At 45.7% G+C, this 57,671-nt stretch carries 44 protein-coding genes (1 of these 44 running past the window's edge); 13 read left to right on the forward strand and 31 right to left on the reverse strand.

Features of this window, described 5'->3' with window-relative positions; genetic code table 11:
- Window positions 1–2,606: histidine kinase dimerization/phospho-acceptor domain-containing protein (locus Q5866_RS13915; RefSeq protein WP_303180851.1), on the reverse strand; the 2,606-nt coding region annotated here is incomplete at its 3' end.
- 93 nt (window positions 2,607–2,699) lie between these two features.
- The gene (locus Q5866_RS13920; protein WP_303180853.1) at window positions 2,700–3,209 is read right to left on the reverse strand and encodes an RNA polymerase sigma factor; all 510 of its coding nucleotides are present in this window, start codon (window positions 3,207–3,209) and stop codon (window positions 2,700–2,702) included.
- Between the two features lie 242 nt (window positions 3,210–3,451).
- Between Q5866_RS13920 and Q5866_RS13925 the strand changes: the two genes are divergently transcribed.
- The 5 genes from Q5866_RS13925 (at window position 3,452) to Q5866_RS13945 (ending at window position 10,684) form a co-directional block, all read left to right on the forward strand.
- On the forward strand, window positions 3,452–5,308 hold the full coding sequence (locus Q5866_RS13925; RefSeq protein WP_303180854.1) for a hypothetical protein: 1,857 nt from the start codon (window positions 3,452–3,454) through the stop codon (window positions 5,306–5,308).
- Window positions 5,309–5,399: 91 nt separating this feature from the next.
- Window positions 5,400–6,731: a tRNA lysidine(34) synthetase TilS gene (gene tilS / locus Q5866_RS13930; protein ID WP_303180856.1), complete on the forward strand. Its 1,332-nt coding sequence runs from the start codon at window positions 5,400–5,402 to the stop codon at window positions 6,729–6,731.
- 402 nt (window positions 6,732–7,133) lie between these two features.
- A complete protein-coding gene (gap, locus tag Q5866_RS13935) occupies window positions 7,134–8,138 on the forward strand; it encodes a type I glyceraldehyde-3-phosphate dehydrogenase (protein ID WP_118715487.1) in 1,005 nt (334 codons plus the stop codon).
- A gap of 204 nt (window positions 8,139–8,342) precedes the next feature.
- The gene (locus tag Q5866_RS13940) at window positions 8,343–9,137 is read left to right on the forward strand and encodes a patatin-like phospholipase family protein (RefSeq protein ID WP_303180857.1); all 795 of its coding nucleotides are present in this window, start codon (window positions 8,343–8,345) and stop codon (window positions 9,135–9,137) included.
- Between the two features lie 242 nt (window positions 9,138–9,379).
- Entirely contained in the window at window positions 9,380–10,684 is a 1,305-nt protein-coding gene (locus tag Q5866_RS13945) for a DEAD/DEAH box helicase (RefSeq protein ID WP_303180859.1), read from the forward strand.
- A gap of 347 nt (window positions 10,685–11,031) precedes the next feature.
- Here Q5866_RS13945 and Q5866_RS13950 read toward each other — a convergent pair whose 3' ends face one another.
- The 25 genes from Q5866_RS13950 to Q5866_RS14070 all read right to left on the reverse strand — a co-directional run bounded on the left by Q5866_RS13950 (window position 11,032) and on the right by Q5866_RS14070 (window position 47,969).
- Complete coding sequence (locus tag Q5866_RS13950) at window positions 11,032–12,321, reverse strand: redoxin family protein (protein WP_303180860.1); 1,290 nt, start codon at window positions 12,319–12,321, stop codon at window positions 11,032–11,034.
- A gap of 33 nt (window positions 12,322–12,354) precedes the next feature.
- Window positions 12,355–14,679, reverse strand: coding sequence for a DPP IV N-terminal domain-containing protein (locus Q5866_RS13955; protein WP_303180862.1), 2,325 nt, complete (start codon window positions 14,677–14,679; stop codon window positions 12,355–12,357).
- A gap of 18 nt (window positions 14,680–14,697) precedes the next feature.
- Complete coding sequence (locus Q5866_RS13960; protein ID WP_303180863.1) at window positions 14,698–15,867, reverse strand: thioredoxin family protein; 1,170 nt, start codon at window positions 15,865–15,867, stop codon at window positions 14,698–14,700.
- A 19-nt stretch (window positions 15,868–15,886) separates the two neighbouring features.
- Window positions 15,887–17,218, reverse strand: a complete 1,332-nt coding sequence (locus Q5866_RS13965; RefSeq protein WP_303180865.1) for a TlpA disulfide reductase family protein — start codon at window positions 17,216–17,218, stop codon at window positions 15,887–15,889.
- A gap of 56 nt (window positions 17,219–17,274) precedes the next feature.
- Window positions 17,275–19,665: a zinc-dependent metalloprotease gene (locus tag Q5866_RS13970; RefSeq protein WP_303180867.1), complete on the reverse strand. Its 2,391-nt coding sequence runs from the start codon at window positions 19,663–19,665 to the stop codon at window positions 17,275–17,277.
- 25 nt (window positions 19,666–19,690) lie between these two features.
- Window positions 19,691–22,210, reverse strand: coding sequence for a zinc-dependent metalloprotease (locus tag Q5866_RS13975; RefSeq protein ID WP_303180868.1), 2,520 nt, complete (start codon window positions 22,208–22,210; stop codon window positions 19,691–19,693).
- A gap of 136 nt (window positions 22,211–22,346) precedes the next feature.
- A complete protein-coding gene (locus Q5866_RS13980) occupies window positions 22,347–23,294 on the reverse strand; it encodes a hypothetical protein (RefSeq protein ID WP_303180869.1) in 948 nt (315 codons plus the stop codon).
- 15 nt (window positions 23,295–23,309) lie between these two features.
- Entirely contained in the window at window positions 23,310–24,929 is a 1,620-nt protein-coding gene (locus Q5866_RS13985; protein ID WP_303180871.1) for a RagB/SusD family nutrient uptake outer membrane protein, read from the reverse strand.
- 12 nt (window positions 24,930–24,941) lie between these two features.
- Window positions 24,942–28,523 (reverse strand): SusC/RagA family TonB-linked outer membrane protein, encoded by a 3,582-nt coding sequence (locus Q5866_RS13990; protein WP_303180872.1) that lies wholly within the window; start codon window positions 28,521–28,523, stop codon window positions 24,942–24,944.
- Between the two features lie 141 nt (window positions 28,524–28,664).
- Window positions 28,665–29,795: a FecR family protein gene (locus tag Q5866_RS13995; RefSeq protein ID WP_303180874.1), complete on the reverse strand. Its 1,131-nt coding sequence runs from the start codon at window positions 29,793–29,795 to the stop codon at window positions 28,665–28,667.
- Between the two features lie 90 nt (window positions 29,796–29,885).
- Window positions 29,886–30,455, reverse strand: coding sequence for an RNA polymerase sigma factor (locus Q5866_RS14000; RefSeq protein ID WP_303180875.1), 570 nt, complete (start codon window positions 30,453–30,455; stop codon window positions 29,886–29,888).
- 134 nt (window positions 30,456–30,589) lie between these two features.
- Complete coding sequence (locus tag Q5866_RS14005; RefSeq protein ID WP_303180877.1) at window positions 30,590–31,627, reverse strand: YhcG family protein; 1,038 nt, start codon at window positions 31,625–31,627, stop codon at window positions 30,590–30,592.
- 109 nt (window positions 31,628–31,736) lie between these two features.
- Entirely contained in the window at window positions 31,737–32,510 is a 774-nt protein-coding gene (locus Q5866_RS14010; protein WP_303180878.1) for an inositol monophosphatase family protein, read from the reverse strand.
- 3 nt (window positions 32,511–32,513) lie between these two features.
- Window positions 32,514–33,530 (reverse strand): FKBP-type peptidyl-prolyl cis-trans isomerase, encoded by a 1,017-nt coding sequence (locus Q5866_RS14015; RefSeq protein WP_303180879.1) that lies wholly within the window; start codon window positions 33,528–33,530, stop codon window positions 32,514–32,516.
- Window positions 33,531–33,561: 31 nt separating this feature from the next.
- Complete coding sequence (locus tag Q5866_RS14020; protein ID WP_303180881.1) at window positions 33,562–34,569, reverse strand: hypothetical protein; 1,008 nt, start codon at window positions 34,567–34,569, stop codon at window positions 33,562–33,564.
- 3 nt (window positions 34,570–34,572) lie between these two features.
- Entirely contained in the window at window positions 34,573–35,424 is an 852-nt protein-coding gene (locus tag Q5866_RS14025; RefSeq protein ID WP_303180882.1) for a histidinol-phosphatase, read from the reverse strand.
- A 3-nt stretch (window positions 35,425–35,427) separates the two neighbouring features.
- Window positions 35,428–35,931 (reverse strand): flavin reductase family protein, encoded by a 504-nt coding sequence (locus Q5866_RS14030; protein ID WP_303180884.1) that lies wholly within the window; start codon window positions 35,929–35,931, stop codon window positions 35,428–35,430.
- Window positions 35,932–35,987: 56 nt separating this feature from the next.
- Complete coding sequence (gene argS, locus Q5866_RS14035) at window positions 35,988–37,775, reverse strand: arginine--tRNA ligase (protein ID WP_303180885.1); 1,788 nt, start codon at window positions 37,773–37,775, stop codon at window positions 35,988–35,990.
- A 227-nt stretch (window positions 37,776–38,002) separates the two neighbouring features.
- Window positions 38,003–39,268 carry a TolC family protein gene (locus Q5866_RS14040; protein WP_303180887.1) on the reverse strand — a complete coding sequence of 422 codons (1,266 nt, stop codon included), beginning with the start codon at window positions 39,266–39,268 and terminating at the stop codon, window positions 38,003–38,005.
- A 32-nt stretch (window positions 39,269–39,300) separates the two neighbouring features.
- On the reverse strand, window positions 39,301–42,336 hold the full coding sequence (locus tag Q5866_RS14045; RefSeq protein WP_186975795.1) for an efflux RND transporter permease subunit: 3,036 nt from the start codon (window positions 42,334–42,336) through the stop codon (window positions 39,301–39,303).
- Window positions 42,337–42,345: 9 nt separating this feature from the next.
- Complete coding sequence (locus tag Q5866_RS14050) at window positions 42,346–43,392, reverse strand: efflux RND transporter periplasmic adaptor subunit (RefSeq protein WP_255469486.1); 1,047 nt, start codon at window positions 43,390–43,392, stop codon at window positions 42,346–42,348.
- 258 nt (window positions 43,393–43,650) lie between these two features.
- Window positions 43,651–44,427, reverse strand: a complete 777-nt coding sequence (locus tag Q5866_RS14055) for a 3'-5' exonuclease (protein ID WP_099293093.1) — start codon at window positions 44,425–44,427, stop codon at window positions 43,651–43,653.
- A gap of 116 nt (window positions 44,428–44,543) precedes the next feature.
- Complete coding sequence (gene dnaN, locus Q5866_RS14060; RefSeq protein ID WP_303180889.1) at window positions 44,544–45,668, reverse strand: DNA polymerase III subunit beta; 1,125 nt, start codon at window positions 45,666–45,668, stop codon at window positions 44,544–44,546.
- Between the two features lie 19 nt (window positions 45,669–45,687).
- On the reverse strand, window positions 45,688–47,079 hold the full coding sequence (locus Q5866_RS14065; protein ID WP_186975796.1) for an aminopeptidase P family protein: 1,392 nt from the start codon (window positions 47,077–47,079) through the stop codon (window positions 45,688–45,690).
- A gap of 473 nt (window positions 47,080–47,552) precedes the next feature.
- Entirely contained in the window at window positions 47,553–47,969 is a 417-nt protein-coding gene (locus tag Q5866_RS14070) for a hypothetical protein (protein ID WP_099293099.1), read from the reverse strand.
- Window positions 47,970–48,236: 267 nt separating this feature from the next.
- Between Q5866_RS14070 and mce the strand changes: the two genes are divergently transcribed.
- The 8 genes from mce to Q5866_RS14110 all read left to right on the forward strand — a co-directional run bounded on the left by mce (window position 48,237) and on the right by Q5866_RS14110 (window position 54,935).
- Window positions 48,237–48,641, forward strand: a complete 405-nt coding sequence (gene mce / locus Q5866_RS14075) for a methylmalonyl-CoA epimerase (protein ID WP_099294652.1) — start codon at window positions 48,237–48,239, stop codon at window positions 48,639–48,641.
- Between the two features lie 34 nt (window positions 48,642–48,675).
- Window positions 48,676–50,235 carry an acyl-CoA carboxylase subunit beta gene (locus Q5866_RS14080; RefSeq protein ID WP_303180892.1) on the forward strand — a complete coding sequence of 520 codons (1,560 nt, stop codon included), beginning with the start codon at window positions 48,676–48,678 and terminating at the stop codon, window positions 50,233–50,235.
- A gap of 14 nt (window positions 50,236–50,249) precedes the next feature.
- A complete protein-coding gene (locus Q5866_RS14085) occupies window positions 50,250–50,588 on the forward strand; it encodes an OadG family protein (protein WP_176555103.1) in 339 nt (112 codons plus the stop codon).
- Between the two features lie 12 nt (window positions 50,589–50,600).
- Complete coding sequence (locus Q5866_RS14090) at window positions 50,601–51,026, forward strand: biotin/lipoyl-containing protein (RefSeq protein WP_099293105.1); 426 nt, start codon at window positions 50,601–50,603, stop codon at window positions 51,024–51,026.
- Between the two features lie 126 nt (window positions 51,027–51,152).
- The gene (locus Q5866_RS14095; protein ID WP_366842336.1) at window positions 51,153–52,313 is read left to right on the forward strand and encodes a sodium ion-translocating decarboxylase subunit beta; all 1,161 of its coding nucleotides are present in this window, start codon (window positions 51,153–51,155) and stop codon (window positions 52,311–52,313) included.
- A gap of 130 nt (window positions 52,314–52,443) precedes the next feature.
- Window positions 52,444–53,466, forward strand: coding sequence for a low specificity L-threonine aldolase (locus Q5866_RS14100; RefSeq protein WP_317198022.1), 1,023 nt, complete (start codon window positions 52,444–52,446; stop codon window positions 53,464–53,466).
- Complete coding sequence (gene mnmD / locus Q5866_RS14105; protein ID WP_368502038.1) at window positions 53,466–54,128, forward strand: tRNA (5-methylaminomethyl-2-thiouridine)(34)-methyltransferase MnmD; 663 nt, start codon at window positions 53,466–53,468, stop codon at window positions 54,126–54,128. The genes Q5866_RS14100 and mnmD overlap by 1 nt, the downstream gene beginning before the upstream one ends.
- A gap of 24 nt (window positions 54,129–54,152) precedes the next feature.
- Window positions 54,153–54,935: a TIGR02757 family protein gene (locus Q5866_RS14110; RefSeq protein WP_099294654.1), complete on the forward strand. Its 783-nt coding sequence runs from the start codon at window positions 54,153–54,155 to the stop codon at window positions 54,933–54,935.
- Here the strand turns inward: Q5866_RS14110 and Q5866_RS14115 are convergent.
- The 4 genes from Q5866_RS14115 to Q5866_RS14130 form a co-directional block, all read right to left on the reverse strand.
- Window positions 54,925–55,725, reverse strand: a complete 801-nt coding sequence (locus tag Q5866_RS14115; RefSeq protein ID WP_303180894.1) for a DUF4846 domain-containing protein — start codon at window positions 55,723–55,725, stop codon at window positions 54,925–54,927. The two genes, Q5866_RS14110 and Q5866_RS14115, sit on opposite strands and share 11 nt — an antisense overlap.
- The gene (locus tag Q5866_RS14120) at window positions 55,726–56,277 is read right to left on the reverse strand and encodes a DJ-1 family glyoxalase III (protein WP_303180896.1); all 552 of its coding nucleotides are present in this window, start codon (window positions 56,275–56,277) and stop codon (window positions 55,726–55,728) included.
- A 144-nt stretch (window positions 56,278–56,421) separates the two neighbouring features.
- Window positions 56,422–57,282 carry an RNA polymerase sigma factor RpoD/SigA gene (locus tag Q5866_RS14125; protein ID WP_026207779.1) on the reverse strand — a complete coding sequence of 287 codons (861 nt, stop codon included), beginning with the start codon at window positions 57,280–57,282 and terminating at the stop codon, window positions 56,422–56,424.
- A gap of 99 nt (window positions 57,283–57,381) precedes the next feature.
- Window positions 57,382–57,671: the 3' portion of a trypsin-like peptidase domain-containing protein gene (locus tag Q5866_RS14130; RefSeq protein ID WP_303180897.1), read on the reverse strand. It continues 1,180 nt past the right edge of the window; 290 of the gene's 1,470 nt are visible here — the last part of the coding sequence; the start codon falls outside the window, past its right edge — the gene reads right to left on this strand; its stop codon occupies window positions 57,382–57,384.

Consider the following 57,671-nt stretch of genomic DNA (forward strand, 5'->3'; position numbering starts at 1 on the left):
TCAATACCAATTCCCGTATCCCGAACGGCAAACTCTATCTCTTTGCCTATTCTCCGGCAACTGACCACGATCTCGCCCGAAGAGGTGAACTTAAAAGCATTATTCACGAAATTGGATATAATCTGGTGAATACGATTCTTATCACTATATATATGACAATTCTCCGGACAAGGCTCAAAACGGAGTACGACACCCGCCGGAACCTTGACTTGCAGGGAAGCCACCACGTCCTCGCACAAGGGATTTATCTCGATATCACCGCACACCATCTCGAAAGTACCCGCTTCTATCTTGGACAAATCCAATATATCGGAAATCAATTGCAGGAGCAGTTCATTGTTCTCCTCCACGATACTGATATACTGTTGCTTTTCCGACTCATCCTGCGCGTAAGCCAGCAAATTGGAGAACCCGACGATAGCATTCAACGGGGTACGAATCTCGTGACTCATGTTCGCGAGGAAAGCAGATTTCAACCGATCGGACTCTTCCGCCCGATCCCTTGCCTTAATCAATTTCATCTCGGTTTCCTTCAAATCCGTGATATCGTAATTGATGCATATCATCTCGATCATACCGTTTTGTGGACGATAATCCCGCACAAGCACGTTCACGCAAGTCCACGTGTAACTGCCGTCTTCCCTTAATACCCTGACATCTTTACGGATGTATGACATTTCGCCCCGTATCACTTTATCCCAGAAATCAAGTACCACAGCACGATCTTCCGGGTGGAAATGATCGTGTACCCGAATAATCTGCTGTAACGGGGTTCCTCGTTCCTCTCCCACGTTCCGGTACCAGCTATCCAAGGCATACCCCTCTCTTGTCAACACGTTGAAATGGGCGTATCCTACCTTGGCATAATCACCGACCAACGTGAAAAAATCTTTAAATTCTTTAATCTGGTTATACGCTTTTGTCGCTTCCGTCCGATCCACGCTAATCAAAAGATAATTTGTCAAGTTACCCGCGGCATCGTAAAGCGTAGTTATCCGTGTCAATAAATTGAGGATACCTGTCTTGGAAGTTTGATACATTTCACCAATTTTGGAAAAGTCGTAATCTATCGAAAAATCGGCACTTTCCCTTCTCCTCAATTTATCTTTTACCTCCTCGGGAATCATCGGATTTTTAAACAGGTTAATGCCTAGAACAGCTTCTTTCGAGTCCAAACCGAATATTTCCAAGTCTTTGTCATTCACGTCCTCGAGAATCCCGTTTCTATTGTACAATTCGATAGCCACGGGAATATTCTTGTATATGTTCCGTAATAACCGTTCACTCCGGTCCAACGCCTCGTGAGCCTTGAAAGTATCTGTCATGTCGGAGAACATCAGCACCACTTCATCCTTGCAAGGAGAATACATCACGGAATGGAAATATTTATCGACTCCCGACCGGTAGTAATTTATCTCTCTCGGACCTTCTCCTTTCACCACGCTTTCCAAGTCAGCTATATGCTCTTGTATATCTTCTTCGTCCACTTCACTTGCCAGTCTGCCGATCCATCGCTCGTCTTTGAGATTGTACAAGTAACGGGCCATATTATTAGAGTCTATAAAGCGATAATCTTTCACCCGCCCTTGTTCATCGTACACCATTCGCATCCGCACGTATCCCACCGGCATATGGCGATATAGATTATCCAAGTATTCTTTCTCCACCTGAGCTTTAATCTCGGACTTCCGGAACTCCATGCAAATACCCACGATATTTACCAAAGAGGCAAACCACTGGTAATCCTCGTTTCTCCACACGTGGGGTTTATCCAATATATCCACACCCGCGTACCCGGACACCCCGTTTCTGGATATCATCGGGACAACCATGCAAGATTTTACCCCTTGTTCCATAAGACGCGTTTTCTCGGCTGTAGCTTCTTCCGGCAATTCGTCCAAGTTTGCCAAAATAATAGGGGATGCTTTTTGTGCCAGTTGCTCCGTCCACCAAGGTATTTCACACATGGGGAAATCCTCCATGTAATCTTTTTTCTTGAAAGACTTGTAACTTCCCGCCTCGTAACTGCAAGTCTGTGTTTTCTTCTCCCAATCGTACTCTATGATATAGGTACATCCCTCCGGGTAATATTGCATGATATCTCCCAGAATCTTGTTCACGACACCGCTCAAATCGTCCGAACGCAACAAGGATAATAAAGAACGGGATATGCTGTTTTGCTGCACAAACAGGTTATTCACCCGTTGCAAGGCAGTGGTACTCGTGTCCATACTTTCCGGTACATCCAGACATTCCATGAAGCCAAAAGTTCTCATGCCCCCCTCTTCATCCACCTCCTTGGTACACAGTTTAACCCGAAGCCAGATAATTTCACCGTGAATTTCCACCGGGTACACTTGATCATACACGTTCTGAGTTTTACCGAAAACAAATTCATTTACCGTGCGCAAACGATAATCTTCCCGAATGAAACCCCGAAAATCCTCGAAACTGATAACGCCGTCTTCTCCCAAGCCAAACAAATCACGAATGAACTCGGAACACACGTAGCACTGTCTTTTAAAATCCGCCTCCCACCAACCCATCCGGGCTTTCTTCATCAACTCGGGGACACGAGCATCACTAAACCGATCCTTGCTATCCACTTTATATCATTTTTAATTCTTAGTAAACAAACACCTAACGTCACAAAAATAACAAAATATCAAGCAGCAATCTCTTTTCGGACAAAAATAAAATCAAATTTCATTTTTCAATGCCTGACGAATTTTAGCGTAGGCTTCCTTTTTATAATGCCGTACCGTGTTGTACTCCATATCAATCTGTTCTGCAATCTCTTTCGTGGAATATCCCTGTAAGGCCAATTCAAGAATCCGCCGTTCTTTCTTGGGTAAACGGGCAATCAACTCGTACATATAGTCATGCGTATCGATAACCGCGAACTCGGTCATCAACTCCGGCGGTGTTTCCGTGTAAACGGGACGAACGTTACGCAGGAAATTAAGGCACAGGTTCTTCACCGTGGAATAAAGATACGAACGCTGTTCCGCCTCATTCCGTTCGGCCACAATACGGGCATACCCGTTCACGAATGCCTGATGAACGATATCCTCCGCCTCTTCCGGACAATATCGGGCAGCGTAGACACGCAATTCAGGTTTCAATTTGCAATATAACCGTGCAATTATCTTATCTCTATCCTCTGTCATATGTACCAATCCCACGTGAACACTCAAGCATTCCGCCATCCAATAGCGGAATGGAAATAAACCTTCGTTTAATGACGTCCAAAAATAGTAATAATCATAGACAAATACTCCAATTAATATCTTTTTTATTTCATTCTTATTATCACGGGAATACGTGGATAATTACATCGCCACGACTATTCTTGGATACTCTCGAAATAGACTATTATTAAACGAACCTTTAATGATATTCCTCAAATTATACCTACTTTTGCCTCATAATTAAGAAAACCGTTTTGATAATGAAATATATCTGCCTGATTACAACTCTTTCTTGTATCATATTTTGTTCTTGCCGGGATACATCCCCGCACTTGGAGTATGCATTGCAAGCCAGCGAAGCCAACCGGGCGGAACTGGAAAAAGTACTGAAACACTATTCCCAAAATCCCGAAGACAGTCTAAAACTGCGAGCAGCCCTATTTCTTATAGAAAATATGCCGGAACATTTCTCTTATAGCGGGCAATTTCTTCAGGATTTCAAGCAAACAGTCGACACGACGATACAAGATTACCTGTTAAAAAAAGTGATTCTCATGCAACCCGCCCGTTACTCACGTTCACGCCAGCAACTACAAATAGAAGCGGACATCAAGCACGTGCAAGCGGATTACCTTATATATAATATAGACAAAGCATTCGAACAATGGACTACCCGCCCGTGGCTGGAAGGAATATCTTTCGAGGACTTTCTGGAATACCTTCTTCCCTATCGTATCGGCAACGAAACATTGGATTACTGGCGGGATTCACTTGCCCCGGAACAGGAAAAATACATACGGGAAGCTATACAATACTTCGACGACCGCAAATTCTCCGTCTACAACATCAGCAAACAAGTCAGCGACCATACCTTGTCCTACAAAACCAACACGGGTTCCGTGGCAAACATTCCATTCACCATCTCGGAATGTGTATTTACCAGCCGACTGGAATTACTGGCATTCCGCATGGCGGGTATTCCCGCAGCCATTGACCACGTGCCTTGCTGGGCGGACATGAATGGTTTTCACGAGTGGACGGTAGTCATCGATCCCAAGAAACTGGATATATTGCACGGGCAACTGGAAACCAAAAACGCCCCGAAAGTATTCCGTCGCACTTACGCCGTGAATGAAATTCCGGAACCCGAAGGGGATGAATACATTCCACCTTTTTTCCGCAACCCGTTTAACCGGGATGTTACCCGTAAATATCAAGCGACATCCGACGTGACCGTGAAAGCGGATATTCCCGGTCGCCGCCATTCGATACACCACGCCTATCTCGCCATTTTCAACAATCGCCAACTGCGCATCGTTGATTGGGGTAAAGTAAAACGAAACAAGGCGGTCTTCCGTGACCTCGGGCGAAACATCATTTATTTCCCCGTCTATTTCGAAAACGAGCGCCAGAAGAACTTTTCTTACCCTTTCATTCTCCGCGCAAATGGCACAACCACCTCTTTACAACCGGACAAAGCACACTTGCAGACCGTAAAACTCACCCGAAAATACCCGTTACACAGTAATAAGGTATATCATGGGAACGCGCTCGTCGGGGCTAATTTCAGATGTTCCAACGATGCCTCGTTCAAAACTTCCCGACTCGTGTATCGCGTAGACCGGAACCCTAACATGTACCCGGTAATCGTTCCCGTGGACACGACACAAAAATACCGTTACTGGCTGTTCGACCACACGAAAATGGCAGAACTCTCCGAGTGGACCTTCAAGGATAACAAGGGGAATGTCATCCGGGGAAAAGGCATCGATCCGATCGGCGAAAGTTCAAGGACAGACAACATCTTTGACGGTAACGCCCTCAGCTACGGGCGTCTTTCCCGACAGTTCATGATTGATTTCGGCGAACCCGTCAGTATCTCGGAAATGCATTACTTGCCCCGGAACGACGCGAACGGCATCTATCCCGGCAACGAGTACGAACTTTTTTACTTTGACCGTGACGGTTGGCAATCGCTTGGCAGCAAAATAGCCGAGGGATATGAAATCGAGTTTGACGCGGTTCCTTCCAACGCGGTCTATTGGCTTCAAAACCACACAACTGGCAAAGAAGAACGCGTTTTCACCATACAGGACGGCAAACAACGTTTCTGGTAAAAAACTTGCCATGCAAGAAAAAAATCCTCTCTCGTTATTTGAATGTCGGGAAAAATGGCTAATTTTAGGGGAATCATTAAATGGAAAGGTTATGTTGGACACGATAAAAAAATTCCTGAAGGAACATGATATTGATGAAAAAGCGGGATTCATCATCACCGTCAGCGGTGGTGCTGATTCCATCACACTGCTTCACGCGTTCAAGTACTTGAATTTAAGAATACACGCCTTGCACTGCAATTTCAATCTCCGGGGCAAGGAATCCAATATGGACGAGCAATTCGTGAAACGCTTTTGTGAAACTTACGGGATTCCCATGAGCGTGAAACGTTTTGAAACGCGGGAATACGCCCAGAAAAAAGGCATCAGCATAGAAATGGCGGCACGGGAATTACGCTACGCGTGGTTCGAGGAAATGCGGCTGAAGAAAAAAATGGATTACATCGTCGTGGGACACCATGCCGACGATTTGGCAGAAACACTCTTCATTAATATATGCCGCGGAACCGGAATAAAAGGATTAACGGGTATTCGTCCCGTCAAGGATAAAATACTGCGTCCTCTCCTGTCCCGCTCGCGGGAAGAGATTATCGCGTACATAGAGCAAAACCAGCTCGGTTACCGTACCGACTCGACGAACAATTCCCTCGATTACGTGCGGAATAAAATCCGCCACCTGATTATTCCCGTCTGCAAGGAAATCAATCCTTCCTTCCTCAACACCGTGCAGGAAAATTGCAACACGCTGAAAGAGGTGGAACAAATCTACAAGTACGGCATCGACTGCCTGAAAGCAAACATCGTCAGTGAAGAAAACGGCGAAATACTTATTGACATCCAAAAGACAATGGCATCGCCCGCCCCCTACACGTTCCTGTTCGAATTTCTAAGACCTTACGGGTTCAACGCCACCCAAATAGAAGATATACTCCATAGCAACGAAGCCATCCCCGGCAAGCAATTCGAGGCGGGAGAATACCTGCTCACGAAAGGCAGAGTGTACTGGCGGCTTTTCAACATTCTGGAAAAAGAAGAAGAACGCACGCTTCTGGCAGACAGCGGGGAATATCACCTCGACGATTACACTTTCACACTCGGGGAACAAGAGATTGACGATTCATTCCAAGTCCCGCAAGATTCCGAAATCGGATGCTTCGACCTCGACAAAATCACGTATCCCCTAGTCTTACGCCACTGGTCGACAGGCGATTGGTTCTGTCCTCTCGGCATGAAACGCAGCAAGAAAAAACTGAGTGACTTCTTCACTGACCTGAAATTCAGTGCCAAACAGAAAAAAGAATGCCTCATCCTCCAATCCGGCAAAGACATTATCTGGGTAGTAGGCCACCGCATCGACGACCGGTACAAAGTCTCTCCCGCAACGAAAAGGGTATTGACTGTAAAAAGGTCCATAAAGTCGTAAGGTCTATAAGGTCCATAAGGTCAAAAGTCCATGGACCCCTGCGGGCCGCTTTGTCTACGGCAGTCTTAGCTGCCGTAAAACTCTGTCCGAAGGACGCCCGTGACCTTATGGACCTTTGACCTTATGGACCTTATAAACTAAAAAAAGAGGCATAAGCCTCTTTTTTTTAACACACTAACAATAAATTTACTACACTTATAAAAGCAAAAAACATTTCCTTTCATTGCAGGTGCAAAGATACAAATCTAAAACGTTTGCGCAAACTTTTTTCACAAAAAAAACGTTCGCGTATAACTAATCTAAAAGATTTTTGTTTTTCATTTTTTTATCCATACTTTTGTGTGAGTTTACGACATTAAACGAGAGAGTTAACATCATTATTAATCAAATAATAAAAGAAAAATGTCAAAGATTAAAGTTGGTATCAACGGATTCGGACGCATCGGTCGTCTGGTTTTCCGTGCTGCAATGACGAGAAACGATATTGAAATCGTGGGTATTAATGACCTAATCGACGTTGATTACATGGTTTATATGTTGAAATATGACACCATGCACGGTCGTTTCAACGGAACCGTTGAAGCTAAAGACGGCAAACTCGTGGTGAACGGACACGCTATCCGCGTTACGGCTGAAAGAAACCCGGAAGATTTGAAATGGAATGAAGTAGGCGCGGAATACGTGGTAGAGTCTACCGGACTTTTCTTAACGAAAGAAAAAGCGGAAGCTCACTTGAAAGCAGGTGCTAAACGCGTGGTTATGTCCGCCCCGTCAAAAGACGACACCCCGATGTTCGTCATGGGAGTAAACAACAAGTCATACGCGGGACAAGCTATCGTTTCCAACGCTTCTTGTACCACGAACTGCTTGGCTCCGTTGGCTAAAGTACTTCATGACAAATTCGGCATCGTTGAAGGTTTGATGACTACCGTACACGCCACGACCGCTACCCAAAAAACAGTTGACGGTCCTTCCATGAAAGACTGGAGAGGCGGACGCGCGGCAGCAGGAAACATCATCCCGTCTTCTACCGGGGCAGCGAAAGCCGTGGGAAAAGTAATCCCGGAATTGAACGGCAAATTAACCGGTATGTCATTCCGTGTTCCGACGTTGGACGTATCCGTGGTTGACCTGACCTGCCGTCTGGAAAAAGCAGCTACCTACGACGAAATCAAAGCAGCGATGAAAGAGGCTTCTGAAAACGAATTGAAAGGAATCCTCGGTTACACCGAAGAAGAAGTAGTATCATCAGATTTCTTGGGAGATGCCCGCACTTCTATTTTCGACGCGAAAGCAGGTATCGCATTGAACTCCAATTTCGTGAAACTCGTATCTTGGTATGATAACGAATGGGGTTACTCGAACAAAGTACTCGAGTTAATCGCTCACATGGCTACTGTAAAATAATAAAAAGGGGCTATCGCCCCTTTTTTTAGTCCATAAAGTCCGTAAGGTCAAAAGTCCATAAGGTCACGGGTGTCCTTCGGACTGAGTTTAACGGCAGCCACTGTTGCCGTAAACAAAGCGCCCCGCAGGGGTCCATGGACTTTTGACCTTATGGACTTTATAGACCTTACGGACTTTATAAACCTTATAAACTTTACAAACTCAATGAATCAAGAAAAACGTCCATTCCATATCGGTTTGGCATTAAGCGGAGGAGGAGCCCGAGGATTCGCCCATCTGGGAGTGTTCAAGGCAATGCAGGAGTTAGGGATCAAACCGGACATCATATCCGGAACCAGCGCGGGAGCAATAGCGGGCGTCATGTTCGCTTCCGGGCACACGGCAGAGGAAGGCGTGGATTTTTTCAAGGGGAAAAAACTTCTCGACTTTGCCCGTCCTCTCGTGTCTAAAACCGGGATAATGAACATGAACGGGATGGGAAAACGATTATCCGAATTTATTCAAGCAAAAACATTTGAAGACCTGCAAATACCGCTGGTCGTCACTGCCACGAACATGAACTTGGGAATACCCACGCACTTCAACAGCGGCGAGCTTGTACCCCGTGTATTGGCATCCTGTTCCATACCTATCGTGTTCGTACCCGTCAATATTGACAACCACCTGTATTCCGACGGGGGTGTTTTTATGAATTTTCCCGTACGCCCTATTCGTGACCTTTGCGACATCGTCATCGGGGTGCATATCGACCCGTTGGAACCCAGCAACCACATCAAAAGCATCGTGCATCTTGCCGAACGTTCGTTTCACATGGGTATCCTGTCTAACATGAGTATCGACACCCAACTCTGTGATATCGTCATCGTTCCCCGGCATATCAGCCGTTTCAGCATGTTCGACCTCAACAACGTCGAGGACATCATGGAAGAAGGCTACAAACAAGCCAAAATAGTCTTCGACCGTCCAAGAGTCAAGAAGAAATTGAAAATGGAGAATTGAAAATTGAAAATGCAAACTCCTCCGTCGGCTTCGCCGCCACCTCCTCTATAAACAGAGGAAGAGCTGGTAATTTTAGCCAAAGATGGTGAGTAACTAAGCTCTCCCTCTGTTTATAGAGGGAAACTGGCGAGTAAGCGAGAGTAGTGGGGAAACTTGTTTCCCCGTTACCGAGCGAAAGCCAGTTCGAGCGATAACTCAATACGGCGAAGCCGGGAGGGAGTTTTTTTATTGAACTTTTAATCATGAATACTCAAGAATTACTCGAAAATATCGGAATCACCTCTTTGAACGAGATGCAGGAAGCATCCTTGAGAGCCTACAAGAAATCAGATAATATCATCCTGCTCTCTCCTACCGGCTCGGGTAAAACGCTCGCGTTTCTACTTCCCTTGATAGAGTCATTAGACACTGAAAAAAACGATATACAAGCCTTGATTCTCACCCCGGCACGGGAACTCGCCATGCAGATAGAAAACGTTTTCCGCTCCTTGAAAAGCGGTTTAAGAGTGGTTTGTTGCTATGGCGGTCATGACATCAACGTGGAAACCAGAAGTCTTGCCCACGCTCCCGCTTTACTTATCGGAACCCCGGGGCGTATTTTCGACCACATCGAACACGGAACAATAAATATCAGCACCGTTTCCACCATCATACTGGATGAATTTGACAAATCGTTGGAATTTGGTTTCCTCGGTGAAATGGAACGTATATTTTCATACCTCCCGAATCTTCATAAACGGGTTCTCACTTCCGCCACAAACGTGGTCGACATTCCGGCTTTCACGGGAGTCGTTTCTCCTTGCACGTTGGATTTCCAACATAATGCGGCTCCCGATTTGACTGTCAAATCAGTCTATTCGCGAGGAGAGAGCAAACTCGATACGCTATACAAATTACTCTGCGAACTGGACGAAGCACCCGTTCTTATATTTTGTAACTTCCGGGAACGGGCAGAGGAAGTCAGCGATTACTTGTGGGAGCGGGAAGTGGACAATCAATTCTTTCACGGGGGAATGGAACAGGACGAACGGGAACGGGCTCTATGCAAATTCCGCAACGGAAGCACGAACATATTCATATCCACCGATTTGGCATCCCGCGGCTTGGATATCCCGGAAATAAAATACATTATCCACTACCACCTGCCCAAAAAAGAGGACGCTTTCATACATCGCAACGGCAGAACGGCACGCATGAACGCCTCCGGTACCGCCTTCCTCCTGTTTGACGACGAAGACGAACTACCGGAATACCTGACGGAAGCACCGGAAACATTCTCCCTGACAAGGAAAAACTCTTCCCCCGCGACTCCCCGCTGGACAACCCTGTACATCGGGAAAGGCAAAAAAGACAAAGTGAACAAAATGGATATCGTGGGTTTCCTCTGCCAGAAAGGACAACTTAAAAAAGAGGACATCGGTAAAATCGAAGTCAAAGATTATCACGCCTTTGTCGCCGTACGGCGAGGCAATATCCGTCAACTACTCTCCCGCGTCCGAAACGAAAAAATCAAAAACATGAAGACCAAAATCGACATCGCGAGATAAAGAAGACGCCATCGGGCTACTCCCGCGCACCCTTTACAGGGAACCTTCTCCCACGCTTCCCTAGACCATGAACGTATCATCTTCGAAGCATGAACGTATCATGGACGACGACGTGCGTTTATGATACGTTCGTGAGGCGAAAGTGTTGTACTTTTAAGGTTAAGCAAGAGTAACTCTAGAATAGCGTAACCATTTAGGTTTGATACCTCCCCGTGTAATGTCCTACAATTCTCACACTACCGTTGTTCACTCTATCGGCAGTATCTCAACAGCGTCTGAACAACGAGAGAAAAACGAGTGAAGGAGCCTATTTCAGCAGAAATGCTCCTTCCATATAACCGTTATTCTTACAACAACAAGCCGTCCAACAATTCCACCGTGGCGGGGTCGGAAGGTCGGGTAACGTTCGCGTCAAACACTTTACCCTCTTTATCAAGGATAATAAAGCGAGGAATGGCGTTTATCATGAAAAGGTCGGAAAACTCGGAATACGTGGGAAGAGTCTTGATGAGCTGTACACCACCGAGCTTTTGTTCTTTCACCATGTTTTTCCATTTATTCCTATCGCTATCGCTGGATATGCTGACAAAAACGATGTCTTTTCCTTTATACTTGTGTTCCAACTGTTTCAATGCCGGCAATTGTTGCTTGCAAGGACCGCACCACGTTGCCCAACAATCGATATACACGTACTTGCCCTTGAATTCTGATAGCGCAACTTCCTTATCATCAATATCCAGAAAAGTAAACTCGGGTATGGATTGTCCTTTCGCCACCCGATTCCATTTCACGTATAACTCCTCGACGGCTTGCCTTACCCGGGGAGAATGTACCTTCTGTCGAAACATGTCCATTAACCCGTCTATCGATTCCACCCCTCTTCTTTCCATGTATCTCGATAAAACGGAATTTAACGCGAAATCGGCTACCGCCGTATCTTGAATATTTTGCACGATATATTCCAACTGTCCTTTAGCGTAGCCATAGGGGGTAGTTTGTCCTTCACCACCGATAGCATACAAACCATCCAATAAAAAGGCTTGATAATCCTCGGTCACGAGAAGTTCCGGGTTTTCCTTCAATTGCTCTTTCAAATAAGGATAAAGAGCATTCCCCCATTTCTTGTAAACAGAAAAGGAACGCAGGACATTATAACGCTGGCGCTCGCTCTCCAACCGGGTAAAATCGGGAGAAAGGGCAAGAGCCCGTAAAGCCTCCACCCGCTGACGTACCGTGTCGTCCAACAAGCGAATAACCTCGTCATCCTCAGACAAGTCATTCATAACACGCATATTAGGTCTTGTCTGTTCTTCCATATATTGATTTTCCCGTGCACCCCCGCCCTCGAATGAATAACGGGAAACCCCGGGTTGCACATGACGGGTAAAACGGACGGTCAAATCTTGCCCCCGTTCCACGAATATCATTTTACCGGTGCGCCCGAATCGCAGGAGCGCATAACCCGAGGGCACATCTTCCAACTCGAACCGAATGGTATTCGCGGTATCACGCACCGCCTTCCATTCGTGATTTCCAATACTTAATGATGCTTCCGGCAATTCCACGTCCGGAGAAGTGAAGGATACGACGGTCCGGCGGGATTGACATCCCACCAGAAGCATCGTAAACACAAACATAAAAACAGTTTTATTAATCATCTCGTTGCTATTTTACTGGTTATACTCGTCCATCTCTGTAAAATTCTCGGAAGAGTAATCCCCCAAAAGGTGTTTCGCGAAATGGAACCATATTTTACGGCGCCAGAAGAGGTCCGCCGCTCCCCGGTACAAGTGTTTCTGCCCGGGTAAGACGTACATATCGAAATTCTTTCCGGCTTTCAACAAAGCATCTACCAGACGCAAGGTATGACCGGGATGCACGTTGTCGTCCTCGTCCCCTGTTACCACCAAAAGATGCCCTTTCAGATTTTTGACCAATTCCATGTTGGTCGGTATTTTACAAGTAAACACGGTATCTTTCCCTTTCACGGTCTGGGTTACCCCGTGGAAAGTTTCTCCCCACGCCTGATTGTACATGTTGTTGTCGTGATTACCGGAAGAGGCTACCGCCGCCTTGTAAAACTCGGGATAAGTGCAAATCGCCGCGGCGGACATAAAGCCACCGCCGGAATGACCGAATATGCCCACCCGATTGATATCTATAAACGAGTGGCGGGCAGCCAGTTGCTCCAACCCGTGCTTGTCGTCTGCCAACGCGTAATCCCGAAGATTCCCGTACCCGTAAGTACGGTAATACTTGTCCCGCAGGGGACTGCCACCCCGGTGTCCCATGTTCACGACGATGAAACCGACTTGCGCCAATGCCGCGTTGTGATTACCCGTTGCCGTGAAATTCAAATCCATTGCCTCCTGCTGGGGACCGGGATAAACGTACGAGATAATCGGGTAGTGACGGGTGGAATCAAAATCGAAAGGCTTCCACATCACCCCGTAAAGGTCCGTCACGCCATCGGCGGCTTTCACCGTGAATCGCTCCGGCATTTTCCATCCCATGGCATAGAGCGCGCTCAAATCCGCTTCCGCCAAATCGCAAATCAATTTACCGTTTTTATCCCGCAACACGGAACGAGGTGCCAAATCCACCCTTGAATAATTGTCCACGAAGTAATTCCCGGACGGACTCATGACCACGTTATGGTTAGCATCCTCCGGTGTCAACAGTTCCACCCGACCGTTTCCGTCTAAAACGGCTTTATAAAGACAAGCGTAATAAGGATTCATGCCTTTCTCCCGCCCGTGTCCCGTGACATAAAGCTCCCGGCGATTCGTGTCGAGGCGGACGATTTTCTCCGCCATCCAGTTGCCGGAAGTGATTGCCCCGCGGTACTGTCCGTCAGCAGAGTACAGGTAATAGTGCCCCCACCCGGTACGCTCCGACCACCAGATAAATTCCCGGTCACCGTTCAGGAAGGTAATCGATTGACAGCGGTCGCTGAAATAAGGTTTGCACACCTCGTTCAGCACCACGGTTACCTCTCCCGTTTCCGTGTTCACCTTGCAAATATCCAACTCGTCACACGTCCGGCGCGTGCGCTGCACGTACAGGTAGCGGCTATCTTTGGAAACGTATAATAATTTCACTTTCTGGTCTTTCCACTTCTCTAGGGCTACTTTCGTGACCTTTCCCGTTTCCGCATCTATCAAGGAAAGCTCGTATTGTGTCACCTTTTTGTCACCCGGCATCGTGTATTTTCCGCTGCCGCTGACAGGTGTCACAAGGCGAGGACGTCCTCCCCCCGCGGAAGAAACCACAAGCAAAGTGCCAATGCCCCGGTTGTCTTCCCGTATCACGAACAAACGGCGAGTACCTTTCAGCCAACGGGCTTTCGTGGTGAAAATATCCACGCCCTCCCCCACTTCATTGTCCGAGTAAGAGAAATTCTCCATCCCGTCATCCGTGATACGCCGAGCCAAGGAATCCGGTTCATCGCCTTTCCGCAGCCAGATGTTATGCCCCCGGGAAAACACCGCGTACGAGCTGTCCGGGGCGTATGAATACATCAATGCCAAGCGGTTGTACACCTTTCTATCAGTCGCTTTCACCTCGGGACGAGGAAGCTCGGAACATTGTCCCGTTGCCCGGTCATACTTGATAGTGACGCCTTGAACCATGAAAGAAAAACTCTTACTATCCTCGGCAAAGTTCGGCGTGATATTCAAATCTCTCGTGTTAAATGTCTTGTTCGTGATTTCACTGACCCGGGCTGCCATATCCTCGCTGTCGAACAACAATTGTTGTTTCTTGCTTTTCGGGTTCACGATGTAATAATTATTTCCCCGACTCGTTTTGTACGAGTACCAGAATTGCTCGCTATCCGGCAGGTAATTCGGTTTCACCTCCCGGGAGAAAACGACGCCTCCCATATTGGAAACCAAGTACTTGTCCGCCAGTTTATAATTTGCTTTCTGCTGCCCGAACACCGTGCCGGACAACAGAAAGCAAAACGAGCATACCAATAGATTGTATAACCTCATTTTCAACGATTTTAGATTCTATCGACGATATCCCCGTATGGGTATTGTACTTCTTCCTTTACTTCCTTTCCCACCATAGAACGGATTCTCCGATGTTTCCAAGTCATGCAGTACGCTTTTCCCCTCTTCCTCTATCTCCTCGTTATGTTGTAATGCCAAAGCCCGCTTTACCCAAACGACCATTTTCTCGCGTATCGCTTTATTTTTTCGTACCATGCGTTCGCCCAAGGTCGCCCAATTACACAATTCACGGGCATCCGCCTTTGCCAGACTCTTCTCGCCCAACGCGTAAGCCTCTTCATATTTACCGGCACGAAGTAGGATAATATAATCCACCTCCTGTTGCAACACTTTGTAATCCGGCAATTTACGTTCTTTCATCAGGTCGAAATAGGCTTGTTTCCTCTCCTCGTTTACCACCTCTTTCCGCCCTTGAGTATCGTACAGCGTCAACGCACACCTTATACTAGCGTATAGGTTACGGATTTTTTGAAGCACCGCATATTCTCCATGTACTTTATATAATTTCTTGTATTCTTTCACGAAAGCTATGGACAAGGGAGTGTTCACGTCCGCCGCACAACAATCAAACGCTTCCCAATAATCTTTATCCCGCAGTATTTTATTTCCTTGTTCCTCGTAAAGTGTGTTCAACACTCTTTCCACACCATCAGCATTATGCAAAGAGAGCATTTCGTTTATATATCCTTTCAAGAACATCTCGTCCCGCTCTCCTTTGGCAAAACGTTCTTCATTACCGTTCTTTCCGGTAGCAACAGCTTTTTTAGCGAAAGCGATAAAAGCATCCGCTTGCATGAATCCCGCACCTCTCAAAGCCACGTATCCTTCACTCGTGATAAACAGATACGTCGGATAGGAAACCACATCAAAACGTTTTTTCAACGCTATACCCTCTTCCCCTCTCTCCATGTTGCATTTCAAGTTAATAAAATGACGATTGAAATAATCGCCCACCTCTTTCAAGGGGAAAATGGTCTTCACCATATTGGCACATGGTCCACACCAATCGGCATAGCAATCGATGAATATCATCTTTCCCTCTTTCTTCGCCTGTTGCAAGGCTTCTTCCCAAGTGCCGTGAAAAAATTGAATCCCTTCACTCTCTTGCGCACGAACGAATCCCGTGCAACTTACCGTTAATAACAGCATCCATAAAATCTTTTTCATATACATTGATTTTATCGGTTTATAATAATGCTTCCAATCTCTCTGCCGTCGCTTTATCGGAAGGACGAGTCATATTGGCATCAATGAATTTCCCCTCCCGGTCTAACAAGACGAAACGAGGTACAGACATCGAAGCCGGCATAAATATCTTCAACCAATCCCAATTCTCTCCCAAGTGCAACTGGATACCGCCCAATCCCATGTTCTCGATGGTCTGTTTCCACAATTCAATATCTTTATTCTTGTCGATGGAAAGACTCACGAACAGAATATCTTTCCCCTCGAAACGCTTCTCCAATTCCAACAGGCTGGGCATCTCTCCTTTACACGGTCCGCACCACGTTGCCCACATATCGATATAGACGAATTTCCCTTTCAAGTCAGCCAAAGTCACCGTCTTCCCCGTGTTGTCCGCGAAACTGAAATCGGGACAAGGTTGCCCGGGAGCAATCCGGTCTGCCTTCTTGCATGCCTCGGCATAAAGTGCCAAACGAGCCGCATCTTTCACGTGTTGATTATAAATCTTTTCATAACGCTCGATACCCCGCTCGGCAAAGTGAAACAAAGTGGCATCCACCAAGTAGCCCACGATAACCGGTTCTTGGAAATTATCGAAAATCATTTTCAAGCGGGCATCCGCCAAATCCTCCCCTTCCAAGGTTGACTTCGTTCCGTGCCCCAACCGCACCAACGTCCGGAGGTATTGCTCCAAGAACTCCCGGTAATTCGGTAAAGACAAATAAGTCGAATCCTCCACGAAACATTGACGTATAGTCTGTAAATACACGGCAGTATCCAGTTCCCGCGTACGCAATACGGGAAACCACGTTTCCACTTGCAAACGCTTTCCTTCCCACGCTTTAAACGTGGCTGAATAGGAGGTTTTTTCCAGTTTCGCTTTGTTGACAGCCAATACCGAATCCGCTCTCCGGACAATTACCTGTATATTGGGATTTTTATAATCAACGCGCACCACGTCATAAAACTTCACTTGATTCAAGAATTGATTTTCCTCGCCCAAGGTTCCCCCGTACACGATTTCTTTCTCTCCTTTTTTCTGGCTATATGTCAAGGTCAATTCCTTTCCCGGCTCAAGAAAACACAACTTCGAATCGTGTTGCCGCACGGTAATTTTCGCATAAGCAGGCTCTTGTAGCTCCAACTCGGTGTATCCTTTCCCGGTGGCAGAATCAATTCTTATTTCTTGATACTTAAAACCAATATTAATCCGGGGATAAGTCCCGTCATAATCCCGGATATCGAAACTAATCTTGGTTTTCCCTTCCGGCTGCCGACAAGCTGCCAAAATAAAAACCGAAAACAATAAATAAATAATATTTCGCATCATCATAATATATGGTTATAAAGAGAGCGGTTTTTACCCGCTCTCTTGGATTATGATTCATTTTATCTCACCGGAACACCGGCTTGTTCTTGCGGTAACAAAGCCCGCTTCAAGTAAATGGCTACCCCGTGATAATGTTGACGGGTAGCGGCATCACCATGCGTGCGTCCCAACCGCTCAATCGATTTTACCAGATGACTCATCCGATTAATCAAAGAATAAGAAAGATCTCCCGGATACGCTGCAACCTTGGCTCCCGTGTATAACTTAATCAAACTCTTCAGATATATCATCTGTGCCAATGCCGTGTAAGAAGTTACTTTCTTGGTCGTACTGAAATTCAAAAATACATTCCGGTCAATCACTTTCATCATGTCCCCGTAAGTATATCCTTTGTCACCTAATTTTTTTTCAGTCAGCAACAGATACGCAAGCGTTTCCGGTCCATTTAATTTACCGAATATCCGGGTCAAAACATTCGTCATCGGCTCTCTTTCTTCAAATCCCGACACCTGTTCCATTAGAGAATTATTCATCCATGACGGTGCTCCCGCAAACACGTATTTTTCGATAAAACGCATCGCCTCTTCCTGCTGCGCTTTGGAAGCAAAATTCAACGGTTGCTCGTTATACCCGGCAATAACAGCTTCCGGAGTGACACTACCGATATAATCCAATGCCAACGCCACATAATTCATATACGCGGCATAAATCATCAATGTCAACTCACTGTACATTTGCCAAGAATCATCTTTATCCAAACGCCCCGCGATACCTTCCACGGCGGGAATCAACCGTTCCAGATTCTTGATTCCCAATTCGGCAGCCGCCAATTTATCCTGCGCCAAATCAAACTTGTTACCCTTGTATCCTTTCCGCCCTTCAGGTATAAAACATAACAACGTATTATCTTTCGCTTTTTCTGCCATGACTTTCAATGCTTTCTTTTCCGCTTGGACATCCAAGCCGGGATATTGACGATACCCCCACTCAATAGCCCAACGGTCATAATCGGAAGCCTTGGAGAACAAATCCCGCAACGGAATATTATCCCCCGGTTGCACGGCATAATTCACCCCGCATCCATCGGTCACGGAAGCCGAAATACCATGCTCTTTCACCCAAGCGGCATCCCTCAATTGTGCTGTCGTATATGCCATACTTCCTGCCATATTAGGCACCAAACCCAATATTTCACCCAAGTATTTAGAAGTCACGTAACGAGCAACTTCCCCCTGCACCGCGGGCAAGGAATCGGTAAACACGGCAGGTTCGTACGCTCCCAACCCGACGAAAGCACGCCTCAAGTAATCTTGTATATCGGAATTCCCGATACTGATATTGGCACTCAAGATTTCCCCCGTACGAGGATCTGTTACCGTATTTACTTTTCTCGTGACCAATCCCCGTGAAAAACTAATCTGATGATAAGCAAAATAAGCCTCCGGTTCCCCCTCTCTTATTTGCAACACGTTCTTGAATCCGGCCTGTTCGAAACAATCGTTCCACTCTCCAATAGCCCGAACCGCAGCAGCCCGCAAAGCCGGATCGACAGAGCGATCAAAATAAACGACAATTGGAATCCTCGGTTCCACCAACTCTCCCCGTTTGTATCTCTCCGTGTCTTCCGGGCTGATTTCCAAATTCCAACGACGCACGACATGCACCGTTTCCGCTTTATACGGGTTCCGATCGAAGTCGTTAAAAGAAAGCGCCATATAACCTATGCGGGAATCTGCCTCCCGGTCGCACACCTGACGCTCGGGCAATGCCTGCAATGTCCACTCGATCATCACGGAATTGTGCTTATCATATCCCATTTGCCCAGGCATCATGGGAGGCATATAGTCCGTCTGCGTGTGTAAACTCATGAATTTCATACCATTATTAATCACGTACACGCTATCCAATCCCGAACGATCGGCTACCGGACGGTTTACCCATTGCAAATTAGGAAAAGCGAACAATTTGCCCGTGGCATTGACGTCCGCGGTAATATCAATGATATAACTTTTCTTATCCTTACCGTAAGCCGCAATAGGATAAAAATAATCCACCGGTTCCAAAGCGGATGCCTCCACGGCTCCCGCCATCGCCCCCTCGGCACGATCCCTACAAAGTTGTTTCCGAACCTCCAAGCGGTCATTACGCCCCAAGGTGAAAACCAACAGATCTGTTTTCACGGATGCCGTTCCACTCCAAGGACCTTTCGAGATAATACCGCTTGACATCAAGTCTTTTTCTAACAATTCGGCAGGAATTTCCAGATAACATTTCTTGTCTGACTGGTAAACAGAAAACGTACCCTCTATCTTTCTCATCCCGTTCTTGAAGAAAGCCTCGTATGTCAAGGGTGCCTTGCTTTTAGCCGCCGGAGCCGGTGTAGCCTTCTCTTGGGCAAATGCCATCCACGGCAAACAAAGCAACAGAAGTATGTAATAAAATCTATTCATCGTACTCTTTCTTAAATTCATCAACTTATTTCAACAAAGCATCTTTTTCACCCTTCAACCACATATCAATCATCCGAACGATTCCGGACAAATGGTTCTTCGTCAAATCATCTCCCGCCGATGCTAATTTTTTCTTCGCTTGAGCGGAAATCTTATCCAATTGGGCAACGAAAATCGCAATATGCTCCGGATGTTTTTCCAACGAGGCTTTATCCAAGAATTGGAACATCGTGGTCAAATAAGTCGTCTGTTTCATCCGCTCGAAAGTTCCCAAGGTAGATTTAGAGGTGTATAAATCGTTCCAAACGGCATCATACAAGTCATCTGCCATATTTTTCAAGGTATAAGCCTTATCACCAATCAACCCCTCGTGTTTCAAGAAATTAGGACCTTGCGCAAGCAAAGAACCGATCATAAATTGCAACAACCGTTCTTTATAAACATCCCCACCGACAGAAGTCACCGTTCCGACATGATTATCAAACAACCAAGCCTGATTCGTGAAGTAATAGTCCTTCAAGAACTTCATCGCCTCCTGTTGTGTTTCCTTCGGCACCGGAGTGTAGGTGTGCAATTTTTCGGAACGTAAGGCTGCATCTTGGTAACGCCCGCCCATGTATTTCACGGCATGCATCATAAACATTCCGTATTGCCTTACCACCGCCTTATACTGGCTTTTCAGCACGGAGTAATCCTCGTCGTCGGCAGCGGCAGTCCACTCTTCGATATGTTTCATGATGTATTTCAAATTCTTGATTCCAAGAATATTGGCTTGAATCGTGTTATCACTCAAATCCTCCGCTTGCAGGCGCGGGTCTTCCCGGTCGATTTCCGTACCGAACAACAATCTCGGGTTGGCTTCCCGTTGTGCGGTCACCCAATCCTTCAAATATTTCTCCTCTTCCTTTACCGTTTTGAATCGCGGGAAATAGCGATACCCCCAATCAATAGCGAATTCGTCATACTCACCGATTCTCGGGATTAAATCCTCCGGGTCGATATTATCTTCCGGTTGCGCAGCATAATTGAAACGCATATAGTCCATCACCGAGGAACCATGACCATGCTTCTTCACGAACTCCCGGTCGCGGATCTCATCCAGTGAATACACCCAGCTACCGGCAAAATTGTGGCGCAATCCTAACGTATGCCCAATCTCGTGAACCACGATGTATTGCACCAGCGTACCCATCAATTCCTCGTCATACGGGAACTTACGTGCCAACGGGTTCACACCTGCCGTTTGAGCGAAATACCAAGTTTGAGCCAAACTCAATACATTGTGGAACAATCCTACGTGTGAACAGATAATCTCCCCGGAACGAGGATCGGCAACGTGCGGACCGTAAGCATTCGGAATCGGGGAAGCCTTGTAAGATATAATAGAATAACGGGCGTCCTCCGGCGAGAAGGTAGAATCTTCCTCCGGGCGCGGCATCATTTTACCCACAATAGCATTTTTGAAACCTACTTTCTCGAACACGGGTTGCCATTCATTTACAGCGGCAATCACGTAAGGTTGCAGATACTTCGGCGTATTGTAATCCACGTAGAACACTATCGGTTTCGTTGGTTCCACCAGCTCTCCCGCCTCATACTTTTTCATGTCTTCCGGTTTCGGCTCCAATCTCCAACGGCTTACCATTCCGATGACTTCCGCCTTTAACGGATTTTTCGCATAATCCATCATGGGATAAGCAAAATATCCTACCCGGTTATCGAAATAACGGGGCCGCATCGGCTCCTCCGGCAACAAATACCACGAAGCCGCCATTTCCCACGTGGTCGGATCCATTTTCGGAGCCTGCATTCCCGGACGCACTTTCGGCGCCTTCCCCGGGGCGTAACTCCGCACGGAACGGAATATGATGTTATTCGGGTAGCTGCTGATTGTAGTCGTGTATGACTGGTCTGCCTGATAAGCTCCCAAATTCAACATCTCGGCAGCACCTTTCAATGAGAAATAATAGTGATCGGACTTGTACAGATCCGTGATATCAATCAAAGAAGAGTTTTCCGATTTAGCCTTTATATCCAACCCGTTTACAATCGGCATCAAATTGGAAGCCTCAATAGCCCCGTACAAGGCATTCGCGGTATCCGGCATCACGGTAGTGAACCGAGGCTCGTGCAGATACATTCTGTCTTTCGGTCCTTTTTCAAAACGGATAACTTTGCTGTATAACGCATCACCACCATATCCCATCATATCCATGTTACTTCTTTGTGCTTTAGCGGAGCCTTTAATCAAGGAAACAAACACGAATACATCCCGTCCCAGTAATTCGTCCGGAATCTCCATGAAGTAACGGTCTGCTTGCTCGTACACGTTGAACATTCCCGCATGCTTCACGGCATTGGCTTTGATAAAATCTTTGATAGCCGGAATGCCTTTGGGTTTCACCTTCGTGCTGTCGACAGCAGCAACAGGCTGCCCCTTTTTCTTCTTGTCTTTTTTCCGCTCTGCGCCTTCCGATACCTGTCCCACCATCACAAGACAGAGCAATAACGCTAAAAATCTCATACTAATACTCATACTTTTCATACATTACATTGATTTACAAACATATATACAATCAAATCTCATATTTTTGAAAGACATAAGGAGTATAAAGTGCATTTTTACACGCACTCTATAAACCTTATAAACTAAAAACACTCTATAACTATAAACTCAAAGATTATTCGAACGTAAAACCGTATGTTTCCAATTTCCGCTTCATCACCTCGTATTTCTCCATCACCACCGGATACTGACCATGTTTTGCAGTAAATTCAGCTTCCGTACTGGCAAATATCTCTATACAATATTGCCTTACGTCTTGGCTCTTACTCGGTACTTGCCACATTCTTTCTGAAGTTCCGGTCGGTTTCGTATAAGTCCCGACAAAACCCAGTCCCCCCAACGTCTGCTCGGCAGCGGGAACGGTAAGTCCCGAATAGGCAGAATATACATAAGTTCCAATCGAAGTCGTCCCCGTTGAATACATTTTACTCTTATTTCCCGGATTCACCCGATAAGTTATCGCATAAAAATAATCTTCCAGCCACTCGCCATCGGAAATGGCCAGCGTATTTGCCACCAAAGTTGCAAGGAAAACTCCCCGGTACAACTTTTGGTCCACTTTATCGAAATCCTTCACCTTACTCAACACGATTGTATTCAATCCCTTGTAAGCAATCGTATCTCCCGAGGGCGTTTTCAATGAATCCACCAAAAGAATACTCGGCACGTACACCGACTCCGGAACCCGGGGCAAAGCATCGGTTTCCAAAAAATCCAGAACAGGTTTCACCTTATCCCGATCACGCACCAAGGTATAGTTTGCCTGCAATTTACCGGGAGTCACACTACCCGGACTGTAAAATACCTGCAATACCTCGTAATAGGTGTAAGGTTCTCCCGTTGCCAAAGTATAACGCATTTCGCTACCAATCGTGTCATTGTAATACACGGGAACTCCGGTATTCCGGAATATCCTATACCGCTGAGCGTCGATCGGGTCATCGCTATCCTCCACCACAAGCCAATTGCGCTCGCCCCCGAAAGGTTTAAAATCATCATCATTGTCCCCGCAAGCCCATGCCAACAAGGCAAACAAACCTATAAGCCATGTATATTTTCTCATCTCCGTACAATTTTATTATTCTACAACTATTTCTCTTGAAGGACGTACCTCGTTAGTCAACGTTCCCTCGTTGAACTCGATAGCGTATCTCGGGATAGGCAACATATAAGCAGCAGCATCCTGAGAATAAGGCTTCAACACGTAAGTACCCGCCCGGTATACACCGCTTCCTTCCAGAAAATCGTAAGAAATATGGCGAATCTCCTTCTCGTAAGGATACACACTGTTCACGGCATAACGACGCAAATCAAACCAGCGGTGTCCCTCGAAACACAATTCCCGTCTACGCTCATCACGGATAAAGTTTACCAACCCTTCACCACTTTCCGTTACCGCTCCCGCCACTTTCAAACGTTTTTCTCTCAATTCATTTAACACTTCGATAGCCTCTGCATCACGCCCCAACAATGCCAACGCTTCCGCCTTGTTCAAGTAAACCTCCGGCACGCGAATAGCCATAATATCGGAAACCTCTTCCGCATTAAATTGAGTTTTCACGCATCGCCAACCGTTTCCGGGTGCCGGACGCTCGATGAAAAACGCTTTCAAACGCATATCATTATCATTCTCACCATAACAAGCCAACAAATCTTCCGAAGTCGTGTAACCAGAACTTATTCGTTGTTGATTCACACCACTACCAGACACCACAACCGGAGCATGAATCACTGCCATGATATTCAGTCCATGCGTGAAAATCACCTCGGGGGAAGTCACGTACACGGCACTACCGCGCTGGTAAGCCTTCAAATCCCGCAGATAATAATCCGGATTCCCGATAACGCTATCGGCAACCGCAATGGCAGCCTCGTAATTCTCCATAAAAAGATGTACGCGACTCAACAAAGCGAAAGCGGCTGTCTGGTTTGTCCGGTACTTGGTCGTTTGTTCTATTCCCCGAAGCAACACGGTAGCTTGTTCCAGATCTTTCACAACTTGACGATATACCTCCTCACACGTTGCCCGACTGAAATATTTATCTTCAATCTCTTCCGATGTCTTCAAAGGAATACACGGATCAGTAGAAGCAGATGCCTTCCGATAAGGCTTGCCGTATAAATTCGCCATATAGAAATAGTACTGCGCACGCAAAAAACGAGCTTCTCCTTCAACCTTATTACACAACACTTTATCATCTTCTTTACTGCGCATTTCATTGACCTGATAGATAACAGAATTCATCGCAGCAATACGTTTCCACATATTCTGCCAATTCCCATCATTAATCTCCGCATTTTCCGAATCATAAAAAGGATCCGGTTGCCAATGATGTAAATTAACGGCTTTCATGCGAATATAATTCTTTTCCGTGTTCACGATACTTTTTTCACAGAGCAAATATTCGGTCGCATCATCATCCATCAAATGAATATAAGGGAAATTATTTACAGGCATTTTACCCGTTACCGCATTCATATTCCATATACTACCCCACTTGTTCACGGTACCGGCATTCAAAGTATCTATTGAATTTCCTCCACTTAAATATCCTTCACCAATCAACAACTCGTTCAAATCCGCCACTTTCTCCACGTAGGCAAGATTCTGCGACTTCTCCTCAAGGAAATCCCCGCAAGCGGTAAACAATACCGGCAAGCAACTCATCAGACAAATATATAATATTCTACTCTTCATATCCTACTGCATTTAAAATGTTACATTTAACGTAAACGAATAATTCGGGCGCAAAGACATGTTTATGGTCGGAGCGGCACCCGATTGAGTCACGTCCTGCCCTTTCAATTTCTTATTGGTGATCGTGAACAGGTTGGTTCCCGTCAAGCTCAAGTAAGCGGAATTAATCCCCAATTTCTTGCAGAATTTATCATGCACATTGTAACGGAATGTCACGGATTGCAATTTCAAATAGTTACCGCTCACCACGCGTAAATCAGACAAGTCATACATAGCGTAAATGTCATTATCGGCAAACCTAGTCATCTTACCGCTACTGGTGTATTTGCTTTGTCCCCACCACGGCAGATCCACAGCCTCGGAAACCTTCACCCCCGGAATATTTGTCTTGTTCTCGTCCCCCGGACGCTGCCAACGATTCACAAACTCTTTGCGCATATTCCGTTCCGGATAAGGAGTGATATTATTCTCTTCACACAATTTCAACAAACGCACCTTATTTCCAAAACTATACGCGAAATTCATGGAAAGACCGAACTGGCGATAACCGAAATAGTTGTTGATACCCCCCTGCAACGTGGGCACACGAGTTCCCGATTCCACCAATACTGCATCCCAAACCTCTTCGTCCGTCATATTGCAATATTTCTCGTACAACGCATCAGCTTGTTCTTCCTCCGTACCATAGAAAATCGGGCGACCGTCCACCGAACTCAAACCTTTGAAACGATAAGAGTAAAAGGTCTGCAACGGCTTGCCTTTCAATTCGACCGAGCCCCTCAAATAGTCCGAGAATTTGATTTTATCCTGAACTGTCCGGTCCTTATTATTGATGGCCTTACTGATTAAACTATTTACCACCTGACCAATCTGCGGGTCAAAACGCCACACGAATCCCCGCTTACCGGAAGCATCCACCTTCTGATTAATCGGGGTAAAGCTCAAACTCACTTCCACTCCTTGATTGGAAATCTCTCCCTTGTTCACCACATAACTCGATACCCCGTTGATTTCCGATACACTCTTACTCAAGAAAGCATCTTTCGTGTGCTTGTAGTAATAACCGATAGAACCGCTGATTTTATCCTTCCACAAACTGAATTCCAAATCAATATTGTAAGAAGAAGTCAACTCCCACTTCAAATCCGGATTAGGATAATATTTTATCGTGGATGAAAACTCGTTATACCAACTATTCAAATCTCCCTTCTCGATAATCATCTTGGAAGTCTGGTTATCTAACATATTCCCTTGGTGACCGTAAGAGAATTTCAAAGCCAAACGATTGACGGCATTACTGTTTTTCAACAAATCCTCTTTCACATCCCAACGTCCAGAAATAGACCAAATAGGCAACAACTTCTCGTTACTCCGGCTACCAAACTGGTTAGAACCGTCTATACGGGTATTGAAATTCAAGGTATAACGATTATCATACGTATAGGTAATCGCCAAATAAGCCGAAGTTAAATTCGTCAGCGTTTCCGAAATCGACGGTTTATTCTTGGCCATCCAATCCCGATATTGACCGTATTTATACAGGAAAGTTCCATCAATGGAAGCAAAAGTCTTCCCCCGTTCCGGATAGTATCCCCGGTGTGTCGCCGCATAACTATTATACCGTTTGGAAGACATCTCCCCTCCCAACGCAACATTCAATTGATGGATATCCTTAAACATCTGATTGTAGTTCAATTGCAAACGCACCAACCAATTCCGGCTATCCGTACTACTCTCCTTCAATTCTCCCCCTAGCGGACATTCGGAAGATGTATCATCACTCCCCTTTTTACGCAATTTTGCCACATACCAAGAATCTTCCTCGTACACCGTTTCCTGTGTATTACGTCCAAAAGTGTAAGAAGCCGTTCCCTCCACGTTCAAATAAGGCAAAACCCGGTATTTCAAATTACCCGTGAACGTCACGGAATGCGTGTTCATCGTCTGGTAGGTAGTTTCCATTTCATTTTCAATGTTGAAAGGATAAGAAAGATCACGAGTTGCTCCTCTCATATAAAACCACCGTGACCCGTCTGGATTGTAAGCCGGTATGGCACGACTCATTTCGTACGCGTATTGAGTTACACTCGTGGGAGTATACCTACGTTCATTCACGTTCCCGATGATACCGAACTGGAAATCCACTTTCTCAAAATTCCCGTTCAATTTCAAATTAGCCGTGTAAGTCTGATTCTTTTCCTTTTTGATTACCCCACGCTCGTCATTGTAACCGACAGAAGCATAGTAACGAATATTCGGAGAACCACCCGTCACGCTCAACGTATGTTTGTTGGAAAAACTGTTTTCACACAAAATATCAAACCAATCCGTATTCACCCGCTCGTAATAATTCGCCTTTTCTTGGAATTGGTCAAACGATAGTATTCCCGCTTTATAATCAAGATATGCCGCCTCGTACCCAACCCAGTTGGAAACATTCTTAAACTCCATTCCCCGGTGGAACATCTCCCGCGATACATCAATACGCTCTTGAGAGTTCATCAAGTTGATTTCCCGGTCGGAATAATAGGGACGACGGTTCAAAGTTCCTGAAATAGAATACGTAACAGAGGGAGGTCCCACTTTACCTTTTTTCGTCGTAATCACAATTACACCGTTAGCGGCACGTGTACCGTAAATAGCCGTGGCAGCAGCATCTTTCAACACGTCGATCTGCTCGATATCATCGGGGTTTAAACCGGAAATGGCGTTCCCCAACAAATTCACGAAGTCCAAGTCGTTCAACTGTGACGGATCCACGTTCACCGGATCAGCCAATACCACCCCGTCCAACACCCACAACGGTTCCTGATTACCCAACACCGTGGAAGTACCGCGGATTCTGACTCGGGCGGCAGCACCCGCCTGACCGGAGTTCTGCATGAAAATCATACCCGGCACGTGTCCCTCCAGCATCTTGTCTATCGAAGCAATACCCGCCACCTTAATATCATCCATCTTCAAGGTGGTCACGGCACTCGTCAAACGACGACGGTCAATATCCTGATAACCGGTTGAAACCACAACCACCTCGTCCATCTCCTGTACATCCTCTTCCAGCTTGATCACGTACTCCGTCTTTTCACGCTTCACCGGCACGAATTGAGTCTTCATACCGATGAAAGAAACCACCAACGTATCGACATCCTTCTTCATCTCCATGGTAAAAGCCCCGTCGATATCCGTCGATATCCCAATAGTAGTTCCCTTCAAACGAACCGTAACACCGGGTAGGGCTTCTCCCGCTTGATCCGTCACCTTCCCTTTCAACTTCCACGTTTTGTCGGGAGCCACATAAGGCAAACGTTTGATTACAACCACGTCATTAACAACGTTGTAAGTCAACCTCAACGGCGACAACACCTTATCCAGAACCGCTCTAAAATCTTCGTCTTTCACGTTTACCGTGATCAACTCACTTACTTTCAACAAAGAAGAGTTATACAAAAACTGTGTGCCGGTCTGCTCTTTCATCGCGGCAATAAACTCTTCCATAGTCGCATCTTTCAACTCCAGTGACACCTTACTCTGCGAAAATGCAGCAGCGGCAACACTCAAATTAAACGCCAAAATTAGAATACATGCTAATCTCATAATACACCACATCTTTTTTTGGTACATAAAAAGCTCCCCAAACCTAAAACGTTTGTTTTTTTGCATAACTTTGTAAAGTATTTAAATTAATACATCAAGCACGGACTCCAGACCTAGGAAATTTGTTGTCCGTGTTTTCTTTTATTCATACAGGAACACTACATCACCATCTATTTTATATTTGACCTCCTCCGAAGCGGCAAGTACCTCCAAGAAAGTTATGATAGAATCATACCGTTTCAGATTACCCGTGAACCGAATCTCTTTCACCTTGGGATTCTGGTAGAAAATCGTAATACCATACCACCTCGACAAGGTACACATCACATCTTCAAGGCGTTCCTCCTTGAAGATATACCAGCCGTCTTTCCACCCGACATACTCCTCCACGTTCACTTCCCGCTTGCTCAACGCTCCCCCCGGGGAAGCCACCGCTTGTTCTCTCGGCAATAGGGTCACGCTTTTGCCTTGCTTGCTCGTGAACATCACTTTCCCGGAAACCAAGGTCGTCAACACCGCTTCATCATTGTATGCCCTCACTCCGAAAGAAGTTCCCAACACGTTTACTTTTCCCAATTCCGTTTCCACAACAAAGGGACGCCTGTCTTTCGTTACATCGAAATAAACTTCCCCTTTCACGGACACCACTCTCTTCTCTTTCACGAAACGAACCGGATATTTTATTTTACTCCCGGCATTCACCCACACTCGCGTCCCGTCATCCAAAATCACGTTACACTCTCCCCCTAGCGGTACATTTAATTCATTATATACTAATTCATCACCATGAACAGAATCTTGCTTGTACGAGAGCAAACCTTCCTCCATCCGAATCGTTGAACCGCCTTTTTCCTGAATCTCGTTTCCTTGCAAAACGTCCACAACACGCCCGTCCGACAATTTCAACTGCACGTTCTCCCGCTTTGCCAATACCACCGGCTGCTCTTGTTTTTCTTCTTGCCACATCATCCACATCCCGGCACCCAACAACGGTAAAATAAAACAAGCCGCTACAGCCACCCGCCGCAAGATAATCCTTATCTTGTTTTTCTGTTGCTGCTTCTTGAAAATCTCGTAGGCCTTTTCAGGAGAAAAACGCTCGTAACGAGCAAAATGCTTTTCCAGATAAACATCATCCTCCACATCAAAATAGACATCGTGCAAAGCCTTATCCTCCATCAATTGCCCGAACTCTTTCTGTTCCTCATCCTGCAATGTATCGGAATACGCTTTACGCATTAATGCCACAATCTTATTTAAATCTCTTTTCATCTTATTTCCTAATTACACTCATAAAATGCATGACATTTCATTTGGTGTGACAAAAACGAGAATTATTTTTCAAAAAAAATGATTTCTTTATCAAGAAAGGAATACGGTCAACCAGAACAAATGAGCGGAATCTTTCATCTTCTCCCGTAAATACTTGAATCCGCGATTCTTTTGAGTCTTTATAGTGTTAATGGAAATACCCAATTCTTCGGCAATTTGATTGCCGGAATATCCTTTTATACTCAATAAGATTATTTTTCTTCTCTCCTCGGGAAGTTCATCTATATAAAAATAAAGCTGCCGTACCAGCTCTTCCCGAACCGTATCCGCAAATTCTTCATCCGTGAAATCACTTTCTTCCTGCAAAACCTGTTGCACGTAACGTTCTTGGAATTTCTCCCGGCGCAAATGCATCATCGCCTGATTGTAAGTCGACCGATAAAGATAATAGGTAAGATCATTTACTTGAGGGAATTTACGCTCACTTTTCCAGACATTCATCAAAACCTCCTGCACCAAATCCTCCGCCACAACAGCATCCCGAATAATTCGATCCGCATAAGAACATAACGCAGCATAATAATACGTGAAAACACTTTTCCATGCTTTCTCGTTCTTATCATTCACCCCATGTAAGATTTGCGTTACATCTATTCCCATAAAAGAATACTCCTTTGTTGCAAAGTTATACAATAAAAAAAGACTTTCTATCTTATCCGGGAAAAAATTAAATCGCTTGAGATAATTATATTATAAAAGGTATAAAAGTTTTTGCAGCAGCAAAACAAATGTTGTTACTTCTCATTTGAAGTAATATTTTCTTCAATAGAATTGATCTCTTGAACAAGCAATGCCTGAAGTTCGTCTTTGGGTAACAGCAATTGATACTCAGCTATTCCTATTGGCTTGTTTATATCTTGCAAAGCGATCTCTACATCCAAGTGATCCTTGTCAGCACAAAGAATTATACCAATTGATGGATTCTCACTTTCACCTTTCTCTAAACGGTCAAGAAGTGAAAGATATAGATTCATTTTCCCCACATACTCTGCCTTAAATTCCCCAATTTTCAACTCAATAGCAACGAGTGACCGTAAGCCTCTGTGAAAGAAAAGCATATCCACCACATACTCCTTATTATTGTATTCCAGACGATATTGGTTGCCAATAAAAGAAAAACCCTTGCCTAACTCCAGTATAAACGCTCTAATCTTAGCAACTAAGCGTTTCTCCAATTCCAACTCCTTAACTGGTTCTGTTATTCCAAGAAATCCTAAGTTATACGTACTTTTAAAGACTTCGTTAGCATAGTCGGCTTGTGCCATAGGCAAAACCGAATCAAAATTATTCGTTTTGATTTGTGTCTGACGAGCTGCATAGGTATTCATCTTTATTGCATTGAGCAGCATATCTCTCGACCAACCTTTTTGTAAGCACTCTTCAGCGTAGAATAAGGCTTCATTAGCTGACAACGACTTATCTAACAGTAGTAAATTATGTCCCCAAGGTAAAACTGCTACAGCTTGTAGCAGTTTTGTATCTTCTTGATAATAACGCTCGTATAATCGTTTCATATTCCATAGATTCCGAGGAGAGAGCCCCATGTCAGGAAATTGTTCTTTCAAGTCCACCGACAACCGTTTAACCACACCACTACCATATCCACTCTCCAAATTTCTATCAAAAAGCAACTTTCCGATATTCCAATATACAGAATTAACGGTAGTGTTTATTTGTCGGGCGACGGTAGTGCGAGCAGTCTGAATCTCGGAAACCGCCTGCTGTAATATTTGAGCGTACTCACTATCGTTTATTACAATTTCTTTTGCCATACCACCAATCCTTTAGATACAAATGAGTTAGATGCCAATAATATAGTTTATGATTTTGCAATTCTTATATACGAAGAGATTGACCGAAAATATTATTTTGAGGTCAATCTCATTGTATATAATCTTTTATCTTTTCCAATAGCTTGGGATTCGCTGTCATAATCGCTATTCCCCGATCATATCGGAAATGCTCTACCACTCCTCCAGCTTCCTGTACGATCAGAACCCCGGCACATACATCCCAAATTTTCAGACCGAGCTCCCAGTAACCGTCCAAGAATCCGGCAGCCACGTTACAAAGGTCGTAAGCGGCAGAACCCATACGCCGGATACCTCGCAAATGCGGCAATATACGGCTCAAATTATCAATATTATTAACGGGATTTATCCCTTTATCATACGGGAACCCGGTAGCTAACACACTCTGATTCAAATCCGTCTTAGTAGCTACATGAATCTGTTTACCGTTCAGAAAAGCACCTTTACCCCGAACAGCCGTGTACAACTCATCCGTATAAGGAGCATAAACGACACCTAATACCGTTTCACCCTTGTATTGCAAGCCGATAGAAACGGTGTACACGGGCAGTCCTTGGCTATAATTATTCGTTCCGTCCAAAGGGTCTATCACCCACAGATAATCACTATGCAAGTCATGCTCACCGCTCTCCTCTCCCAATACACTATGCTCCGGGAAATGCTTCCCGATACGCTCCAGCAACATGGATTCACTCAGCTTATCCACTTTCGTCACCACATCATGTACGGTCGATTTCGTCTCTATATCCAAATGACCACTCCTGAAATTAGAACGTTGCACTTCCCCCACTTCTCTCGCCCAAGCCACGGCAAGCTCCAAGGTGCTTTCCAGACAAATATCCATAGACTAATTCTTCGTGGGGGTTCGCTCTGTTTTATTTATTTCTATCGTAAACATGAGTGTTGAATATGGAGGAACAGTACACTGATTCGTTAAAGTATTCCAACCGCCACCATACCCATAGGCCATACCTGAAGGTAAGAATAATTTTGCTTTATCTCCTTCTTTCATTGTAATCAAAGCCATACGTAATCCTTTAGTTGGCAAGTCGCTTACTTTCATTTTAACAGTCGTACTTCCTTCTTGCATTTTCACAAATTTACGAAGAGTGGTATTAATCTCATCCAAAATTTCTCCTTCAAGCCACAATGTAACACTGTCTGTTGACATTACAGTTTCACCTGTTCCTCTTTCCAACATCACGAGTTTCGCTATTGTATCATGTGCATTCGTTTCGTTTGCGGGAATTTCTATTATATCATCAGCTGAAACTGGCATTTCACTTATGTAATTACTAATAAGTTCATTCTCGTAAGCAAGTAATGATTCATTTTGAATAATTTTTTCCATTTCATATTCTCGATAGAGATAAGTTGTAGAATTCGTCATCAAACTAGACAAAATAATATCACCTTTCGTACCTTCACTCATAAGCTTCCAAGCCTCTGATGTAGGATCAAGAATTTTATCATTATCATTGATACGAAAATAAACAGGTCCTCCTAATTCAAAATAAGGAGTAACTTTTGCACCACCAGCAACAGAAGGATAAGTGGAATCTAATATATCACCACTTAAAGTTCTCTGTGTGTAATTTACCAAAATAAACTGCCCCACTTTAGGAGTCACTCCAGTCGAATCATGCCCAAATAAATAAGCGTAATCTTTTACAAACTTTCCACTACTATACTCAACATCGTATTCAAAAACTTTCAATGGACTTTTATCTTTCACAAACTCTTTAATAGTCGCTTGCTCCTTATCAAAAAGCTCTTTCCAACTCGGCCCATTGTCATCATCCGAGCAACCTGCAATACCGCCTGCTAACAGACAAAGCATCATCATCCAATAATTTCTTTTCATTTTCCGTTTTTATTTAGCTGTTATAAAAATACTACTCTTCTTGATTTTGTGGGAATATCTCCTTTATCCTTACCCAACACCACAATGTACAATAAGGAGGTTCCAAATAATACTTCCCACCACCTTGTGCGCTCTGCGTTCTCCCGGCTGCCCCGTATGCCATCCCGTAAGGGATAAGAATATGAGCCGAATCACCTTGCTGCAATCGCTGCAACCCTTTAGTCAACCCGGAGGGAATATCTCTTTGCCACCGTTCATTAAACAATATCTTTGTTGTATCCTCCCTTATTGCCCTAAATGTCCGAGTACTTAATCCTTTTTCATCCAGTATCCCATAAACCATATTCAGCAGAACCGAATCCCCGGTTTGCAACTTCCGGGTATCCCCCTCTCTTTCCAAAAATATAATATAGGTAATCGTATCCGATTTTACCTCTCCCGGGAGAACATGCAAAGTGTCGGCGGATGAAAACGGAGCCATATAAGCATCCATCAACTCTTTTTCATGCTCCGCGATATTATCGAAAACATTATAAGAAGTCAACTTGTAACGCAAAGTTCTCCCGTCTACCGCACCCAAGACCGACGGGATAATCACCTCTCCCCCGGCATCACCCACTCCGATATGCCGAAATGCCTCCCCTAAAAAATTATATCTCGCCGTATCCACCCGATGCAGCACAGGTCCGCCGTAAGCATATCCCGGCGTAAACTCTTCACTCCATTTTTCCGGATCCGTGGTATCCCATACCTTATCATTCAGATCATACATGTCATAATCCATCACCACCCATCCGGAATCCTTAGCCACGTCACCGTTGCTACTATGATTAAAAATAAAAATAGAATCAATCAACATCCCTTTACGACTGTAATAAGGGATTGCCAACACCTCCCCAGTTGCGTGCTGATTCAGATAATCATGAATGGCTTGTTTCTCGTTAGCCAGCACATCTATCAAATCGTCCTCTACTTCCCCGGAACAACCACACAACACAAAGGTCAAAAAACAACCTAGAATGACCAGACATTTATTCATCTTTCAATTTTTAATTTCCGACATAGGTACTTCCTCCCATACCCCGCGATGCAGGCGCATGGTACTCTTTACTCCCGCGTCCCGCAACAAGCGGAATGCCAATTCCCGGTTATCATTCACCAATCGCGGCAAATGGGCATCCGAATTTACCATCACGGGAATATTCAACTCCTTCAACCACTTGAAATATTTTACATTCGGGAACATCAATCCCTTTTTCGTGTACGCTTTCGTGTTCACTTCCACCATAACGCCTTTCTCGGCTATCAGTTGCAAATACTCCCTCAACAATTCATTATACCACGCCTGTTCCGTGAGCATCGGCTCCACCAACGAACCGTTCATGGAAATCTTATCCAAGTGCGCCACAAAATCAAAACCTCCCAGTTCAACCATACGGGCTGAAGAACGAAAATAATCCCGCACGAGATGTTTCAGGTCATCGTGATAGACGTTCCGGAAATTCTCCCGGAAATCATCGAAACAACCGTCCATATCCATCATCTCACCGGTTTCCCCATTCGTCACCAAATGCACGGAACCGATACGGTAATCCAACGGCATCCGCTGGAAATAATCACTCGCGGGTCCCCAGCCGTCATTCAGGTAATCAATCTCCAACCCCACGTACAACTCGATTTGCCCGGCATATTGTTTCTTCAAGCGTTCCATTTCCCGCAAATACGCCTCAACATCTCCTTTGCTCAACGACCACCGGGTATCGAACGGAAGCGGGGAATGTGAAGATACCCCATAACTATGAAACCCGGCTTCGATAGCCGCTTTCACGAACTCTTCCGCCGGAGCCTTACCGTCACAAAAGGTGCAATGACTATGATATGTACATAAATCCATTCGTTATTTCCTCACCCAAGCATTAATAATTTCAGCCACGTACATCTTGTGGAAATCCTTTTGCCCGTATTGGGCATCCACAATCTTCCGTTCCGTGAAAGCCTCTTCCTTCAAGAAATCGGCATACAACTTCCGGCACTCCAGCACGAGAGATGCTTCCTCGAAAGCAGGATTCCCCGCTTCCGTGAAATAAGGTGTCAACCCGCTTTCCTTCACCTTATCCGTGTCCCGACCGGAAACAGAACCGCACACGTTCAATGCCCGACGATACCTCTCGTCAAAGAACGACAACGTGAATGTATCGCGTTTCTCCGTGAACTCGAACGTGTACCGCTGCGGTCGCACGAATACCATCACCACCGGTTTATTCCAAAGAAAGCCCATGCTTCCCCAACTCGCCGTCATCATATTGAACTTCTCCCGATCACCTGCCGTTACCAGCATCCACTCGTCCCCGATTAACCGGATTACATTCTCGTTTATATCTTTAGGCTCAATTTTCTCCATTATCTTAAATCGTAAATCTTAAATCATAAATCATAAATCATAAATCTAAAATCCGTCTACATCCTCTCCGGCATCTCAATCCCCAACATTCCCATCGCGCTACGGATAGCCACGCTACACTGCTGAGCCAACAACAAACGCAAGTTCCGCACCTGCTCGTTCTCTTCTTTCAGTATAGAATAATCGTGGTAGAACTGATTAAACTCTTTCGCCAAATCGTAAGCGTAATTTCCAAGCAAAGCCGGACTGTAATTATCTCCCGCCTCTTTCACGACAGCGGGCAACTTGGCGATAAACCGAATCAAATTCTGTTCCTTCTCAGTCAACCCAGTATGTATATCACCCAGTACGATTTGTATTCCGGCTTCCTCCGCCTTGCGCAATACCGACCGGATACGCGTATAAGTATATTGGATAAAAGGTCCCGTGTTCCCGTTAAAATCTATAGATTCCTTCGGGTTAAACATCATGGTCTTTTTCGGGTCTACTTTCAAGATAAAATATTTCAACGCCCCGAGAGCCACTTTACGGTACACGTCTTCCGCCTCCTCTTCCGAGTAACCGTCCAATTTTCCCAGTTCCTCGGAAGTCGTCCGTGCCGTGTGAATCATTTCGGCAATCAGGTCATCGGCATCCACCACCGTTCCCTCTCGTGATTTCATCTTACCCTCCGGCAGTTCCACCATACCGTAAGAGAGATGCTTAATCTTATCCGCCCAATCGAAACCGAGTTTCTTGCAAACCAACGATAACACTTGAAAATGATAGTTCTGCTCGTTACCCACCACGTATATCTCTTGGTCCATGTTAAACTCGTTGAAGCGGTCGTAAGCCGTACCGATATCTTGAGTCATGTACACGGAAGTCCCGTCGTCACGCAACAACAGTTTATGGTCCAACCCGTCACCCGTCAAGTCCGCCCACACGCTACCCATGTCCTTCCGGTAAAGCACGCCGTCGGCAAGCCCTTGCAACACGATATCACGTCCTTTCTTGTAGGTCTCCGATTCAAAATACACCTTATCGAACGTGATACCCATCATCTTGTAAGTTTCCTCGAATCCTTTCAGCACCCAGTCATTCATCTTCCGCCACAAGGCAACCGTTTTCTCGTCCCCGGCTTCCCATTTACGCAACATCTCCTGCGCTTCCAGCAATATCGGGGCTTGCTTCTTTGCCTCTTCCTCCGTCATGCCCTTCTCCATCAACTCCTTCGTCTGGGCTTTATATTCTTTATCAAAACGCACGTAATAATCCCCCACGAAATGGTCGCCTTTCGTTCCCGTGCTTTCCGGGGTAGCACCATTGGCGAACTTCTCCCAAGCAATCATACTCTTGCAGATATGGATACCGCGGTCGTTCACCAGATTCACCATAATCACATGATGCCCGTTCGCTTTCTGTATCTCCGATACCGACCAACCCAAGAAATTATTACGGATATGCCCGAGATGCAACGGCTTGTTCGTGTTCGGTGAAGAATACTCTATCATGTACGTTTTCCCGCTCGGTTCTTTCGCATACCCGTACTTCTCTTCCCGTGCCACCTCGTTCAACACCTCAATCCAATAAGCGGCGGAAATCACCACGTTCAGAAATCCCTTGATCACGTTGTAGGTTTCCACCTCTTCAATATTTTGTTTCAAATACTCTCCCAACTCTTTCGCCGTCTCTTCCGGCGACTTTCTGGAATATCGGGTAAACGGAAAAACAACAACCGTCAAATCTCCGGCAAACTCCTTGCGGGTTTCCTGCAATTGAACGTCCTTTTCTGTTAATTCAACCCCGTAACAAGCCTTTACGGCTTCCAGCACTTGCTGAGTAAGCATCTTCTCTATCGTCATATCACTCTAATCTTTTAAATACTAATATCCATTAGTCTGCAAAAATACAATTTATTGGAAGAAATACCCGTAAAAGCTTGAAAATTTACCCGCTTATTATACATTTTTACAAAACAAATCGAGGCGTGCCAAAACACGCCCCAATTCCTTAAGTCCGCAAAATCAATAATCCCCGAATCACCAAATCATAAATCTAAAATCCAAAATCGTAAATCGTAAATCATAAATCAATACCCTCCCAATATCTTCACGTACTCCGCGTAAGCCACCTTATACTGGTAATTTGCCGCAACCACACTCGTGTACGCCTGCAACCACGTGGCTTGAGAAGAAAGTACATCCAATATCGGCAATTTCCCCTCGTTATAACTGAACGTGTTCAATTTCAGATTCTCCTTGGCTATTTCCAGCGTGGAATTGGCAATTTCCACTCGTTTCCACGTTTCGTTGAGCTTCACCCATGCGTTAGCCAACTCCTGCTTCACCTGATCCTGCATCTTACTTATCTCCAACTCCTTGCTCGTTTCCACGGCTTTATTTTGACGAACATATTGACGCTTTTCACCCCAATTAAAGACAGGCATACTCAATTTGGCAAAAGCCGTTGTCGCGAATTTCTCTTTCCCGTCCACGTTAATCATGGGGGTTCCCCACGATTCTTTCAGCCCCACGGCAAACTGAGGTAAATATTTTGAACGAATGATTTTCGTCTGCTGCTGTGCCAAAGTCAGATTCTGTGTCGCGATCTGGTAATCCGCCCGACGCTGCAAAGCGACATCCAACGGTTGTAAGGCAGGCACAATCACGGGCTTCTGGATAGAATCCACAAGCACCACGTTTTCCTCCAACGGCGTACCCATCATGATTTTCAAAGATTGCATCGCCATCCGGTAATTCATCGTCGCCGTGGACAATTGCAATTCGGCTTCCTTCAAACGGGTTTTCACCATCAACAAATCCGTCTTACTGATTGCCCCCTCGTCAAAACGCTTCTGCACGATACCATCCAACTCGTTCACGATCAACACAAATTCTTGGGCTATATAAAACTGGCTCTCGTTCGCCGCCACCGTCCAGTAATTCACGTCGGCAGCATAGACAATATTATCCGTGGTCAAATCCTCGCCCAAACGAGCTATCGCTTCCTGCAAAACCGCCGCATCCTTCTGCTTCCGAACCGCGCTTCCGGCATACACATTTTGCGAAAGCGTAGCCTCCGCCGTGTAATTATCGTGCTTCATATTCACCCCCTGCATAAACTCCACGTCTTCAATCTGGTACGAATAATTCCCCCCGACCTGCAACTTGGGAAAGAATCCCGTCTTAATCCCTTTCAAAGCAAACATGGCAGCATTCACCGCCTCCTTCGCCTGTTTTATATCCTGATTATACTCCAACACCTTCGCCCGGTATTGCTCCACGGTCAACGTCTGTCCCGTCACCGCACCCGCCAATACCAGCAAAACCCCTATTATTAAAAGTATCTTTTTCATCAATCTAAAATCTAAAATCATCAAATCTAAAATTAATCGGCTTTAATTCTAAATATCAAACAATACGTCACCGGAAGAACGACAATCGTCAACAAACTCGCCACGAGCAAACCGCCCATGATACAAGCCGCCATTCCCCCGAACATCGCGTCAAACAACAAAGGCAACATACCCAATATCGTTGTCCCCGATGCCATTGCCACCGGAACGATTCTCGACTTCGTGGCTTGCAATACCGCATCCAGCGGAGCCAACCCGTTCTCCTGCTCTATACCGATCTGATCGACCAGCACAATCGCATTCTTGATATTCATTCCGACCAATCCCAACACTCCCAGCAAAGCGAAGAAGTCAAACATCTTGCCCATCACCAGAAGCCCGAACACGACACCGATAAAAATCAACGGCACCATCAACAAAATAATCGTCGGTTTCCGGTAAGTCCTGAAAAGCAACAGCAACACGATAAACATCAGTATAAACGTCAACGGCATATTGGCTGCCAACGCCTCGTTGGATTCCGCCTGACTCTCGTCCTCCCCGAATATCTTCATCGTGTACCCTTCCGGCAAATCCATCTTCTTCACCTTATCCCATACCTGTGCGGAAGCGGCTTTCGCATTAGCTCCCCGTTTCGGATCACATTGTGCCATCATCACCCGGTCGCGATTGTACCGTTTAATCACGTTATAATGATAATTATAGGCAAAACTATCCACGACTTGTGCCAAAGGGACCGTGAACCCCCGCGTGGCAAACACGGGCAAGGTCTTCATGTTATCCAGATTCTTGCTATCGAACCCGTCCTCTTTCAACAGGATAGGCATAAACAAATCCTTCTCGCGGAAATCACCGAGAGCCAACCCGTTCGTCGCTATTTTCAAAGCATAAGCCACGGATTGACGGGTAATACCCAAACGTTGTCCCCGTTCCTGCGAATAGGCAGGCTCCCACACGGGCACTTTATTTCCCCAGCTACCGCGTACATCCGTCACCATGTCACATTCCCGCATCATGCCCATTGCCCGCTCCGTCAATGCTGCCAGTGTATCTATATTCTCCCCGATAAACCCTATCTCGATAGCCGCTTCCACCGCCGGCGACAACTTGAACAACGAGGAACGGATCAGCATATCCGGGTAATTCTCCCGCACGTAAGTATTCAACCGCGCTTCAACCACCGGGGATTGCTCTTTTTTCTCCACCTCGATCAACAAGTTGCCGAAATTCGCTTTCGGACCGAAAGAAGTACTTGCCAGATAATACCGCAACGGCGACCCCCCGATCGTCACGGAAACATTCGTCACTTCCTCCTGCTTCATCAAGTAAGATTCGATATCCGACATCATCTTCTCGGACTCCCGGATACTGAAACCTTCCGGCAGGAAACAATCCGCGCGGAAATAAGGTTTATCCATACTCGGGAAGAAATTCTGCGGCATCACCCCCATGATATACATCGAAGCCAGAAACAAACAGACAACCGACACGATCGTCACCACCTTGTAACGAATCAAGCCCCGCAACACGGACACGAATCTGTTATAAAACTTCGTGTCATACGGGTCTTTCCCCTCGCCCCCGGAATTTTCTTTCAAAATAAAATTACCGAAAACCGTCGTCTGCGTCAATGCCAGAATCCAACTCAAGGACAGGGATATCGCCAACACGATAAACAACGGCTTCACCATCTCCGCCACCGAAGAAGGAGCCAAATACAAAGGCAAGAATGAAAATATGGCAATCAACGTGGCACCCAACAATCCCCATTGCGGGACAGTAGCCCCCCGTATCAACGCGTCCCGCCGTCGCATCCCTTTCTTGATTAGTATCTGGGCATTATCCGTCACCACGATAGCGTTGTCCACCAACATACCCATCGCGATAATAAATGCCGCCAACGACGTCCGGTTCAACCCGACACCCATAAACTGCATGATCAGCATCGTGCCCCCGATAGAAAAGATCAACGAGGAACCGATCAACAATCCGGCACGGGACCCCATCACCAACAAAATAATAAAAATCACGATCACGACAGATTCCACCAGATTCAACAGGAACCCGTTATTCGCCTCCCGCGCGATCTCGTTTTCCGGGTAAAGCGTCACCAGTTCTATTCCCACGGGCATCAACTCTTCCAACTGGCTCAAACGTTCTTTCACCTTATCCCCCGTCTTCACCACATCCCGCTCCGGATCAGTCGAAACACCAATCCCGATAGCCCGCTTTCCATTAACCCGCATAAGGCTACCCGGCGGATCGAGATATCCCTTCTCGATCGTGGTAATATCCCCCAACCGCACCTGTTGTCCCGTTTGTGTCACAATCAACTGGTTGCGGATATCATCCAATGTCTTGTACGTCCCGTCCGCCAATATCTTCAATTCCAGATTTCCCGCGCGCTTCTCGCCCGTGTTTATCAATGAATTTTGCGACTTGATCGTCTGCATCAACGAGTTCAGATCCACTCCCGAGTTCGCCAACTTCGACATCGTGATATACACGTTTACCACTTCCGTCTGCTCCCCGTACAAGGCGACTTTCTGCACCCCGTCAACCGACACCAGTTGAGTTTTCAACTTCTGCCCCCACTCCCTCAAATCGTGATAAGAAAATCCTTCCGCGGCAGTCAACCCGTAATAAATACCAAACACGTCACCGAAATCGTCCGAAACGCTGATCGTCGATGCCCCTTGCGGCAAAGCCGGTTGAATATTCAACACCTTGCGCCGCAACTCGTCCCACATCTGCGGCATCTCGTCCGGTGGGGTTGCCGGATTCAATTCAATCTGAATCTTCGACATCCCGTAATAAGAATCCGATTTAATCTTCTTCACCCGCCGCATCGACTGTATTTCCCGCTCGATAGGCTCCGTGATTAATTGTTCCACCTCGGCAGGCGTCGCCCCCGGGTATTTCGTTATAATAACTGCCGTCTTTATCACGAAAGGCGAATCTTCCTTCTTGCCCAACAAATCAAAGGAAAGCACTCCCCCGACCAACAAAATAGCCAAAAAGAAATAAATCACTTTCGTGTTATCCAGCGAATATCTTGCTATATTCATAACTTCCCTTTATTTTAACAGCTTTACTTTCTGTCCTTCCGTGATATAATTCACCCCGGCAACGACAATAATATCCTCGTTCGCGAGTCCCTTCTGTACCATTATCTTGTCACTCCCGAACAATTGTCCGATCTCAACCGTCTTGCTCTTCACCGTTTCGGTTTTAGGATCATACACCCACACGGAAGTCGCGTTCGTCGTCGGATTCTTGAACAACGCACTCATCGGCACGATATAACCATCGCCCTCCGCCGTTTCGATCTTCAAGTTCACCTTGCAAGAGAAACCGGGATAAATATTATGAATGTCACGAGAAAAACGACTGTCATCAATCACCAGTTTCACGGGAATACCCGTCCCGTCGGGAGAAGCGTCTATAAATTCCTTCACCTTCGCCTTGAACCAAATCCCCTTGTACGTGTCAAACTCCACGGTTACCGTCATCGGCGTGCGAGTCAAATCGACACTCGTTTCCGGCAATGTAAAACCTACTGCCAACTTATTCGGGTTCACCAGCTTGATAATCGACTCGCCGGGCATCACTTTCTGGTAATTCTCCACGAACTTCTTCTCCACGAACCCGTCAAAAGGAGCCCGCAATTTGGTATCCTCTAATGTATTGGCAGAAGTCTCGTAAGCGGACTTCCCTTTTATATAATTCGCTTCCGCGATCTCGTATTCCTGCTTGGAAATAGCCTGCATGGACAACAACCTCTTGTTCCGCTCCAACTGGGATTTTGCCGTCAAATAAGCCGCCTTATTCGCCTCGTATTGCAACTTGTAATCCAACGGGTCTACCGCGGCAATCACTTGTCCTTTCTTCACCTTCTGCCCCTCGTCCACGTTCATTGCCACCAGCGGCCCCGATAACTTAAATGCCAGATTACTATATTCCTCGGCTTCCACCACTCCCGTGTACAACTTATTAATCGCCCCCAACGACTCCACGTTCACAACTCTCACGGGACGAACAATATCCTGATACGTCTCCTTTTTCCCTTTACACCCCGCCCACAAAAAAGCAGGTATCATGCAAACCATCCATGTAAATCTCATAAATCCATTGACTATTTAATTATAAATCATTCCAACAATAGGCTATACAGCAAGGATTATGCCAAAATCCCCAACCCCACAATCTAACCCCACCTATTAATCACTTTACCTGACACATATACGGAAAAAAGCGGACAAGGTTCATCAAGCAACACGACTATTTCACGAGAACCGCAAATACAATAAAAATAGCCCTGCCCCAAAAAAAAGAAGACTATAAAAATAGCCTTCTTTTTTATACTAATAATTATATGGACATTACTTCACCAACCCCGCCGTCCTCAACCGAATCTCCGTCAGAATCTTTTTCGTGTACAACGGAAACTCCCCGTTCAGCATCCACGCGAAATAACCGGGTTGCTCTTTCAAGACTTGAACCACGGGTACGCCTTTATTTTTACCGAAATTAAAGACCTCTACCCCATCCTCGTTATACACGATAAACCCGGCAAAATCCGCCGTGTTATTCTGCGTCGAAAACTTACTCAAGAAAGCGATATCATTCTCCAACGTGTCCTGATACCGGTCCAACTGGGCTTTCAACACCTCGTAAGTAGCTGTCGTATCGGCGGCAGCCGTATGCGCGTCGTCCAAATTTTTATCGCAATAGAAACGGTATGCCGCACTCAACGTACGCTGTTCCATCTTGTGGAAAATTGTCTGCACGTCAACGAACTTGCGTTTCCGCATATCGAAATCCACGTCCACACGCAAGAACTCCTCCGCCAACAAAGGAATATCAAAACGATTTGAATTGTATCCACCCAAATCACACCCCTCGATAAAGCGAGCCAAATCCTTGGCAATCTCCTTAAATGTCGGGCAATCCTTCACGTCCTCGTCATATATCCCGTGAATAGCTGAAGCCTGTTCCGGAATGTGCATCCCCGGGTTCACGCGTACCGTCTTCTGCTCCTCTTTCCCGTTCGGCATCACTTTCAGAACAGAAATCTCCACGATCCTGTCCTTCGCGATATTAATACCCGTCGTTTCCAAATCAAAGAACACGATCGGGTTATTCAATTTTAATTCCAAGTTATCAATTTTTGATTTAAAATTTAAGATTTCAGATTATAAATCTCACCACAACGTCCAAAGCGCAAGCCCGCACAAGGGGAAATCTAAAATCTAAAATCTAAAATCTAAAATTATTAAACCATCATCGGCATCAACAACATCAACAAATCCTCGTTCTCGTTATCATTCTCGTAAGGCAAGAACAAACCGGGACGACTCGGATCGGACAATTCAAGTACCAAAGACTCCGTGTTCAAATTGGACAGGATTTCCTGCACGAAAGGAGATTTAAAGCCGATAGCCATCTCGTCGCCCTCGTACTGGCAAGTGATCGTCTCGTGTCCGGACATAGCGTAATCCACATCCTGCGCGGAAATCACGATCGTGTTGTTACTCAAATCCAACTTCACGAGATTGCTTGCCTGATTAGCCATCACGGATACCCGTCTCAACGAATTATACAACTCTTTCTTCTCGATAATAATCTTCTTCGGGTTATTCTGCGGGATCACGGAATTGTAGTTCGGGAAACGTCCCTCTACCAGCGTACAAACCATCTTGTAATTCCCGAACGTGCAGCAAGCCATCTTCTCGTTGAACTGCAATTGCAATTCACTCTCGTCCTTCGGCAAGATATTCTTCAACAGCAAAGACGGTTTCTTCGGCAATATCAAAGAGAATTGATCCCCGTCCGTCTTGGCGTCAAACCGTTTGTAACGTACCAGCTTGTGAGCGTCCGAAGCCACGAACGTGAAATTATCCGCGTTCATCTCGACCAGAATACAATTCATCACCGGACGCAGGTCATCATTAGCGGTGGCGAAAACCGTGCGGGTAATACCCTCCAGCAACATACCGCAATTGGTATTAATCGAGGTCACCCCCTCGCTCATGGCAGACTGCACCGGGTAATCCTCGGCACTCTCGCCCGGAACTGAAAATTCTCCTTTGTCCGAGATAATCTTCACCTCGTTCGTTCCGGTATTAATATCGAACGTCAAAGGTTGTTCGGGGAACTCTTTTAAGATATCCAGCAACAACTTGGCAGGAATAGTGATACTCCCCGGGGTTTCCAGATTCTCCAACTCCACCTTCGCCTCCATCGTGGTTTCCTTGTCGGAAGCCGTCGCGTAAAGCGTATCGTCTTTAGCGACCAATAAAATATTATCCAAAATCGGTTGCGCGGGCTTTCCACTAATCACCTTGCTCACCGCCTGCAACCTCGTCAAAAAACTACTACTTGATACTACAAATCTCATTATCTTACTTTTTTATCCATTACCCATTAATCGTGTTCTCAACTTCCTCTACCGTGATCGGGGCACGACGGTCACCCATGCATTTGCACCCGTCCTTCGTGATCAGAATATCATCCTCCAAACGGATACCGCCGAAATCTTTATACGTTTCGATCTTATCATACACGAGGAACTCTTGATGCAATCCCTGTTCTCTCCATTGGTCTATCAAAGCGGGAATAAAATAACACCCCGGCTCGTCCGTTACCACGAATCCCGGTTGCAACTCCCGTCCCATGCGCAAAGAAGAAGTACCGAACTGGTCAATCGGACGGGTTACATCATCGTACCCGACATAAATCTGTCCCAAATCTTCCATGTCATGAACATCCAATCCCATCATGTGTCCCAAACCGTGGGGCATAAACAAAGCGTGCGCCCCCGCGGCAACAGCGGCATTCACGTCACCCTTCATCAATCCCAAATCCTTCAAACCTTGAGCCAACACTTTACAAACTTCAAGATGCACGTGTTGGTAAGTTACTCCCGGACGGGCAATTTCCATCGCTTTGTTGTTACAAGCCAACACGATATTGTACACGTCCTTCTGCCGTTGGTCAAATCTGCCACCCACGGGAACCGTACGCGTAAAGTCCGAACAATAATTCATGTTGTTCTCCGCGCCGGCATCCGTCAGCATCATCCGTCCCACGGTCAACGTTTTACTATGATCGTGATTGTGCAACGTTTCGCCATTCTGGGAAAGAATCACGGGGAAAGAAACCATACTCCCGTACGAAGCGGCAATTCCCTCGATCAACCCGGCGATATACTGCTCTTTCTGTCCCGCCAAAGCGTGTTTCATGGCAGCGACGTGCATCTCGTAACCGATGTTACAGGCCAGATTTATCTGCTCTATCTCGCACTCTTCCTTCACGGAACGCAAAGACACGACAGCCTTGATCAATTCCAACGACGCGTAACTTTTCAATAGAGAATGATTGATGCCCAACAAATCCTCGAGCAACAACATATTATGATAGCGATAAGGCGGCAGGAAATGAATTTTACGACCTTTCCCGATCGCTTCCTTCAGCACATCAGCCAATTTAGCGAAAGGAGCCGATTGAGTGACGCCGACTCCGGCGGCCAGTTCCTTCACGCTCGGTTGCGGTCCCATCCAGATGATGTCGTCCATATCCACGTCATTCCCGAACAGACAGGTTTCCCCGGAATCCACGTCCATCAACCCGGCAAACCCCGGGTGATTCAAACCGAAGAAATAAAGGAAAGAACTATCCTGACGAAATTTATACGTGTTCGACGGATAATTTGCCGGCGCTTCCTCGTTGCCGAGTATTAACACTAAACCACCGCTCATCTTCTCGATAAGTCTCTTTCTTCTATTGATATACACGTTTTTATCAAACATATCTGTATTATTTAATTATTAATTTTTTCCTGCAAAAACGAGTTGACAAGGTAGAAATTTTTTTTCAATGTCACAACCTACTAATTTTAGATTTTAAATTTAAAATTTAATTACCCGTTCGGCAATCTTTTAAATCCCTGAATCTATTGATATTCTCATTTGTCGTAAACCGAGGGAGTATATCTTCAAGACTCGGTGTGTACACAAGGAATTACAATCCCGAATAATTATCGTGAATAAATACAACAGGTACTTTTCATACCACAAATTTCATACAATTCCAAATAAAACACCATCCATTTTTTATCGCGATAGAGTATAGATGGAAGTTTCATGGGAGTATAATAGAAGATTTACCCTATAAAGTATATTTAAAGAACCACTTATATGAGATATACCCTATAATCATGGGTAGTACATTGCACAATCAAGTATAAGACTTCGCCCCACGGGTAGCTGTATTTAAAATCAATTTAACGTGCCACTTTTTTATTCCTGAACAAAAATGCCCCGAACGGCAAACATATTCCGGCGATCAATACCTGATAAGCACCGTAAAGGACCCGTGTCTGTTGTGCCATCATATTTCCGGCAACAGTCATCTGGGCTCCTTCCTTGTTCAACCCGAGAGCAATCAATTGCCACATCACCGCGAAAGCGGCAAGCAAGGAAAATATCGAAGCCAAATATAACAATCCCCCGGTCATATCGTTTTTTTGCTTTCCGCGCAGCCCGAACAGGAATGCCAAAGCGAACATAATAAACGTGAACCAACCGGATGTCCGGTATCCCATAATCATACCCGAATTTCCCATCTCGTACCACGGTAAAAAAGTGGCGATCATACCGATAATCGCGATAATAAAAACTACTAATTTTTGCTTGCTCATAACTTCAATATTTTAGATTTATCCCTAATATTCGTTCAAAAAACTACAAGTTTTACGCAATTCGACCACATAGGTTATCCCCTCTTTATTTAAAACAAATATAAACTCCTTTTTTTTGAAATTATTTATCGCTTTTACTTGAAAATCGCAATAACAATGAGTAGTTTCGCGCTTTAATTATTTAACAAGGAATATCCTTGCGGAAGTTGCGTCAATTATATGCTAAATGATTATAATATAATATATAACTTTAATGTTTTTTTTGTTATGAAACCGACACATATTGAACACATCGGCATCGCAGTTGCCAGCTTAGATGAAGCAATCCCGTATTATGAAAACGTTTTAGGATTGGAATGTTACGCTATCGAAGAAGTAAAAGATCAAAAAGTTAAAACCGCTTTCTTCAAGGTAGGACAAACTAAGATCGAATTACTCGAATCTACAGACCCAGAGGGTCCTATCGGTAAATTCGTGGAAAAAAACGGTGGTGGTATGCATCACATCGCGTTTGCAGTAGAAGATGTTCAAGCGGCATTAAATGACGCTCAAGCCGCCGGCTGTCAACTGATCGACAAAGCTCCGCGCGGGGGTGCTGAAGGATTGAGAATCGGATTCCTTCACCCGAAATCCACGTTCAGAGTATTGACTGAACTTTGCGGAACAAAATAATTTTAATGAACGGCCTCACATAAATCATGACAATATGACAAATCAAGATAAAGTCAAAGAATTAATCGACTTACGAGTTCAGGCAAAACTTGGAGGGGGTGAAAAGCGTATCGAATCCCAACACAAAAAAGGGAAATATACCGCGCGGGAAAGAATCGCCATGTTGCTGGATGAAGATAGTTTCGAGGAGTTTGACATGTTCGTAACACACCGTTGTTACAACTTCGGCATGGAGAAAACCAAATTCTTGGGCGACGGTGTCGTTACCGGACAAGGTACTATCGACGGACGCCTCGTGTTTGTGTTTGCCCAAGATTTCACGGTATTCGGCGGTGCCCTTTCCGAAATGTTGGCACAAAAAATCTGTAAGGTTATGGATAAAGCCATGACCGTGGGAGCCCCGATTATCGGGTTGAACGATTCCGGCGGAGCCCGTATTCAAGAGGGGGTAAACTCTTTGGCCGGGTATGCTGAAATTTTTGAACGCAATATTTTGGCCTCGGGAGTAATTCCCCAGATATCCGCCATTTTCGGTCCTTGCGCCGGAGGTGCGGTGTATTCTCCCGCGTTGACGGACTTCATCCTGATGACCGATCAATCGTCCTACATGTTCGTGACCGGACCTAAAGTAGTAAAAACCGTAACGGGAGAAGACATCAGTACGGAAGAACTGGGAGGTGCTGAAGTTCATTCTACCAAATCCGGTGTTTCTCACTTCTTGGCGGAGAACGAAGAAGAAGGGATCGCTACTATTCGCGATTTATTGTCTTATTTACCTTCCAACAACTTGGAAGAGGCTCCCATGGTGATATGCAATGATCCTATCGACCGTTTGGAAGACAAGCTGAACAGCTTGATACCGGACAACCCGAACCACCCGTACAACATGATGGAGGTTATCGAGGCTATCGTGGATAACGGCAAATTCCTTGAAGTACACAAACGTTATGCCCGCAATATTATTGTCGGTTTCTGCCGCATGGGAGGACGTTCTGTCGGGGTTATCGCCAATCAACCGAACTTCTATGCCGGGGTGCTTGATATAGAATCATCACGCAAGGCTGCACGTTTCGTGCGTTTCTGCGACTGTTTCAATATTCCTGTATTAACGTTGGTTGACGTGCCGGGATTCTTGCCCGGACGCGTGCAAGAGTATGGTGGAATCATCACTCACGGCGCGAAACTGATGTTCGCTTACGGGGAAGCTACCGTTCCTAAAGTAACCGTGACTTTGCGTAAATCTTACGGTGGGGCTCACGACGTGATGTCATGCAAGCAATTGCGAGGTGACTTCAACTACGCTTGGCCGACGGCACAAATCGCCGTTATGGGAGCCAAGGGTGCTATCGAGGTGTTGTACGGTAAGGAGTTGGCGGCTATCACTGACGCCGAAGAGAAAGCCAAATTCATCGCGACAAAAGAAGAAGAGTACAACACGGCATTTGCCAACCCGTACAAGGCTGCTTCTTACGGGTATATTGATGATATTATCGAGCCGCGTAACACTCGCTTCCGCGTGATTAGAGCCTTCCAGTCATTACAGACCAAACGTGTTACCAACCCGATGAAGAAACATTCTAATATACCTTTATAATTTAAGATATGACCATGTTAGCTATCAATTGGGGCTACGCGCTCCTCGTTACCGGGATAGGGATGGGTACCGTGTTTTTGTTGTTGGTTATTTTGATTTGGATCATTAATTTACAAACAAAAATCACGGATCGTTTGGAAGACCAAGTGAAACCCCAACCCAGTGTTACGGCACCCGCGGTAACAACCGATGCTCATCCGACGCCACATGAACAGGCTGCCATTGCCATGGCAATGCACCTGTACTTTGACTCGCATGATGAAGAACCCCACGTCATCACGATACAGGAGGTAGAAAGACGCTATTCCCCGTGGAGTTCTAAAATTTATAGCATGAGAAATCTTACCAAGTAACAATTAAAGATTATGAACAAATTTAAAATCACTATAGACGAGAATAATTTCGATGTCACCGTGAGCGTAACAGATCATAACAAGGCTACTGTTGAGGTAAACGGGATTTCATATGATGTACTTTACGAGAGCAAAAACACAACGTCAACACCCGTTGCTCGTAAGGCTGCAGCCATCCCTGCCGCCACGCTGGTACATCATTCATCCTCCAACACTTCATCTAACAAAACTTCAATCAAAGCCCCGCTTCCCGGTACGATTTCTGCCATTAACGTGAAAGTAGGCGACCGCGTGAAACGCGGTGATACTTTACTCGTGATGGAAGCGATGAAGATGGAAAACAACATCATGGCTAACAACGATGGACAGGTGAAGGCTATCCATGTGACTGTCGGACAGTCTGTTTCCCAAGAGGATTCGCTTGTTGATTTGGCTTAATTCATCGTAAACTTGTTAACAATGAAACAATTAAAGAAATATCTTTTAAGCATAGCGACATTACTCGGGTTATTCATTCTTCCGTTTAGCGCGAGCGCGGAAGAGATTGATATGGGAGAAAAGGTAATGAAGTTTATAAATGACACGGGTTTCGCACACTTGTCAAACGGTAATTGGCTTTGTATCGTCATGATACTGGTGTCATGTGTACTGTTTTACTTGGCTATCGTGAAAAAATTCGAGCCTTTGTTATTATTACCTATAGCCTTCGGTATGTTGCTGACCAACCTACCCGGAGCCGGGTTGTATCACCCGGAACTTTTCGACGGTGGGCATATACATTGGGCAAATTTCGCGGACGCTAACAATGTCGGGCTATTGGACTACATCTATATAGGTGTTAAGTTAGGCATATATCCCTGTATTATTTTTATCGGCGTAGGTGCCATGACCGATTTCGGTCCGCTGTTGGCAAACCCGAAAAGTTTTCTTCTGGGGGCAGCCGCGCAGATCGGTATCTTCGCTACCTTCTTGGGTGCTATCGCGTTAGGATTCACTTACGCGGAAGCAGGTTCCATCGGGATTATCGGGGGTGCTGACGGACCGACGGCAATTTACCTGACCTCGAAACTGGCACCGGGCCTGCTCGGTCCTATCGCGGTTGCGGCCTACTCGTACATGGCACTGGTACCCGTGATTCAACCACCCATCATGAGAGCGTTGACAACTCAAAAGGAACGGGAAATCGTGATGAAACAATTGCGTAAAGTTTCCAAGAAAGAGAAAATCGTGTTCCCTATCGTGGTAACTATTTTCGTGTCCTTGTTATTGCCATCGGCAGCCCCGCTAATCGGTTGTTTGATGTTGGGTAACCTGATGCGTGAAAGCGGTGTCGTGGATCGATTGAGTAAAACCGTTCAAAACGAGTTAATGAATATCACTACCATATTCCTCGGTATTTCCGTGGGAGCGACTACTACTGCGGCGGCATTCTTGAATTTCCAGACGTTAGCAATTCTGGTAATCGGTATTTTGGCGTTCAGCATGGGTAGTGCCGGTGGCGTATTACTGGCAAAATTCATGAACTTGTTTACCAAAAACAAGATTAACCCGTTGATCGGCTCAGCCGGAGTTTCTGCCGTTCCGATGGCAGCCCGCGTGTCACAAAACGTGGGACAAGAAGCCAACCCCGGCAACTTCCTGCTGATGCATGCCATGGGACCAAACGTGGCGGGAGTTATCGGTTCTGCCGTTGCCGCCGGTATCCTGTTATCGTTCTTGGGATAAGACAATCAATATTCAAAATAACAGAGGCTATCTCAAATAAAAATGAGATAGCCTCATTTTATTTCCCGATAATATAAATAATCACTATTTTTGTCCAAACAATTATAAATAAATTAGTTCAATTATGGGTATTAGAGGTTTCGGTAGCGACAACTTTTCAGGTGTACTACCGGAGGTTTTCAAAGCACTGGAAGAATCCGCCTACGGGCACGCTCACTCCTATGGAGAAGACTCTTACACGGAAAAGGCTGTTGCCGATTTCAAAGAGATATTCGGGGAAGACATCGATGTATATTTCGTGTACAACGGTACCGGGGCAAACATCTTGAGCCTGTCCGCCTTCACGCATTCATACAACGCCATCATCTGTGCCGAAACAGCACATATCAACGTGGACGAATGCGGGGCTATCGAAAAACAAACAGGAAGCAAATTACTGACCGTGCCCACGTTCGACGGGAAATTGAATGTCGGGTTAATCCAGAACCACATGCACCACTTCGGTGACCAACATCACGTGCAACCCAAAGTGATTTCACTCACGCAATGCACGGAATTAGGAACCGTTTATTCGCGTGACGAATTAAAAGAGATATGTGACTTCGCTCACGCCCACGACATGTACGTCCACATGGACGGGGCACGCGTGGCAAATGCCATCGCTCACTTGGGATGTTCCCCGGCAAGCATAACAAAAGAAGTCGGTATCGACGTCATGAGTTTCGGGGGCACGAAAAACGGGATGATGTTCGGGGAGGCGGTGATTTTCTTCAACACACGAATATCGAAAGAGGTGAAGTATATCCGCAAGCAATTGATGCAACTGCATTCCAAAACGAGATTCATCGCCGCACAATTTTCTGCCGTGCTGAAAAATGACCTTTGGTTGAAAGCCGCTGCCCACTCCAATGCCATGGCCAAGAACCTCGCAAACGCGGCGGAACAAATACCTTCCGTGACCCTTACTCAAAAAGTGGAAGCCAACGAAGTATTTGCCATTATCCCAAGAGATAAAATCCAAAAACTGCAAGACGAATGTTTCTTCTACGTTTGGGATGAAGATGCCGCCGAAGTGAGATGGGTATGCTCGTTCGACACTACGGAAAACGATATCGTCGAATTTGCTAACCTATTACGTCAGGAATTGTGCTGATGATGCACCGTGAGATTATCACAACGGAAGACGGGAGTACCACGTTACACGTACCGGAACTGAATGAACACTACCATTCCGTCCACGGCGCGATACAAGAATCCCGCCATATTTTTATCCAAGCCGGAATCGAGTATTACGGGCAAAACAGCATCCACATCCTTGAAGCAGGGTTCGGTACCGGGTTAAATGCTTTTTTAACCCTGCTGAACGCAAAGGATAACCAACGGAATGTCGTGTTCCACAGCTTCGAAAAATACCCGCTAACCGAAGAAGAACTGGCTAATTTGAACTACACGACTTTTTTCCCCGCGGAAGATGCATCCTTATTCAAAGAGATACATAGCTCCCCTTGGGAAAAAGAAGTTGAAATCACCCCTTACTTCACGTTGCATAAACACGAGGCCGACTTTTCAAATGTCTGTTTCACCGAACAATTCGATATCGTATTTTTTGATGCTTTCGCGCCGGATGTCCAACCTCATTTGTGGAGCGCGGATATCCTGTCCAAATTCTATCAAGCTCTTAAACCTAACGGGATTCTGGTGACATATTGCGTGAAAGGAATCGTTAAACAAGCCTTACGGGAAGTCGGGTTCAGCTTGAAACGTCTTCCGGGACCACCGGGAAAAAGGGAGATGCTGAGAGCCGGGAAATTTTAGATTTACGATTTACGATTGATGATTATGTTTTCCAAGGAATTAAAACAGTTACTGGACGAAAAATACGTAGAATACAACAAGTCGGAATTTTTTATCGAGACTGACCCGATCCAGATTCCCAAATGCTTTGAAGAGAAAGAAGATATTGAAATAGCGGGCTTCCTTGCCGCCTCTCTCGCATGGGGACAACGCCCCACGATTATCAAGAAATGCAAGGAACTCATGCAACTCATGGACTACGCCCCGTACGATTTCGTGATGCACGCCGACGCCGCTGATTACGAACGATTCCGTAACTTCAAACATCGCACGTTCAACAGCTATGATTGTGTCTATTTTCTTCAATCTCTTGCCAACATCTATCGTAACCGCGGGGGACTGGAGAACGTCTTCACGGAAGCCTACCGGAAACACGGGGATATGTTCGACGTTTTGCGGGAATGGCATACCGTCTTTACCTCTCTCCCCGCCGAACCACGTGTACTACGCCATATTGCCAACGTGGACAAAGGTTCCGCCGCCAAAAGAGTAAACATGTTCCTGCGCTGGATGGTTCGTCGCGACGGGGAAGTCGACTTCGGGTTATGGAAAAACATTCCCACCTCTGCCCTACTCATCCCGCTGGATCTCCATACCGGCAACGTCAGTCGTCAACTCGGTCTGCTCACCCGCAACCAGAACGACCGCAAAGCCGTGGAAGAACTTACCGCCCGCCTTCGGGAACTGGACCCGATAGACCCGATACGCTATGATTTTTCCTTATTCGGATTGGGGGCTTTTGAAAAATATAATCACATTATTCCTTAAATCGTTTCAAATCGGAAGACGTGAATCCCCACTCGGGAGTGATGATATTCCCCGTGGATTTCAAAGAATACCAAGGTGAGATTTTGGGTTCTCCCGGGTTCTTCAATACCTGTATATCTTGTGCCGGCATATAACTTTGTGCCAACAAATACAGCTTTTCCCCGGTAGAAGGGTTTTCTGCCATATCCACCACAACCACGGCATGACCGGGCGAACCACCTTGAATAAGAACATCCCCGATCCGCATGGAAGAAACCGGTACGGGCTGCAATTCCTTGGAAAGAGATAATGTTCCGGCATAAGCAAACACGATATCCAGATAAGCCCGGAAAGTCTTGTAAGAATAATCCTTTTCTTTCGCCTTGTACCACGAAACCTGATTTCCTTTCACGCTTATCCGATATCCTTCCGCCCACTTGGTATAGTCCGCACGGAAACCGTTCGTGAAATTGAAATGTATCTTATCATACGCTTTTTGCTTGTAAAGATATTCCGCCCGTAAACGAATCACGGCATCCGCACATTGCTGCAAATTCCGCTTGCCAATCTCCATATCGACCACGGCACAGTATACCCCCGTGTCCCGTTTTTCCCGCCCATCAAAATAACGGACCTTGGTTCCACGAGGACGCAAAGGAAGATTCCTCAGATAAGCCCCGAAAGAATCTTCCCCCGCGTTTATTCTGGTATACCCCGAAGGTGGTGCGATCCGGGTTCCAAGTGTTGTTCCCTGTCCCACCCCTTGCAGGGCAAATAAACAGCATATCCCGAAAAGTATAAAATACTTCATCTAGTCAAGTAACATTCCGGCAGCCACATCCTCCGCGACTTTCTTCGAAGTCAATTGTTCAAGGATTGCCAAACCGAATTTAAAGGTATACGCCGGACCTCTGCCTGTAATCAGGTTTCCGTCCACAACCACTCCATGAGGTTGTATATCCGCCTCCGGCAAATACTCCTCGAATCCCGGGTAACAAGTCATCTGCCGTTTCCTGTCCATTTTGATCTTACTCAACACCAAAGCCGGAGCGGCACAGATTGCAGCCACGTATCCCCCTTTATCAAAATGCTTTTGTATCAATTGCACTAAAGCCAGACAGTCACCCAGATTCTTCGCACCCGGCATCCCTCCCGGACAAATCAAAAATTCAGCCTCTTCCTCCTTCACCTCATCTATCAAAAGATCGGCAACTACAGGAACCCCATGCGCTCCCGTTACTTCTTTCTTCCCGGAAATCGAAACCGTCTTTACCTCTACCGTCCCCCGACGCAATACATCTACCGTTCCAAGTGCTTCCACTTCCTCAAATCCATCTGCCAAAAATAAAAATGATTTCTTCATAATTCTTCTAGTTTTAATTGATTCTCCAAAGTTAAGAAAAAAATTACAGAAGTCTATGAGAATGAAAAAAGCCATCCGGATTTTACTTCCCGAATGGCTTTTTTATGCTTTTATAAACTTGTCTAAAAAAAGGATACCTTTCTTTTATCCCAGATAAGTTTTCAGTAATTTACTTCTTGACGAATGTCTCAAGCGGCGGATAGCCTTTTCTTTAATCTGGCGAACACGTTCGCGGGTTAAACCGAACTTCTCGCCGATTTCCTCCAAAGTCATCTCTTGGCAGTTGATACCGAAGAAAAGACGGATAATATCGCGTTCACGTTCAGTCAACGTTGCTAAAGCACGTTCCACTTCAGTGGATAGAGATTCGTTGATCAACGTTTTGTCGGCAACAGGCGAGTCGTCGTTTACCAGCACGTCGAGCAAACTGTTGTCCTCTCCTTCCACGAAAGGAGCGTCCACGGAAATATGGCGTCCGGAAACACGTAGGGTATCTGCCACCTTCTCTGCCGGCAAATCCAATGTCTCCGCCAACTCTTCCGGCGACGGACGGCGTTCATGTTCCTGCTCGAAGCGGGAAAATGCCTTGTTGATCTTGTTCAGTGAGCCTACTTGGTTCAACGGCAGACGTACAATACGCGATTGTTCCGCTAACGCTTGCAAAATAGACTGACGAATCCACCATACGGCATAGGAGATAAATTTAAATCCCCTCGTCTCATCAAATTTCTCAGCTGCTTTGATTAAACCTAAGTTCCCCTCGTTGATAAGGTCAGGCAAACTCAACCCTTGATTCTGGTACTGTTTTGCAACGGAAACCACGAACCTCAAGTTCGCCCTCGTCAATTTCTCCAACGCTCTCTGATCACCCTTGCGGATTCGTTGAGCTAACTCAACTTCTTCCTCCACGGTAATCAAATCCTCCTTACCAATCTCCTGCAAGTACTTGTCGAGAGAAGCACTCTCTCTGTTCGTTATAGATTTCGTTATCTTTAGCTGTCTCATAGTCGTTCTTAAATTCTCCCCCAAATATGTCGCAAAGGTAGAACAATTTATCCATATACCAATATGTTAAAATCGACACCTTCCTATTATTAACTTTTTTTAATCTTGTGGCGGTAAAGCATAGTACTCGATGCGTCCTCTCGGCGAAACAGTTGTCACAAGAACACCCTCGTTTTCGGCCGTTTTAAGTGCCCGTACCAAGTCATCCTTATCATAAATAACCGTGTTATTAATTTTCAGGATAATATACCCTTTATCCAGCCCGATCGCTTTAAACGGACCGTTCTTGATATCGGTAATCTGCACGCCGCCGTTCAAACCGTAACGGTAACGCGTTTCACGGCTCAGCGGTTCGACAGTTGCACCCAAAATACCCGTGTAGTTCTTAT

Origin of the sequence: uncultured Butyricimonas sp., assembly GCF_959596855.1 — a bacterium.
Taxonomy (GTDB): Bacteria; Bacteroidota; Bacteroidia; order Bacteroidales; family Marinifilaceae; genus Butyricimonas; species Butyricimonas muris.

Bases quoted from the DNA above. Each gene is read 5' to 3' on its own strand.
- Q5866_RS13985 (WP_303180871.1), bottom strand. From the start codon at position 24,929: ATGAAGAGTAGAATATTATATATTTGTCTGATGAGTTGCTTGCCGGTA.
- Q5866_RS14000 (WP_303180875.1), bottom strand. From the start codon at position 30,455: ATGGGAATAGATGTAACGCAAATCTTACATGGGGTGAATGATAAGAAC.
- tilS (WP_303180856.1), top strand. From the start codon at position 5,400: ATGTTGGACACGATAAAAAAATTCCTGAAGGAACATGATATTGATGAA.
- Q5866_RS13975 (WP_303180868.1), bottom strand. From the start codon at position 22,210: ATGAAAAGTATGAGTATTAGTATGAGATTTTTAGCGTTATTGCTCTGT.
- Q5866_RS13945 (WP_303180859.1), top strand. From the start codon at position 9,380: ATGAATACTCAAGAATTACTCGAAAATATCGGAATCACCTCTTTGAAC.
- Q5866_RS14065 (WP_186975796.1), bottom strand. From the start codon at position 47,079: ATGTTTGATAAAAACGTGTATATCAATAGAAGAAAGAGACTTATCGAG.
- Q5866_RS13940 (WP_303180857.1), top strand. From the start codon at position 8,343: ATGAATCAAGAAAAACGTCCATTCCATATCGGTTTGGCATTAAGCGGA.
- Q5866_RS14080 (WP_303180892.1), top strand. From the start codon at position 48,676: ATGACAAATCAAGATAAAGTCAAAGAATTAATCGACTTACGAGTTCAG.
- mce (WP_099294652.1), top strand. From the start codon at position 48,237: ATGAAACCGACACATATTGAACACATCGGCATCGCAGTTGCCAGCTTA.
- Q5866_RS14085 (WP_176555103.1), top strand. From the start codon at position 50,250: ATGTTAGCTATCAATTGGGGCTACGCGCTCCTCGTTACCGGGATAGGG.
- Q5866_RS14050 (WP_255469486.1), bottom strand. From the start codon at position 43,392: ATGAGATTTACATGGATGGTTTGCATGATACCTGCTTTTTTGTGGGCG.
- mnmD (WP_368502038.1), top strand. From the start codon at position 53,466: ATGATGCACCGTGAGATTATCACAACGGAAGACGGGAGTACCACGTTA.
- Q5866_RS14030 (WP_303180884.1), bottom strand. From the start codon at position 35,931: ATGGAGAAAATTGAGCCTAAAGATATAAACGAGAATGTAATCCGGTTA.
- gap (WP_118715487.1), top strand. From the start codon at position 7,134: ATGTCAAAGATTAAAGTTGGTATCAACGGATTCGGACGCATCGGTCGT.
- Q5866_RS14110 (WP_099294654.1), top strand. From the start codon at position 54,153: ATGTTTTCCAAGGAATTAAAACAGTTACTGGACGAAAAATACGTAGAA.
- Q5866_RS14005 (WP_303180877.1), bottom strand. From the start codon at position 31,627: ATGGCAAAAGAAATTGTAATAAACGATAGTGAGTACGCTCAAATATTA.
- Q5866_RS14025 (WP_303180882.1), bottom strand. From the start codon at position 35,424: ATGGATTTATGTACATATCATAGTCATTGCACCTTTTGTGACGGTAAG.
- Q5866_RS13980 (WP_303180869.1), bottom strand. From the start codon at position 23,294: ATGAGAAAATATACATGGCTTATAGGTTTGTTTGCCTTGTTGGCATGG.
- dnaN (WP_303180889.1), bottom strand. From the start codon at position 45,668: ATGAGATTTGTAGTATCAAGTAGTAGTTTTTTGACGAGGTTGCAGGCG.
- Q5866_RS13990 (WP_303180872.1), bottom strand. From the start codon at position 28,523: ATGAGATTAGCATGTATTCTAATTTTGGCGTTTAATTTGAGTGTTGCC.
- Q5866_RS13995 (WP_303180874.1), bottom strand. From the start codon at position 29,795: ATGAAAAGAGATTTAAATAAGATTGTGGCATTAATGCGTAAAGCGTAT.
- argS (WP_303180885.1), bottom strand. From the start codon at position 37,775: ATGACGATAGAGAAGATGCTTACTCAGCAAGTGCTGGAAGCCGTAAAG.
- Q5866_RS14045 (WP_186975795.1), bottom strand. From the start codon at position 42,336: ATGAATATAGCAAGATATTCGCTGGATAACACGAAAGTGATTTATTTC.
- Q5866_RS14020 (WP_303180881.1), bottom strand. From the start codon at position 34,569: ATGAATAAATGTCTGGTCATTCTAGGTTGTTTTTTGACCTTTGTGTTG.
- Q5866_RS13925 (WP_303180854.1), top strand. From the start codon at position 3,452: ATGAAATATATCTGCCTGATTACAACTCTTTCTTGTATCATATTTTGT.
- Q5866_RS14090 (WP_099293105.1), top strand. From the start codon at position 50,601: ATGAACAAATTTAAAATCACTATAGACGAGAATAATTTCGATGTCACC.
- Q5866_RS13960 (WP_303180863.1), bottom strand. From the start codon at position 15,867: ATGAAAAAGATTTTATGGATGCTGTTATTAACGGTAAGTTGCACGGGA.
- Q5866_RS14120 (WP_303180896.1), bottom strand. From the start codon at position 56,277: ATGAAGAAATCATTTTTATTTTTGGCAGATGGATTTGAGGAAGTGGAA.
- Q5866_RS13950 (WP_303180860.1), bottom strand. From the start codon at position 12,321: ATGTTTGTGTTTACGATGCTTCTGGTGGGATGTCAATCCCGCCGGACC.
- Q5866_RS14115 (WP_303180894.1), bottom strand. From the start codon at position 55,725: ATGAAGTATTTTATACTTTTCGGGATATGCTGTTTATTTGCCCTGCAA.
- Q5866_RS14015 (WP_303180879.1), bottom strand. From the start codon at position 33,530: ATGAAAAGAAATTATTGGATGATGATGCTTTGTCTGTTAGCAGGCGGT.
- Q5866_RS13955 (WP_303180862.1), bottom strand. From the start codon at position 14,679: ATGAGGTTATACAATCTATTGGTATGCTCGTTTTGCTTTCTGTTGTCC.
- Q5866_RS14125 (WP_026207779.1), bottom strand. From the start codon at position 57,282: ATGAGACAGCTAAAGATAACGAAATCTATAACGAACAGAGAGAGTGCT.
- Q5866_RS14040 (WP_303180887.1), bottom strand. From the start codon at position 39,268: ATGAAAAAGATACTTTTAATAATAGGGGTTTTGCTGGTATTGGCGGGT.
- Q5866_RS14070 (WP_099293099.1), bottom strand. From the start codon at position 47,969: ATGAGCAAGCAAAAATTAGTAGTTTTTATTATCGCGATTATCGGTATG.
- Q5866_RS13970 (WP_303180867.1), bottom strand. From the start codon at position 19,665: ATGAATAGATTTTATTACATACTTCTGTTGCTTTGTTTGCCGTGGATG.
- Q5866_RS14010 (WP_303180878.1), bottom strand. From the start codon at position 32,510: ATGGATATTTGTCTGGAAAGCACCTTGGAGCTTGCCGTGGCTTGGGCG.
- Q5866_RS13965 (WP_303180865.1), bottom strand. From the start codon at position 17,218: ATGATGATGCGAAATATTATTTATTTATTGTTTTCGGTTTTTATTTTG.
- Q5866_RS14095 (WP_366842336.1), top strand. From the start codon at position 51,153: ATGAAGTTTATAAATGACACGGGTTTCGCACACTTGTCAAACGGTAAT.
- Q5866_RS13920 (WP_303180853.1), bottom strand. From the start codon at position 3,209: ATGGCGGAATGCTTGAGTGTTCACGTGGGATTGGTACATATGACAGAG.